This window comes from Sorangium sp. So ce185 (assembly GCF_051526825.1).
In the GTDB taxonomy this organism is placed as follows: Bacteria; Myxococcota_A; Polyangia; order Polyangiales; family Polyangiaceae; genus Sorangium; species Sorangium cellulosum_D.
In genome coordinates this window covers 5,937,176-5,994,846 of record NZ_CP150316.1, presented here as the reverse complement: position 1 = coordinate 5,994,846, position 57,671 = coordinate 5,937,176, and the positions used below count along the sequence as shown (strand labels likewise).

The window sequence follows — 57,671 nt, the reverse complement described above, 5'->3', positions numbered from 1 at the left end:
CGCCCTGCACGCCGCCGACCAGCACGATCTCGCCAGGCGCGGTCACGACGGCGCCCGCGCCCTCCACGGCGTCCGGCGGGAACGGCCGCGGATCGAACGCGGTCGCGCCGTCGGCGAGCACCTCCAGCCCCGCAGCGTCCGCGCCCGCGGCGCTGCCGCCCGCGACCACGAGCCCCACGCCGTCGACCCACACCGCCGCGGCGCCGGCCCGCGCGTGGCGGAGCCTCGCCACCGAGAGCGCCCTGTTCGCGCCGACGACGAGCACCGCGTCCGAGGGCTCGCCCGGCGCGTCCGCCGGCGCCGCAGCGCGCGCGGCGCCCACCACGAACGAGCGCCCGTCCGCCGCCTCCACGGTCCGGCCGCCCGCCACCTCCGCGAACGAGCCGAGCCCCGCGGGCAGCGGCGCCTCGGCGCTCTGCGCCGACAGCACGTCGGTCCAGGTCGCGCCCTCGCCATCCAGGGTGAGCAGCAGGCTCCCCCGGACGACGAGCGACCGCGCCGCCCTCGGGAGCGCGCCGCTGGAGGCGCTCCCGCTCCACTCCGCGAGGTCGTACGCGTCGAGCCGCGCCGGGTCGACGTCCGCCGCCGCGGCGCCGTCCGCCGCGTCGCCGCCGGTGAGCATCACGTAGCGCTCCGCGAGGGCCGCGCCGGGCGCGCCGACGCGCGACGCCTCGAGCTCGCCCGGGGGCCGCGCCCACCCGCCGGTCCGCTGGGCGAAGAGCGGCAGCACCTCACCGCTGAGGCCGGCGAGGTAGATCCCCGACGCCGAGCGCCCGCGCACCACGGTCGCCCCGCCCGCGTCGAAGCCGCGCACCTCGAACGTGTACGCCCGCTCCGCGGGGATCTCGCCGAAATCGAGCTCCCCGCCCGGCGCCGCCGCCGCGGACACGGCGACGTCCCCCTCGGCCGACGTCGCGGTCACCTCGATCCGGGCGACGGGCGGGTCCTCCTGGAAGGCGGCCGCCTCGTGCCCGGGGACGACCTCGATCGTGAGCGGGCGCGGCTCGGAAGCGCAGCCCGGGAGCAGCAGGCCGAGCGCAGGCAGGACGCGGCCCATCGGCGGGATCTTCATGGGGGCGGATCCTTAGCGCCGCCGCCGCGCGAAAGCATCGCGGAGGCGCGGCGCGGCGGCGGGCGGCGCGGGCCGACGGCGCTCGGGCATGCCCGCCCCCGCGCGAGCGCGCGGCGAGGCCGCTAGAGGTCGATCTGCACGCCGAGCTCCACCACCCGCTCCGGCGGGAGCCTGAAGTAGCCGGGCACCGCGCCGGCGTTGCGCGCCATCACCGAGAAGATCGTCTCCGCGATCTTGCCCATGCGCCCCTCGTCGGTGGCGAGGAGCGTCTCGCGGCCGAGGTAATACGTCACGTCCGCGAAATCGACGGGCAGCCCGTGCTGCGCCGCCGCCCGCCGCAGGAGGGCCGGCACGTCGGTCGACTGCATGAAGCCGGAGTGGACGATGAGCTGGTGAACCCCCTTGCCGAGGCTCGTCAGCTCGAGCCTCTGCCCGTCGGCGATCCGCGGCACGTGCTCCGTGACCACGGTCAGCAGCACCACGGTCTCGTGGAGCACCTTGTTGTGCTTGAGGTGGTGCGCGAGCACGTACGGCGTCTTGCCGGCGCGCGAGCTCAGGAACACGGCCGTGCCCGGGACGCGCGCGCCGCAGGACGCGTCGAGCCCGCGCACGAACGCCTCGATCGACGGGACCGCCCGCGTGAAGCGCTCGGCGAGGATCGCGCGCCCTCGCTTCCAGATCACCATCATCGCGAACAGGACCGCCGCGATGAGGACCGGCACGTACCCGCCCTCGAAGAACTTGAGCAGGTTCGCCCCGAGGAACGGCAGATCGAACGCCAGGAAGAGCAAGAGGAGCGGCACCGCCTTGGCGAGCGGAGCGCCCCACGTTTGCCGCATCACCACGAAGTAGACGATGGAGGTGATCCCCATCGTGCCGGTCACCGCGAGGCCGTAGGCGGCGGCGAGCCGGCTCGAGTGCCGGAAGATCAGCACGAGCGCGAGGCACCCGGCGGCGAGGGCCCAGTTCGTCGCGGGGATGTAGATCTGCCCCTCGGCCGTGCTCGAGGTGTGGAGCACCTGGGTCCGCGGCAGGTACCCGAGCTGGATCGCCTGGTGGGTGAGCGAGTAGGCGCCGGAGATCAGCGCCTGCGACGCGATCACGGTGGCCATGGCCGAGAGCGCGACCAGCGCGTAGGTGAGGGGGCCCTTGGGCACCATCGCGAAGAACGGGCTCCCGGCGGCCTCGGGCGATCGCAGGAGGAGCGCGCCCTGGCCGAAGTAGTTGAGCGCGAGCGCCGGCAGCGCGAGCCCGTACCAGCCGAGCTGGATCGGGCGGCGCCCGAAGTGCCCCATGTCCGCGTAGAGCGCCTCGCCGCCCGTGATGACGAGGACGACCGATCCGAGGATCGCGACCCCGTGGAGGCCGTGGTCGGCGAAGAAGCGCGCCGCGTGCGCGGGGCTCAGCGCGGCGAGCACCGCCGGGTTTTTAGCGATGAACGCGAGCCCGAGCGCGGCGAGCGCGAGGAACCAGACGGCCATGATCGGGCCGAAGATCTTGCCGACGCGCGCAGTCCCCCAGCGCTGCACGCTGAAGAGCCCCACGAGGATCGCGCAGGTGAGCGGCACGACGAGTGGCTCGAGCGCGGCGGTCGCCACCGCGAGCCCCTCCATGGCGCTCAGCACCGAGATGGCGGGCGTGATGACGCCGTCGCCGTAGAGGAGCGCGGCGCCGAGCACCACGAGCCCGGCGACCCACCCGACGCCCTGCGCTCCGCGGGCGCGCAGCCGCTCCGGCACCAGCGCGAGCAGGGCCAGGATGCCGCCCTCGCCCTCGTTGTCGGCGCGCGTGATGAAGGTGACGTACTTGACCGCGACCACCATCACGAGCGACCAGAAGATGAGCGAGAGCAGCCCGAGGACGTTCTCCTTCGTGGGCGGGACGCCGTGCGCGCCGCTCACGCACTCCTTGAGCGCGTAGAGCGGGCTCGTGCCGATGTCGCCGAAGACGACCCCGAGCGCGCCGAGCGCGAGCGCGGCGGCGCCGCCGCGGCGACCGTGCGCCTGCGCCGCTCCGCCGTCCTGCGGAGGCGCGCCGCCTTGCGCCGGCCTGTGGGGGTCGTGCGTCGCTTCCGGCATCGGTCACCCCGCCATCGCAGGCCACCTCGCGCCTGGCAACACGAAGATGCGCGCGGGCGCCGGCCCGTCGCGCGCGCCCCGGCGCTGGCCGAGAACTTTCCCCGTGGCCGCCGCGCGTGCGAGGCTGCCCGGCCCGAGCCGAGGCGCGGGCTCGCCGTCGAGCGCTCCGTCCAGCGCGCGTCGATGACCGCACAGCCAGCGAACGGGCCTGGTCGGTGTATGTAGGATAAAGTAATACACGAAAGTTGTCGCGCCCCGGCCGGGCAGGGTAGACGGGTCGAGGAGGAAGCATGAGGCGCAGTAAAGGCGAGAGCATGGACACCGGGGCGGTGCGGAACCTCGAGGAGATCCAGGAAGAGGATCCCGGGGCTCGCCCGTCGCGTGCGGGCGCGCTGGTGCTGGCCTCGCTCGGCGGGGCGTGCATCGTCTTCGCGGCGGTGGCGCTCCTGCGGGCGCCGGCGCGAGAGAAGCCGGTCAGCGCCGATCCGCTCGGCGATCTGGTCGCGCGCGCGCACCCGGCCGGCGTGAAGCCGGCGCCGCGCCCCGCCACCATCGGGGAGCACGTGACCTTCCCTGCGATCCTCTCCGACGCGGAGCACCCGACCACCGCCCTCGAGGCGGTGCGCGACCCGCGGGCGGCCAAGGCGGCCGCGTCGGCGCAGCCGCCGGCCGAAGGCGCGGGTCCGCCGCTCGCCGCGGACCGGCTCCCCGTGGTCCCGCTGCCGGCGCAGCACGTCCTCGGTCCAGCGGGGGGCGAGGTCGCTCCGAACGACACGCTCACCGCGATGGCCCGCCACGTCTCCCGCGAGGAGGGGCCCGAGACCGAGCGCGGCGGGCCGGGCGGCTACCAGCTGCAGGTGAGCTCGTTCAAGGAGCCCGCCGACGCGGAGGGCTTCGCGGCGGCCCTGCGCCGGCGCGGCCACAAGGCGTATGTCGAGCCGGCGTACGTGAAGGGCCGCGGCCTGTGGCACCGCGTGCGGATCGGCCCCTTCAAGTACAAGCGCTCGGCCGTGATCTACCGGCAGGAGTTCGAGGCGAAGGAGCGCCTCGTGACGTTCATCGTCGATCCGCCGAAGACCACGGTGAAGGTGGCCGAGACGCCCGGCGACGACGCGTAGCCTGGAGATCGGGCGAGGCGTTCGTGCACGCGCGGTGCGGCGCCGGTTCGCCCGGCGTCAGCTCAGCCCCGTGGCCGGCGCGGCGCCTCGGGCGGCGCCTCCGCGAGCGCCGCGGCCGGCGTGAGCGCGCACGACAGGACCCCCTTGGCCCCGGCGAGCTGCCCTGCGAGCCCGGACAGCTCGGCGGCGCGGCCCTTCAGCACCATGACCTGGAGCACCCGGCCCTCGTCGAGGCGGACCAGCAGGCTGGAGACCACCGACCCCGCGTGCTGCTCCTCCAGCTCGGAGATGCGCAGCACGAGCTCCCGCACCTCGGGCGCGTAGACGACGGTCAGCGTCGCCGCCACCTCGGCGCCCTCGTCCCACGCGGCGCGCGTCAGGTCGGCGCGGACCAGGTCGCGCAGCGCCTCCGAGCGGTTCTCGTATCCCTGCGCGGTGATGCGCCGATCGAACTCGGCCAGCAGCGCTCGATCCATCGCCACGCCGAAGCGGACCAGGTCGCTCATCGTGGGCGCAGGCTAGCGGGGCATGGGTCCGGGCGGGAAGGGGGCTCGCCGCCCGGAGCGCGCTTCGCCGGAGCGCGCCTCGCCGGGGCGGGGCGAGCGCCCGCCGGTAGCCACGCGAGCGCTCGCCCGCTCAGCTCTTGCGCCGCTCAGCTCTTGCGCCGCTCAGCTCTTGCGCCGCTCAGCTCCCGCGACGCTCTGCTCGCGCGCCGCTCCGCGCTTGCGCCGCTCAGCTCTTGCGCCGCTCGAGGTGCCGCCGCGCGGCGTCCTTCACCGGCGAGGTCACGTTCTTGCTCTTCGCGATGCCCCGGAGGTCCGACTCGCGCAGGTGCTGGACCAGCCGCGTCGCGACGAGCACCGGCGTCCTCGGGTTCTCCACGAGGTTCCGCTTCACCGTGTAGCTCTTCATCCACTCCGGCGTGGTCGCGATGATCCGCAGCACCTCGTCCGAGATGTTCCGGTTGCGGCTGATGAGGACGACCTCCTCCTCCTGCATCTGCGGGCTGCGCACGGCGGCGCTCGCCACGAGGCGGTTCGAGTCGCGCACGAGCAGCATGCGCTCCTCGCGCGAGCCGAGCATCGCCCGCCGGATCCGCTGCGACATGGTCATGTCGGCGAGCCGCTTGTAGAGCGGGACGTACTGCGCCTTGATCTCCTCTTTCCCCTCCTCGTCCTCGACGTGGGTGTCCACCGGCTCGTCGGCCGCGAGCGCCTCGGAGAGCGCCTGCGTCTCGACGAACATCACGTCGTCCGGCGTGGGCTCCGGCGACGGCTCGGCGATGAGCTCGTCCTTGATCGCGATGCTGACCTCGCGCCAGGCGGGGATGCCCGTGAGTTCGACGCCGTTGCGGGCGGCGAGGTCGACGAGGCGGTCGGCCGTCGACATCCGCGTGTTCTTGTTGAGGTAGAGCCGCTCGATGACGCGCGGGCTCTTGAGCAGTCGCTCCTCGTTCACGGCGATGAGCTCGGTCACCGCCTCGCTCCCGGTGCGCGCGAGCTCCTCGAGCGTGTCCGCGGCGATGCCCGGCATCGCGCAGAGCCGCTCGACGACCGGGAGGCGGTCCGCGTAGAGGCGGGCCAGCCGGTCGATGACGGCCGGCTGCAGCTCCCCGCCGAGCGCGCCCTGGAGGAGCGGATCGGGGAGCGCCGACAGCGTCTTCTCCGCCGTCTCGCGGGCGGGCTCCTCCTCGCGCGACGCGAGCAGCACGAGCAGCGTCACCACCTCGCCCGGCTTGAGCCCGGGGGCGATGCCGCGCGCGGCCATCTCGCGGAGCTTCTGCGGCGCCCCCGGCTGCGCCATCTTCTGCGCGGGCGGCGAGAAGGCGGAGGCGTCGATCGGCGGGATCATCGCGCGCTCCTCCCCGCCGCCGCCGCCGCCGCCGCGCGCCCGCGGCGGCGGGGCGAGCGCGTCGCCTGCCGGGCGGCGGAGCTCGGGATCTCGGGCGACGCCGGCGCGCGCGGCGCGGGTGTCGTCGGTTGCGCCGGTGACGCGAGCGAAGCGACGGGCATGCGGTCCTCCCCGGCGGGCATTGCTGCCCTGCGATCTGCGGATTATCCTGAGGCCGCTGTGTGCCTGAAAGGCGCGGCGATCGTCAACGGAGAACGAACAGCGCAGGTCGAGCGCGCCGCCTGTCGAAACGAGCCCGAGGTCCAGGGGGGCAGGGTACCCGGCACGCCCGTCACATCCAGCACACCGAAGAGGAGCGCGACATGGGGATTTTCGATTTCGTGAAGAGCGGCGTCCGCGAGATGATGATCGCGCGCCCGGACGCGGCGAAGCATCTCATCGTCTACAAGCACCCGGACCAGAACGTCCCCTTCTGGTCGCAGCTGACCGTCGACAGCGATGAGTGTGCCCTCTTCTTCAAGGACGGGCGGTACGTCGGTTACCTGCCGACGGGGCGCCACACCCTCCAGACCCAGAACATCCCGTTCCTGAACAACCTCGTCAACAAGTTCACGGGCGGGGACGTCTTCATCGCCGAGATCTTCTTCGTCAAGACGCAGCCGGTCCGCGGCGTGCCCTTCGGCGGGCCGCTGGAGTCGATGGAGGACCCGATCCTCTACGAGTTCGTGACGCCGCGCATCTTCGGAGAGTTCTCGCTGGTCGTGGTCGATCCGGTGCGGTTCGTCGTCGGCTACCACGGCCAGTGCGGCGGCAGCGGCGACAACGACGTCGTCCTGAGCTGGATCAAGGGCAAGTTCTTCATGAGCGTGAAGACCGTGATCGGCCAGGTCTGCGCGCAGCAGCAGAAGAGCCTGCTCAACCTCGGCGGCATGAGCATGGAGCTCGGCGCCCGCATCGTGCAGTCGGCGCCGAACCTCGAGGAGATCGGCTGCAAGATCCTCGAGATCGGCAACTTCAACATCAACTTCTCGGCCGAGGACCAGAAGCTCCTCCGCGAGGCGAACAAGGCCCGCGGCGAGGCGCGCCGTGGCATCGGCGTCGCGCAGGACACCGCCCGCGCGAAGCAGTTCGAGCTCGATCAGCGGTTCCAGCAGGACGCGCGGTACGTGCAGCAGCTGGCGGGCAACTGGCAGAATTACGCCGCCGGCCAGGCCATGATCGGGGCCGGCCAGGGCATGGCGCAGGGCGGCGACGGCGGCGGCGTCGCGGGGCTGGGCGCCCAGGTGGCGATCGGCGCCGGCCTGGCGCAGGCGATGAACCCCGCGCACGCGGCGCAGGGGCAGCCCCAGTTCGTGCCGCCGCACATGCAGCAGCAGGGCTACCCGGGCGCGCCGCAGCAGGGCTACCCGGGCGCGCCGCAGCAGGGCTACCCGGGCGCGCCGCAGCAGGGCTACCCGGGCGCGCCGCAGGCCGCCCCGGCTGCAGGGCCGTCGATCGAGCAGCGCCTGGAGCGCCTCGCGGATCTCAAGAACAAGGGACTCATCACGGACGAGGAGTTCCAGGCCCGCAAGGCCAAGATTCTCGAAGAGATCTGAGTCCTTCCGGGCGCTCTGGCCGCCGCGCCATCGAGCGCGTAGGGGGCGCTCACCACGTTCGCCACCTGATGCCATCTGATCCGAAACACCGGTCGCGCTTTCGGCTAGACTCGCCGGGGTGCCCGTCACGCTCCGCATGGCCGGGGATGATCCGCCCGAGATGACCGACGGCGAGTCCGAAGCTGCCGAGCTGTTCCATCGGGAGGATATCCCGCAGCCGCACGGAGGCTCCCTGGCCTCGCAGCCGCCGGCGCGCGGCGACGCGCCTTCCGCCCTCGGCTCGGTGCCTCCGGTCTACGGGTCGGTGCCTCCGGTCCACGGCTCGGTGCCCCCGGCCTACGGCTCGGTGCCTCCGGTCCACGGCTCGGTGCCCCCGGCCTACGGCTCGGTGCCTCCGGTCCACGGCTCGGTGCCTCCGGTGTACGGGTCGGTGCCTCCGGTCCACGGCACGGTGCCCCCGGCCTATGGGTCGGTGCCCCCGGCCTACGGCTCGGCGCCGCCGCTCTCGCCGCGCGGCTCGGCGCCCCCGGCGCGTGGCTCGGCGCCCCCGGCGCGTGGCTCGGCGCCTCCGCTCTCGCCGCGCGGCGAGGCGCACCTGGCGTTGCCGCCGCTGCCGCCGCTGCCCGCGCGCGGCGACGGGTTCCCGGCGCGCCGGGGGAAGGTGAAGCAGGTCCCGCGCGCGCGGCGCTGCCCGACCTGCAAGCTGACCTTCTCCGGCGACTCCCGCTTCTGCCCGTTCGACGGCGACCCGCTCGCCGACGCGCCCGACTGGAACCCGTCGGCCGATCCGCTGCTCGGGCGCACGATCGACGGCCGCTACGAGGTGCAGGCGGTCGTCGGCGAGGGGGGCATGGGGACGGTGTACGAGGTGCGCCACAAGTCGCTCGGCCGCCTCTTCGCCCTCAAGGTGCTCCGGCGCGACATCGCGCAGGACGCCGAGCTCGTCGCCCGCTTCATCCAGGAGGCCAAGGCGGCGGCGGCGATCGGCCACCCCAACATCGTCGCGGTGAGCGACTTCGGCGCCATCGAGGTCGAGCCGGGGCAGCCGGAGCTGCCCTTCTTCGTCATGGAGTTCCTCACCGGGACCTCCCTCGCGGCGCTCCTGCGCACCGAGCGGACGCTGCCGGCGCCGCGGGTCGGGGAGATCATGCTCCAGTGCGCCGCGGCGCTCGGGGCCGCGCACGCGGCGGGCGTCATCCACCGCGATCTCAAGCCCGACAACGTGTACCTCGTCCGCAACGGCGACCAGGAGTTCGTCAAGCTGCTCGATTTCGGCGTCGCGAAGGTCGCCGGCGGCAAGCGGCTCACCCGCATCGGCATGGTGTTCGGGACGCCGCACTACATGAGCCCGGAGCAGGCGGAGGGGAAGCGCATCGACGCGCGCGCCGACATCTACGCGCTCGGCGTCCTCATGTACGAGTGCTTCGCGGGGCGCGTCCCCTTCGAGGCGGACACGTACATGGGCGTGCTGACCAAGCACATGTACATGTCGCCCGAGCCGCTCGAGCAGGTGATGCCCGACGCCTCCGCGCTCGGCGCGTTCGGCCCGATCGTCATGCGCTGCCTCGCGAAGAACCCCGAGGAGCGCTTCTCCTCGATGGCCGATCTCGCCGCAGCCATCGAGCTCGCCATCGAGGCGCCGAGCCGCGCCACCGCGGCCCTGCTCCAGGACGAGACCCCGCGCCGCGAGGCGCTGAAGCTGCGCGAGCACGACGAGATGCTCGGCGCGGTCCAGGTGCCCAGCGAGCCGTCCGAGCCGCTCTCGATGGGCGCGCGCGTCGCGATCGCGCTCGCGGCGATCCTCGTGCCCATCGCGATCGCCCTCGGGTTCCGCGCGCTCCGCGCCTCGGCGCGCGAGGCCCCGCCCGAGGCCGCCGCCCCCGGCGCCCTCCACGCGGCGACGCCGGCCGTCCTCGCGCCCGACGAGCCGCCGCCGCCCCCGGCCCCGGCCCCGAGCGCGTCGGCCGCGCCGCTCGCGCAGGATCCGGAGCCGCCCCGCCCGCACGGCACGGCCTCCGCCGTTCCGGCGAAGCCGGCCGCGCCCACGGCCCGCCCCGCCGCGACGCCCGTGGCCCCCTCGAGGCCGACGGCGACCGGCGATATCATCGATCCCTGGGAGCGCTGATCGCGCGCGCGGCCCACGACGAAACCTGGCCTTCGCCGGCGTACTGTGCTCACGATGGGCGCCGGCGATCACCGGACCCACGGCGGCGGGACGAACGATCGACCGCAGCGGCGACGCTCGGGGCAGAGCGCTTGACAGCGTCCGCTCGGGCTCGCCATCCTTCGCGAGGCGGAAACCTCTAGTGGCCAAGCAACAGCTCCTCCTGGTCGACGCGGATCCACGCAGCGTTCGGGTCCTCGAGGTCAGCCTGAAGAAGGCCGGTTACAGCGTGACCACCGCGACGGACGGAGGGGACGCCCTCGCGAAGCTCGAGGTCTCCACGCCGGACCTCGTCCTCAGCGACACCCGCCTGCCCCACGTGGACGGCTACGCGCTCGTCCGCAAGATGAAGGAGCACGCCGACTGGGCGTCGATCCCGGTCGTCTTCCTCACGAGCCAGCGGTCGATCGAGGACAAGATCCGCGGGCTCGAGCTCGGGGTCGAGGACTACCTGACCAAGCCGATCTTCGTGCGGGAGCTCATCGCGCGGGTGACGCTGCTGCTCGCGCGGCGGACGCGCGAGGGGATCACGACGCGGCATTTCGCGACCACCGGGCGGACGAGGTTCTCCGGGTCGATCCTCGACATGAACGTCGTCGATCTCCTGCAGACGTTCGAGGTGAGCCGGAAGAGCGGGATCGTCCACCTGTCGCACGCGGACAACGAGGCGCAGGTCTATTTCCGCGAGGGCAAGGTCGTCGACGCGACGCTCGGCCGGCTCTGCGGCGAGGAGGCCGTCTACCGCGCGCTCCTGTGGAACGAGGGGACGTTCGAGGTCGAGTTCTGCAAGGTCGACAACCCCGACGTGATCGAGACATCGACCCAGGGGCTCCTCATGGAGGGCATGCGCCGGGTCGACGAGTGGGGCCGGCTCCTCGAGGCGCTGCCGTCGCTGTCGACCGTCTTCGAGGTCGACAGCGAGGAGCTCCTGGAGCGGCTGAACGAGATCCCCGACGAGCTGAACGGCATCCTGCGCCTGTTCGACGGCAAGCGGACGCTGATGCAGGTGGTCGACGCCTCGCCGTTCGAGGATCTCTCGACGCTCTCCACCATCTCGAAGCTCTACTTCGAGGGGCTCTTGGTCCCCGCCGCGGCGCTCCCGCCCGACGACGTGGTGCCGAGCGAGCCCGAGGCGGCGTTCCACGACGAGTTCTCGCCGCTCTCGTCGCCGTCGGGGCTGCGGCGCTCCAATTACCCGGACGGCGGCGGCAACGCCGGCGCCGACGATCTCGAGGACGCCGCGGTGGTCCCCGCGCCGCTCTCGAACCGCCACTCGCCGGCGATGCTCCCGCGCTCGCGGCCCGGGCACGAGCTGCCCGCGCCGGCCGCGGACCCCGACGCGGAGTCCGCCGGGCGTCCGGTGACGGCCCGCAGCGCGGTCCACGGGGCCGTGGCGGTCGGCTGGACGGCCGGCGCGAACGCCGCCGCGGGCGCGGCGGGGCGGGCGCCGTCGGAGCCGCCGAAGAGCGCCGCGGTGCGCGCGGGCGCGGCGGGGCGGGCGCCGTCGGAGCCGCCGAAGAGCGCCGCGGCGACGGGCGCGGTGCGCGCGGGCGCGGCGGGGCGGGCGCCGTCGGAGCTACCGCGGACGGGGCGGGTGCCGTCGGAGCCGCCGCGGCCGGCGGGGCGGGTGCCGTCGGAGCCGCCGCGGACGGGGCGGGTGCCGTCGGAGCCGCCGCGGGCGGGGCGGGTGCCGTCGGAGCCGCCGCGGCCGGCGGGGCGGGTGCCGTCGGAGCCGCCGCGGAGCGCTGCAGCGGCCGTCGAGGCGCGGGCTGCGCGCGCGCACGCAGAGATCGACATCGACAAGGACACCACGCTCGCCAGCAGCGACGAGGCCCCGCTCACGCGACCGCTGGTGACGCCGCGCAGCTTCGCGCAGAAGCACCGCGCGGTGAGGAGCGACCGTCCCGCGGCCGCGAGCGCCCCCGCCGAGCAGCGCGCCCGCTCCGACGCGCCCGAGCCCGCGCCACCGCTGGAGCTCGCGCCGCCGCTTGAGCCTGCGCCGACGGCGGCGCCGGCTGCCGCGCCGCCGCCCGTCGGCGACGAGCGCGCCGCCGCGGTGCCCGCGTCGACGGTCCCCACGCTGCGGCCCCGCCCGCCGAGCGACGCGCCGCCGGCCGCCGCCGTCCCGCGCGAGGCGCAGCAGGCGCAGGCGCCGCTGCGCGGCGAGGCAGGGGGCGGGGAGGCGCGCCCGCTCGAGGCGGCCGCGGCGCCGCCGGCCGGCGGCGCCGCGGCCCCCGGGGCGAGCCTCTCGGCGGCGCCGGACGACGCGCCCTCGAGCGACCCCGAGCCCATCACCGAGAGCGAGCGCTTCTTCCTTCGCGGCGGGGTGGACGCGCCGGCGCGGCTCGAGGCGCAGGGGCACCCCTCCGCCGACGACACCGATACGACCGCCGGCGCCGTCGAGGCCACGCTCTTTCGCCCCCGCCAGGAGGAGCGCCGGGCGCGCGCCGCGCGGATCGCGATCGGTCTGATCACGGCGCTCGCGATCGGCGGCGCCGGCGTCTGGCTGATCGGCCAGGCGCGGCCCCCCGTGCCCCCGGCGCCGATCGACGCGCCCCAGCAGGCGGAGGAGCAGAGCTCCGGCGCCGCGATCGAAGCAGCTCCGGCCTCGCCGGAAGGAGAGCCGACCGCCGCCGCCGGGCTCTCCACGGCGCCCCCGTCCGACACCCCGGTCGACCCGCCGTCCGATCGCGCGGCGGCCGCCACCACGGCCTCGACGAGCCCCGCCGCGGCGGCCGGGCCAGCCGCGGCGAGCCCGGCCACCACCACCGCCCAGCACGGCTCGCCCGCGCCTTCGACCCCGGCATCGCCGCCCGGCGCTCCGACGCACGCGGGCCAGGCCGCCGCGCCGGCGCGGGCGCCCGCGCCGCCGCCGAGCGCCCCCGCGACCGCGCCCGCTGCGCCGGCGCCCGCTGCGCCGGACGAGGAGGGCGGGTCCCTGTCGGCCCGCGTGATGCGCGCCCTGGAGTCGGGGCAGACCGGCAAGGCCGTGCAGCTCGCCCAGCAGCTCACCGCCGCCTCGCCGGGGAGCGCCGCGGCGTGGCACCTGCGCGGCGCCGCCGAGCAGGCCGCGGGGCGCGGCGGTCGGGCCTCGTTCCGCAAGTGCGCCGAGCTCGCCTCGCCCGACTCCTCGCTCGGCGCGGAATGCCGAGCGCTCGCCGGCGTGCCCTGATCTGACCGCGCGCGGCGCTCAGCGCGATCGCGACCTGAGCCGCGGATCGAGCGCCAGCGCCGCGAGGTCGAGCGCCACGGTGGCGAGCACGATCGCGGCCGCGGCGAAGAGCACCGTCCCGACGAGGAGCGGGCCGTCGCGGTTCTGCAGCGCCTCGACGGCCATGCTCCCGACGCCCGGCCAGCGGAAGAGCCGCTCCGTGACGATCGCGCCGCCCGCCAGCGCGCCGAGATCGAGCGCCGCCAGCGTGGCGAGCGGCAGGAGCGCGTTGCGCAGCGCGTGGACGACGAACGCGCGCAACCGGGAGGCGCCCTTCGCCCGCGCGGTCCGGATGAAGTCCTGGCGGAGCAGCGCCCGGAGCTCCTCGCGCACGACGCGCGCGTAGAGCGCGCTGCCGAAGAGGCCGAGGGTCAGCGCCGGCAGGACGAGCGAGCGCAGGTGATCGGCCGCGGTGACGCCGTACCCGTCGTAGGGCAGCAGGCGGAGCTTGTAGGCGAGCACGTACTGCAGCGCGGGGCCGATCACGATGGTCGGCGCGCTGGCGACGAGCAGGGTGACGCCGAGCGCCGCGTGGTCCCAGGCCGTCCCGCGGCGGGCCGCCGCGACGAGCCCGAGCGCGAACCCGAGCAGGAGCTGCACCGAGAGGGCGGCCAGCGCGAGCTCCAGCGAGCGCGGCACCTTCGCCTCCAGCAGATCCACGACCGGCTTTCGGTAGTGGAAGCTGTAGCCGAGATCGAGGTGCAGGCCGAAGGGCCCGGCCGCGCAGCTCCGGTGCTCCGGGTCGCCGCGCGCGCCCGCGTGCGGGCGCGGCGCCCCGGGATCCGGGCCGAGGTGGACGAGCCGGCGCACGAACCGCGCGAACTGCACCGGGACCGGCCGATCCAGCGCGTACACCGTCCGGACGCGATCGACGTCGGCGGCGGACGCCTGCGGCCCGACGAGCATCCGCGCCGGATCCCCCGGCAGGAGGTGCGCGATCGCGAACGAGACGGCGGTGACCCCGGCGATCACGATCGCCGCCCACCCGAGGCGCCGGAGCAGGTGCGCGATCGCGGCGCCCGCCGCGGCGGCGCGGCCCGCGCGAGCGGCGCTCGTCGCGGCGGTGCGGCGTGAGGGCGCGGCGCTCATCGCGGGGGCACGGCGCGCGCGGGCAGCGCGCGGAGCGGCGAGGCGCGCGGCGGCGCGCCCGCGCGCGGGCCGCCGCCGGCCGCGGCCCGCGCGGCCGGGTCGAGCCAGACGCCGTCGAAGCGCGACGGGACCACGGCGGAGCCCTCGTAGCCGCGCAGGTAGGGCTGCCAGAGCTCGAGCATGCCCACCGTGTACGTGGGCACCCAGGGCGCGCGATCGCGGACGATGCGCTCGGCGCGCGCGTAGAGCTCGAGGCGCCGCGCGCGGTCCTGCTCCGCGTGGGCGGCGTCGAGCGTGCGATCGAGCTCCTCGTCGCTGAAGAAGGCGAAGTTCTGCGAGCCCTCGTCGCGGATGGCGCGCGTCGAGAGCGTCGGCTCGAAGAAGCTCGCGGGATCGGGGAAGTCGGCCTGCCATCCGGCCCAGCCCATCTGGACGGCGCGGCGCCGCGACGCCTCGGCGAGGTAGGTCGCCCAGCTGACGAGCCGCAGGCGGACGCGGAGGCCCACCTTCGCGAGTTGCTGCTGGAGGATCTCGCCGACCGCCTGCTCGAAGGTGTCCGGGATCGCGATGTACTCGACGACCCCCGGGTAGCCGCCTCTCCCGGTCGCTGGGTCGAACGCGTACCCGGCCGCGGCCATCTGCGCGAGCGCGCGCTGAAGATCGTGCCGGCGCATCGGCTCGTCGCGCGGGGGGCCGGGGATCGACGGCGGCAGCACCCGGTCGAGGACGAAGATATCGGGGCGCACCTTCTCGAGCACGGAGGGGTCGACGGCGAACGAGACCGCGCGCCGCACGGCGAGCTGGTCGAACGGCGCGAGCTCGGTGTTGAGGAAGACGGCGTTGGTCCTGCTCCGGGTCACCCAGCGCGTATACCCCTTCCACGCGGGGTCAGCGCGGTAGGTCGCCGCGTCGACCCCCGTCAGATCGCGCAGGTAATCGAGCTCGCCCTCCTCGAACTTGTAGCGCTGGGTCGTCGCGCGCACCCCGGTCTGCCACTCGATCGCGTCGAGGTACGGCCGGCCTGGCCGGAAGTACCCCTCGTGTCGCTCGAGCCGGACGCCGGCGTCCTGGTCCCACCGGGCGACGCGGAACGGGCCGGCGCCGCACGGCGGGGGTGGGCTCGCCGCGTCGACCACGGCGCCGGACGAGGGGCACACCGGCGCCATGAAGCCGAGCGTCATCCGCGAGAGGAAGGTCGCGTCCGGCGCGCTCAGATCGATCGCGACGGCGTGGTCGCCGAGCACCCGCACCCCGGCGAGGTGCGGCGCCGCGCCCGCGTGGTACGCGGCGAACCCCTCGATCATCTCGTACTGGCTGGCCCCCGGGCTCGGCGTCCGCGGGTGCAGCGTCCGCTCGATCGAGCGCTTCACGTCCGCGGCGCGGAGCTCCGCGCCGTCGTGGAAGCGCACGCCCTCGCGGAGCGTGAACACGTACGTCCGCCCGCCCCGCTCGACCGCGACCTCGCGCGCGAGCTCGGGCGTGACGCGGCCGCCCTGGTCCCACGTGACGAGGCGGGCGAAGACGAGCTCCGCGACCATGCCCGAGACCTCGTCGTAGGCGATCGCGGGATCGAGCGTGCGGATGTGGCCCGTCGTCGCGAGGCGCAGGGTCCCGCCGCGCACGGGCGCGCCGGGCGGCGCCTCGCCGCCGCCGAGCGGCGGCCGCACGCGGCTCGGCGAGGCGCCCGACAGGAGGAGGAGCGCCGCGCAGGCGAGGAGCAGATCGACCGGCAGGCGCCGCCCGCGCGGGAGCCCGTCGCCGGCGGGATCGAGCGCGTCGCGGAGCCCCTCGCTCGCGCGGTGGAAGCCGAGCACGGTGAGCACGATGAGGAAGCCGGGCGCCGCGACGAGCATCGGCTTCACGCCGAGGTAGGGCTCCGCCTCGTGCAGCATCCGGCCCCAGGTCGCGGTCGGCGGCTGCACGCCGACGCCCAGGTAGCTGAGCGTGCCCTCGGCGAGGATCATCTGGCCGGCGAGGATCGTCGCGAGCGCGAGCAGCGTCCCGCCGACGTTCGGCAGGACGTGCCGCCGGACGACGTGCAGCGTCCCGGCGCCGAGCGCGCGCGCCGAGGCCACGAACTCGCGCTGGGCGAGCTCCAGCGTCTTGGCCCGGACGACGCGCGCGACCCAGGTCCACCCGGTGAGGCCGAGCACGAGCAGGATCGTCCCCACGTCCGCGCGCCCCACGGCGACGCCGATCGCGGTCACGAGCAGGAGGTACGGCAGCGCGAGGATCACGTCGATGAGCCGCATGAGCGCGCCGTCGAGCGCGCCGGCTCGCGTGCCGCTGGCCATGCCGGCCGCGACGCCGACGACCGCGCCGAGCGCGGTGGCGAGCGCCGTGGCCGCGAGCGCGATGCCGAGCGAGAGCCGCCCGCCGTGCGCGAGGCGCGCGAGGAGGTCGCGGAAGAGCGGGTCCGTCCCGAGCCAGTGGGCGGCCGACCGCCCCGGCGGCGCGCCGAAGGCGTCGCGGGACAGGCTGAAGTCGCTCGCGTTCGGGTCGTGGCCGACGACGACCGGCCCCACGGCGGCGAACAGCGCGAGCAGCGCCACGATCGCGAGGCCGAGCAGCGCCGACCGGTCCGCCAGCAGGCGCGCCGCCGCGTCGTCGCCGAGGAGGGCCCGCGCCGCGCGCCGGCCTGCCCGCGCCGCCCAGCGCGCGGGCGCGAGCCGGGCAGGGCGATCCATCACCGCTTCCCTTCGAGGAACTGCGTCACGAGCGCGACGAACTCCTCCGGCCGCTCCTCGTGGGGCGAGTGCCCGGCGTCCATGATCTCGAGCATCGCGCCGGAGATCTCGCGGGCGAGCCGCTGCGCGCCCGCGGCCGGGAAGATGCGGTCGTCGCGCCCCCACACGACGAGCGTCGGCGCCGTGATCCGCGTGAGGCGCGCGACGACGGGGCGCGCGTCGAGCACCGCGCGCAGGACCGCGTGGGCGCTCTCGCGCGCCGAGGGGGCGTTGAAGAGGTCGTAGTGCCGGTCGATGCGCGACAGCGGCACCGCCGCGTCCGCCCGGAACACGTCGTCGCGGAAGAACGACCGGAACATCCTGCGGCCGTGGAGCTGCTTGAAGACGATGCCGCCCACGACCGGCAGGAGCGGGAGCTTCATCCGGAAGCTCATCGGGAACGGGTAACAGAGCGCGTCCTCCAGGACGAGGCGCTGCACGAGCTCCGGGTGCTCGGCCGCGAGCGTGATCGCGACGGCGGCGCCCATGGCGTGGCCGACGAGGTGCGCCCGGCCCACGCCGAAGGCGGCGATGAGGTCGGCCACCGCCTCGGCGAACGTCTCGATCCCGTAGGCGTACCGCGCCGGGCTCGGCTTCTCGCTCTCCCCGAACCCCGGCAGGTCCGGGGCGATGACGTGGAAGCGCTGGGCCAGCGCGTCGATCACGTCGTCGAACTCCAGGTGGCTGACGAGGAAGTTGTGGATCAGGAGGAGCGCCGGGCCGTTGCCGGCCCCGGCGACCAGGACCCGCATCCTGACACCCCGGGCGGTGACGTCCCTGATGACGCGCTCGACGGGTCGGGGGGCGGCGGGCGAGGCCGCGCTCCGACCCTCGCTGGCAAGGGCCTTGGCCATGATGGCGACCAGACTATCAGCCCTTTTGTCTGAAAGGACCGATGTGTGTCAGGGTAAGGACCATGTCGCTCCCCGAGCCCCGCTGCCCGACGGGCGCCCCCCCGCTCCCACCCATTGCGCCCCGCGTCCCGTTTTTCCCTCCTCCACCCAGGGGGCCCGCCGTGCGGAGCGGATCGAGCCCCGGCGCCGACGGACGAAAAATGTCCGAGGCGTGTCAAGAACCCCGGGAAAGCGCCGCGTCTCGCGACAGCCACACAATAATCGTAGTCGCGTCAATTGACTGTATTCCATTCAGTGGAATAGAGTCGCCCGCGTCGGTTGGGTAGGGCCTCCGGCAATCGATGGGAGGACCGGTGCAGAGGATCCCCGAGGACGTGCTTGAGCGCATCGAGCGGGAGCACGCCCAGGGGATTACCTCGAGCGATATTCTCGAGTTGTTCGCAGCGCATGGCATCAAGTTCAGCGAGGCGACGCTCCGGAAGTACGTGCAGCTCGGCCTGCTCCCGCGAAGCGTGCGGGTGGGGCGCAAGGGCAAGCATCAGGGCTCGCAGGGGATGTATCCGGCCACGGTAGTCCGCCAGGTTCAGCGCATCAAAGAGATGATGGCCCAGGACTACACCATCGAAGAGATCCAGCGTGAATTCCTGTTCGTGAGAGGTGATATCGAGGAGCTCGAGCGCACGATGACCAAGGTCTTCAATGCGCTCAGGGAAGCCGCCAAGGAGAGGCGGAGCGAGACGAGCGGCAGGGCGATAGCCCAGGACCTCGCGAGCGCGGAGACGCTCGCGCGGGAGCTCGTCGCGAAGCTGTCGTTGATAGAAGAGCGCCTGATGGCGCAGGCGCGGCTCACGAAGCAGGCGGCATCCTCTTGAGGTGCCGAGTCGCAGGGTCTTCGATTCCGTGAAGTGAAGGGGCCGCATCGCGGCCCCGCCTGGGTTTGACGCGATCGACGGGACGGGCACCGGCTCGTTTCGTCGCGACTTTTTAGGGACGGCATCCGGCGTTACGTCGGGCAAGGAGCGGGATCTCTTTGCGTTCGAGCTGGGACTCGGGCGTGTGGGGAAACGCGCGCGCTTGAGAGCGGAGACGCTACCAAACGGAGGCAGCGCATGGCGACGGTGTCTGAGAGCGAGCTCGAGATCTTCGGCCTAGACGGGGCGGATGCGGCGGGGAGTGACTGCGAATCGGCGGGCTCCAGCGAGCCGGTCGTGGAGGGCGCGCTCGCGCTCCAAGCAGACCCCGCGGCGTCGGGGAACGCCATCACGCGCGAGCAGCGCAGGTCCCGGAGGAAGCGCGAGATCCGGGCGCGGACGATCAGCGTCAAGCGCATGACCAAGCGCGAGCTCGAGATCGGCCGGATGCTCTATCCGGAGACCGATTATTACAAGCCGCGGACCCGCGCCGAGTGCGTCGACGGCCCGAGGCCGTGCCCGTACGTCTCGTGCCAGCACCACCTCTATCTCGACGTGTCGGCCAGGACGGGCGCCATCAAGCTCAATTTCCCCGACCTCGAGGTCTGGGACATGAACGAGACGTGCGCGCTCGACGTCGCCGATCGCGGCGGCACCACGCTCGAGGACGTGGGGGCGATCATGAACCTGACGCGCGAGCGGATCCGCCAGGTCGAGGTCAAGGCGCTCGCGAAGCTCGAGGCGCTGAAGGACATGATGGCGCTGCGCGACTACGTCGACGAGGGCCCGGTCGGCAAGCGCCGGCTCCCGGTGCTGACCCAGCCCGAGGACGACGAGGACGAGGACGAGGTCGCGCTCGACGAGGACGAGGGCGACGCGGACGCGGACGCGGAAGCGGAGGACGAGGGTCTCGAGGCGACGCCCGCCGGGCGGACCTCGGAGATCGAGGACGCGGGCGACTTCGACAGCGGGGAGTGATCAGTCGGGCCGGGCCTCGACGGTCACGATCGCGTCCGCGCCGAGCGCGCTCGCCAGGAAGGCGCGCCACGCCCCCAGCGTGGCCTTCGCCGGCGGCGTGCGGGGGGCGCGGCCGCTCCACAGGTGGATGAGCCGGCGCCGGGGCTCCGCGAGCGCGTCACGCTCGCGCCGGGCGACGAGCGCCTCGGCGCGGTCGAGGTCGGCGTCGGTCGCCCGCTGCGCGAGGCCGGCGAGGAGCTCCTTCACGCGGGCCGTGGCCTCGTCGAGCTCCGCGCTCGGCGCCCGGATCTCGACCGCGAGCGCCGCCGCGCGCGCCCCGCCGAGGACGCGGGCGCTCGCGCGGGCCGCGAGCTGCCGCCGCGCGGGCGCGGCGTCCGCCGCGGGAGGAGCCGCCGCGCCGAGGGCGGCCGCGAGCAGGCCGCCCTCGCCGTTGAGGGCGGCGACCGTGAGCTCCGCGAGCTCGCGCGTCGCGCTCGCGGCCTCGCGCGCGGCCGGGAGCCGCGCGCCGACGACGGCCTGCGAGAGCGGCGTCCCGGCCGGGAGGCGCGCGTCGTGGTGACCGAGCCGGGGCACCACCGCGCCGTCCGGTGAGGCGCACCCGCGCGGCGCGAGCCGCGGCGCGAGCCAGCGCTCGGCGGCCTCCGCCGCGGCGGCCGCCTGCGAGGCGTCGGCGTTCGCGAGGACGGCGAGCCGGAGCGGGCCGGTCGCGAGCGCCTGCCATCGGAGCTGCACGGTCTCCAGCGCGCCGCTCGCCACCCGGTCCCAGACGCCGAACGGCTCGATCCAGGACGGGTGGTCGGGCGCGACCGCCGAGGCGAAGGCCTCGAGCGCCGCGGCCCGCCCGCCGGAGAGGCGCTCGAGGTGCTCGAGCGCCGCGGCGCGCGCCAGCGTGAGCGCCTCGGGGCCCAGCGTCGTCGCCGCGACCGTGCGCGCGGCGGCGCTCGCGACGCGGTGCCCGAGCTCGGCCGGCGTCTCGCGATCGTCGCGGAACGGCGCGTGCGCGATGACCCCGACGGCGTCCGCCGTGATCCACGGCTCGATCGTCACGTCGAGCTCGCGCCGCCGGGTCTGCACGGCGGCGAGCGCGGCGAGCGCCGTCGCGCCCGCGTCGTACACCCCCTCCTCCGCGACGCCGCACGGGCTCGCGAGCAGGACCCACACCTCGCCCTGCCCGCGCTCGATCAGCGTGCGCCGCTCCAGCGCGGGCTGGGCCCCCGCCGCGAGCGCGCGGCCGAGCTCCGCCTCGAAGAGCCGGCTGCCGGCCTCTCCCGGCGCGGCGGGCCGCGGCGGATCGGCGCTCGGGGGGAGGCCGAGGGCCGTCGCCCAGCGCTCGGGCGGCGCGCTCGGGGCGCTCCCCGAGAGCGCCCACCAGGCGGCGCGCGCGCCGGCGTCGCGCGGGTCCTGCGCGGTGAGGATCTGCCGCGTGGCGGTGGCGGGGCTCGCGGGGGCCGCGAGGCCGCGGCGGATCTCCTGCCGCGCCACCGCGGCGGCGAGCGCCGCCGAGGCCTCGACGGGCGGGGCCGCGGGCAGGTCGGACGCCTCGATGGTCACGCTGACGCAGCCGCCGCGCGGGCGGGCGACCCCGAGCACCTCGACGGTGCGGAACGGCGACGGGAGCGCCGAGAGCCGCGCGCGGAGCGGCGACCCCGGTGCGCCGAGCCGCTCGGCCGCGGCGACCGCCGCCTGCGGGCTCGCGACGCGCGCGGCCACGGTGACGCGGGCGGCGCGCCGCTCGAGCTGGTTCGTCGCGTACACGCCGACCGTGTCCGCCGCCGGCCACGGGTCCGCGGGCGGGCCGCCCGCGGGCCAGCCGCCTTGGCCCTCCGCGGCGCGGGCCGCCTCCGCGCAGAACGCGGCGGGGCCGACCGCGGCGATCGAGGTGCGCCCGGCGTGCAGCGCCGCGGTGCGCCACCCCTCGAGCTCCCGCACGCCCGCTGGCGTCGCCAGGTCGACCACCGGCTCGGCGCCCGCGAGGCCCAGCCGGCCCGTGCACGCCGCGATCGGCGAGAGCTCGGGCGCGTCGAGCGGGCTCGCCTTGAGCGCCTGCAACCGCTCGATGGCCCGCGCCACCTCGGGGCTGCCGGCCGCGATGGGCTGCGCGAACGCCGCCGAGAGCGCGCGCAGGAACGGCGCGATGCGCGCCGCGTCCCGCACGAGCAGGCGCACGCGGAAGGCGCCGCGGTCGATGCGCGCGTCCACGTCGAAGCCGGCGGCGACGAGCCGCGCCTCGACCACGCTGGCGAGCGCCGTCGTGGCGACCGAGCCGAGATCGGTGGCGACCGAGGCGACGAGCGCGGGCGCGGGGTCGCCGTCGCGGGAGACGAGCGTGAGCCGCGGGCGGGCCTCGAGGTTGCGCACCTCGATGCGCCCGACGCTGCCCTCGGGCGTCGAGACGAGCGCGTGCCCCGGCGCCGTCGGGCCGCCGGGGGCGGCGCCGCTGCAGGCCGCGATCAGGACGAGCGGCAGCGGGAGCGCGGGCGTCAGCGAGCGCATGCGTCGTCGGCCGGCAGGGGGGCGCCTTCCGGCTGGAAGTCGGCCGGGCATCGCGGGGCGATCTTGAAGCCGTAGAAATAGGTGAGCACGCCGGTGACCGACTCGAACGCCGCGCCGTCCGCGAGGGGCGGCCCCTCGGCCGCGAGATCGTAGAGCTCGTTCGAGAGGCTCGGGATGTCGTCCGCGGGCACGCCGGCGCCGACGTTGATCCGCGCCGTGTACCGGCCGCCGCTCCTCGCGGGGTCGCCGACCGTCGTCACCCCCTCGACCCGCACGAGCATGCCGAGGTAGCTGCGCGCGGTCGCGTAGCTCGTCAGCTCGCGGAGCGGCACGCGGATCGGCTTCGCGGGGCGGTCCTCGAAGCGGAAGCTCATGGTCCCGCCGATCTCGGGCAGGGTGCGGCAGCCGCGGAACCGGCCGGACGAGGGGCCGCGGAACTCGGTGAGCACGCCGAGCAGATCGACCACGTCGCCGGGGAAGAGCCGCAGGTCCGGGGGGCTGAACGCCGGCTGGAAGACCGTCACGCCGGAGTACGGGACCGGCTCGTCGGCGCTGTCTTGCACGTAGTAGTTGCCGTGCGCCCCCTCGCCGGTCTCGTCGAACCGGTCGATCGCGACGAGCGTCGCGCCGGTGACGTGGACGCGGCGATCGGCCGGCACGCCCTCGCAGTCCTCGCTGTCCTGGGCCTTTGGATCGGCGTTGAACCACGCGGCCTCGCCGACGAGATCCGCGATGCGGGCGCCGCTGCCGCGCTCGTCGGCGAGGGGGATCGAGGGGGCGTCTCCGTTGCCGCCGCCGCACGCGGCGAGCAGCGGGGCGGCGGCGACGGCGAGGAGGGTGGTCGTGATGCGGAGCGGGGCGGCCATCCTCTCCGGCTCATACCACAGGGCCGACGGACGCCGAGCCCCCTTCGGGGGGCGGGGGCGGCTCAGGCCGCGAGGCTCGCGCCGGACAGCATCGCCTCGAGGCGGCTCTGGATCTTGTGCCGCTTCGAGTAGACCGTCTTCACGCTGATGCGCATCCGCTCCGCGATCTGCTCCGGGGGCAGGCCCTCGCCGAAGTAGAGCGCGACGAACTCGCGGTCCTTGTCGGAGAAATCGTGGAGCACCTGCCCCACGATCGCGGCGCGCTCGCGGCGCTCGGCGTGGTCCTGCGGGGAGGGGCGCTCGCAGGGGAGCTCGACGGCCGCGTCGTCGAGCGGGGCGCAGCGCGGCGCGCGGCGGGCGCCGCGCAGGTGGTCGTAGGCGCAGTGGACGGCCAGCGTGCCGATCCAGGAGCCGAGCCGCGTGCCGCGCTCGGCGTCGAAGCTCCTCAGCTTGCGCATGTCGTTCGAGATCAGCTGCATCAGCAGCGTCGCGTGGATGTCGCGGATGTCGTCCTGCGCCACCACGGCGGAGAAGCGGGCGATCACGCCGCTGATACAGCGGTGGACCAGCCGATCGTACCGGGCGTGGAAGGCGCGCCAGGCGCGCTCGTTCCCCGCGATCATCTCCTGCACCAGCACCCCTTCGGCGACGTCGCCGAGGTCTTCCGAGCATCCCTTACCGCAGAGAGGCAAGCCGTTGGACATGCCGGGGGCCAGTGCACCCGACATGCCAGCGTCTCCAGGGCCGGATCGACGGGCGGCGCGGCGGCGATGTGCCTCGGTGGGCCTGCGGCCGTACCTCGGGAGCTGTTAACGAGGGTTCACTGCGTACGACCGCCATCGAGGTGGAAAGATCCATCCTCGCGCCCCGGCCCGAGCCGCGCCGGCGGCGCCGGGCGCATCGGGTCTGCGCGCGGCCCTGTTTCGGGTTATGGACCGAGGGTGCTTTCCGGCCGTGCTCTAGCCCTTGCGGTCCTCGCGTGGTCGCTCCTCAAGGTCGTGGTGCGCCGTCTGTTCGACGGGCCGAGCGGGCTTGCCCTCTTCCGCGAGAACTACGACGCCGACGGCCTGCCGCCGCTCTCGCCCGCCGAGCGCGCGGCGCTGCCCGGCTTCTCCCGCTGCATCGCGTGCGGGCGCTGCGATCTCGGCGAGGCCGAGCGCATCGCCGCCTCGAGGGGGGCTTACCCCGGGCTCATGACCGTGGTGCTCGCGTCCTCGCGGAGCATGCCGGACTTCGACGCCGCGGCGCTCGCGCTCTCGCACGTGCCCGAGGCGGTGCTCGCCGAGAAGGAGCAGACCTGCCCGACCGGCGTGCCGTTCCGCGAGCTGGCCAGGTTCGTGCGGTCCAAGGCCAGCGCCGCGCGCGCGCTGGCCCTGGACGGGGAGGGGAGCGCGCCCGCCGACCTGGCCCTCGCCGCCGCGGCGGCGTCGCCCGCGGCCGCCCTCGACCCCTCGTCGGCCGACCGCGCCGCGCCCGAGGCGACGTGATGACGCCGGCGGCGCGGCGCGGCGCGGCGCGGGCGCTCGCGTTCCTCTTCCTCCTCGGCACCCCGGCCTGCGCCGCGCACCAGCCGCCCCCAGCCCGGACGAGCGGCGCGCTGCCCCTGTCCGCCGAGGTCTCCCGCCCGCCGGGCCCCCGAGCGGCGCTCGCGCCGGGCCGGGCCGGAGAGGACGACGACGCGGGCGAGGACGACGGCCGCATCTCCACGCCCATCGCGCCCGCGAGCGCCCGGGGCGCGGCGAAGGGCGTGCCGATCCAGCGCGGGCGCGCCACCTACTACGCCGACAAGTTCAAGGGCCGCGCCACCGCGAGCGGCGAGCCCTACAACCCCCGCGCGCTCACGGCGGCGCACCGGACGCTCCCCTTCGGCGCGCTCGTCGATGTCGTCCGCCGGGACGGCCGGCGCGTGCGCGTGCGGATCAACGACCGCGGCCCGTTCAAGCGCGGCCGGATCATCGACCTGTCGCGCCGGGCCGCCGAGCGGATCGGGCTCATCCACGACGGCGTGACCGACGTGACGCTCGAGCTCATCTGGAAGCCGGCCCGGAAGCCCGCCCGGCGGGGGCGCTGAGCGCGCCGCGGCGCCGGGCGGCCGGGGGCCGCCGCTCTGCGGCGGCTACTGGACGAGGCTGAGCCGCGGGGCCGCGGCGAAGGCGGCCAGGTGGCCGCTCTCCTCGGCGACGTAGACGTCGCACCGCTCGTCGACCCGGAGGAGATCCGGGATGAGGTCGGTCGGCACCTTGCCGAGCAGCGCGCCGTCGCGCGGCCGCACCACGTGCACCTCGTTCTGCGGCACGAACAGCGCCCCCGAGCGGAGCACCGGCTCGAGGCGCCGCGGCCGGTCCCCCTCGACGCCGCCCGCGAGCACGTGCCGGTACCGGACCGCGCCGTCGTGCGCGCCGACCCCGACGATCTCGCCCGCCTCGCTGTTCACCACGACCACGTCGTCGACCATGAGGCACGAGGCCGTCGCCGCGCACGCGGTGAGGTCGAAGCGCGTCGCCCCGGTGCGGCGATCGAGCCCGACGAGCCCGGTGCCGCGCCGCCCGTGGGTCACGACGCACACGGTCTCGGGCCCGAGCAGCGGCGCGCCGACCGGCGCCACGTGCTTCGGCAGGTCGACGGTCCACCGCGCCTCGCCCGACCACGGGTCGAGGTGGTGCAGCCGCGCCCCGCCGCGGCCGACGAACGCCCCGTCGCCGGCCAGGGCGAAGAGCGCGTCGTGATCGACCGCCACCGGCGACGCGAACGGCAGCCGGTCGCAGAAGCGCCAGACGACCTCGCCGCTCAGCACGTCGAGCGCCGCGAGCGCCGGCTCGCCGCTGCCGACCACGACGAGCTTGCCCGCGCGGCGCAGCCGGAAGTTCTCGCCGCGCCGCGCGGCGTAGCGCCAGCGCACCTCGCCCGAGTAGAGGTCCACCGCCGCCAGGTGGCGCGTCCCCTCGCTCACGATGAGCATCCGGGGCAGCCCGGGGGCGCTCACCACCGCGCCCGAGGCGTTCGCGCCGACGCGCGGCGAGAGCCGCGTCGACCAGGCCACCTCGCCGGTCGACAGCTCGTGCAGCTGCAGCGTGCCGTCGGGCAGGAGCCGCCCGAGGCCGACCGGCGTCATCACCGAGACCGCGCGCGGCGCCTGCTTGCGCCACAGGCACTCGCCGGTGCGCCGATCGATGCAGGTGAGCTCGCGCGTCGAGCCCACGACGAGCACGTCGCCGCAGAGGAAGGTGGCGCGGAGGTCGACCGAGGGGATCGCCGCGACCCACCGGGCGGTGAAGCGCAGCCGCGTCCGCCCGAACGTGTCCTCGGCCGCGGCCTGCGGGCGCGCCGCCGCGGCGAAGGCGCGGTACGTCTCCGGGGCCACGTTGATCTTCGCGTCGTTGCGGGTGAGCTCGCGGAGCCGCTCGGCGAGCTCGCGCACGCGCGCCCGGAACTCGAACAGGCGCAGGTTCGAGGTCTGCGCGCGATCGCGGCGCACGAGGCTGCGCGCCAGCGCGCGTCCGAACGCGACGACGCCCTGGGCGAGCGCGGCCACGTCGACGGCCGGGAAGGTCCAGGTCTGCGCCCGCTCCTCGGCGGCCGCGAACGGCGAGCCGCGGCCCGGGCCGAGCGCGCGCGGATCGGCGGGCGGGACGCGGCCCACGCGGGGCACGCCGAGCGTGAGCGAGAGCGCCCCCTCGCTGTGCAGCCGCACGCCGAGGATCGCGCCGCCGACGGTCAGCCGCCGGTGGTAGGGCTGCCGCCGCGCCCACGCGTCGAGCGACTCGAGCGACAGCGACGCGAGCTGCTCCGCGAACGGGAAGATGAAGACGTCGGGCAGCTCCCGCGCCTCCTCGCCCACGAGCACGCGGATCTTGCCCCGGAAGAGGAGCGAGAAGAGGTCGGCCCGGAGCACGGCCGGCTGGGTGAGCGCGGCGCCCTGGGACGTGCGCAGGAGCGCCTCGGCCGCGATGGCGATCGGGATCTCGCCGGTCGGCTCGACGCCCACGATGGCGGGCTCGCCGCCCGGATCGTCGGGCGAGAACGGCAGGGCGGCGGCGAGGCACCGCCGCGCGGCCGGGAGCCGGTGCTCGCCGAGGCCGCCGCCCGTGTCGTTGTCGGAGAAGGCGGCGTCGCGGCGGGCGCTGGGGCTCCGGTGCGCGGCGAACCGGTCGATGGCCGAGAGCACGCGCGCGCAGAGCGCTTCGCCCTCGAAGCGCCGCTCGTGCAGGGCGACCTCGGGCACATCGCCGCCGTGGAAGACGGTGACGAGCAGATCGCGGCCCACGCGCTCGAGGCCGAGCTCCCAGGGATCGGGCTCGAGGCACAGCCGCACGACGGCGCGCGCGCGGCGTCCGGAGGCGAGCTCCGCCGCGGCCTCGGCGAGATCGCAGAGCAGCGGCAGCGCCTCGGCCTCGGCGCGCAGCGGCAGCGCCGCCTCATCGAGCGGAGGAGGTGCGTTGCGCGCCCCCTCCAGGACGAAGTCGAGCACATCGCGCAGCGACGTGCGCTCGGGCTCCGGTGAGCATCGGGTGTTGTCGGCGACAAGAGACAGTCCGGGCATCCGCCGACGGATGCTAGGCAGCGTGGGGCCGGGTCCTAAGTTTTGTGCGCGGATAGCCGCGGAGTGGACAAGCCCGTGCCACCTGACTAGACAGCGCCGGGCGCCCGCCGCGGCAGCCCCCGCGGGGCGTGCCCTCTGGCGCGAGGACGGCGCGAGGTCGGCGGCGCGCGCGATGCGCGCAACGTAGAATGGTTGGCAATCCAACCGGACGTGCAACACTCCGCACCCCGAGCGCCATGCCTTCCGAAAGACCGCCCCACTTCTCGATGCTCCGGTCGTTCGCGCTGGCCGATTTCGTCACGCTGGCGAACGCGGCGAGCGGCACCCTGAGCATCTTGCTCTGCCTGAACTACGTGGCCGAGCGCGAGCGCGTCTACATCTGGGTGGTCTTCGGGCTCTTGCCGTTCGCGCTCGCGTGCGACGTCCTCGACGGCACGATCGCGCGGTGGCGTCGCCGGCACTCGCCGCTCGGGGCCGATCTCGATTCGCTGGCCGACGTGGTCTCGTTCGGCGTCGCGCCCGCGGTGCTCGGCTACGCGCTCGGCCTGCGCGGCCCGTGGGACGCCGCCGCGCTCGTCTACTTCGTCGCCTGCGGGATCAGCCGCCTCGCGCGGTACAACGTGACCGCGGCCGAGCTGTCGGACGACCGCGGGAAGGTGCGGTATTACGAGGGCACGCCGATTCCCACGAGCCTGCTCATCGTGCTGCTCTTCGGGGTGCTCTTCGCGCAGGAGCGCGTGCACGAGCAGATCTGGCTCGGGTCGATCGCGCTCGGCCCCTGGGCGTTCCACCCGCTCAGCCTGGTCTACGTGGTGAGCGGCAGCGCGATGGTGAGCGGCACGCTGCGGATCCCGAAGCCGTAGAGGCGGGGGGCGGGGGTGCGAAGCGACGCTGTCCACCGGAGCTTCAAGCGACGCGGTCCACCGGAGCTTCAGAGGATTGCGGCCGGATAGGGCAAGCGGCCCGAGGGTGGCATCCGTGATGGATGCGCCCTTTGTTCCCGCCCTTGCCGGCGCTTGCCGCTGGCGCTCGCTCCGCGCCGCATTGCCGCCCCTCGGCGTACCGGGCAGGCTTCGTCCATGGGCCAGCCCGCCGAGAAGCCCCGCCGCGCGACGTACGCCGACCTCGAAGCCGTCCCGCCGAACAAGGTGGCGGAGCTCGTCCGCGGTACCTTGCACGTGTTTCCTCGGCCGGCACCACGACATGCGCGGGCGTCGTCCAGGCTCGGGGGGAAGCTGTCCGGCCCCTTCGATCTGGGCGAGGGCGGACCCGGCGGCTGGCACATCCTGGACGAGCTCGAGCTCCACTTCTCCGATCCGAATGCGCCCGGCGAGATCGATGCGCTCGTGCCCGACCTCGCGGGCTGGCGCGTCGAGCGCATGCCCGAGCTGCCCCAAACGGCCTACTTCGAGCTCGCCCCGGACTGGAGCTGCGAGGTCCTGAGCCCGTCGACCGAGGGGGTTGACCGCGACGAGAAGATGCCGATCTACGCGCGCGAGGGCGTCCGGCACGCGTGGCTGATCGACCCGATCGCGCGCACGCTCGAGGTCTACGTGCTGGGCGAGGATCGTCGCTGGGGGCCTGCGATGGTCCACCGCGACGCCGCGCGGGTCCGCGTCGAGCCGTTCGACGCCATCGAGCTCGACCTCTCGGTGCTCTGGGCGTAGCGGGCCGCCGCGCTGGCGTGCCTTGCCATCGAGCTCGATCTCTCCCTCCTGTGGGCAAAATAGGAGCATCGGGTCAGGGCCCCGGCCGAGGACGCTGCCCGGCCGCGCGCTCGCCGCCGCGCCGCGCGCCGTCGCTCTCGATCGCGGGCGCCCCGCGGCGATAGACTGGCGCGATGCGGCCCTGCAGGAGCTGTGGTGCCTCGCTGGAGGCAAGCCGTCATGGGATCACGTGTCCGCGCTGCGGCGCCGAGAACCCCGGCGTGGCGGGCGCGTCGGCCGCCCTGCCGGGCACCCCCGTGCCCGCGCCGGCCTCACTGCCGGGCAGCCCCGCGCCCGCGCCGGCCCCGGGGCCGCCCCGGGCGGTGAAGGCGCTCCTCGCCGTGGCGATGGCGGCGGTGGGGGCCGGCTTCGCGGTGATGTTCTTCGCGCGCGTCGAGCCGCCGAAGGAGGCCGCCCCGCGCGCGCGCCAGCTCACGACGCAGCTCGACGCGCTCTGCTTCGTGGACGCGAACGGCGACGACGCGCCCGACCCGGTGCTGTGGCAGGACGGCAAGACGCGCGGGCGGGTGGTCGCCGTCGATGGGCGCAGCGGGCAGGGGATCTGGTCGTCGTCGGACCTCGACCGGCCGGACGCGCTCGCCTGCCCCGACCAGAGCACGGTGCTCGCCGGCGGGGAGAGCGCCACGCTGCACGCGCTCGACGCCCGCACGGGCAAGCCGCGCTGGGCAGCGAGCCTGCCCGGGCCCCCCGACGAGGTCGCGGCCGGCGAGGGCTGCGCGACCGTCGTGATGAAGGACGGCACGTCGACCGGGATCAAGCTCGGCGGCGGCGAGGTGGCCGACTGCCCGACCGCGCCGCCGCCGTCGGCGATCACGGGGCAATTCTGGGAGCGCAAGAAGAACCCCCAGGTGGTCCACGTCGGCGACGTGGAGGTCGCGCTCACGGCGCCGACCGAGGGGCCGCCGCGGCTCTCGGCCGAGGGGCGGCGCGGCGGCGCGTCGCTCTGGAAGAAAGAGCTCCCGGTGCGCGCGCCGCTCTCCGGCGGGCGGCCGGACCTCTTCCTCGTCGCGAGCGGCGGCGCCGCCATCGTCGTCGGCGTCGATGTCGTCGGGGGCACGGAGCTGCGGATCATCGCCCTCGATCCCGCGACCGGGGCCAGCCGGTACGAGCGCGCGGCGGGCTACCTCGGCGATCGGATCGTGGCGGTGAAGGCCGCGGGCCCCTACGTGTACGTCGTGAGCGGCGCCGCGGTGAGCGGCGCCGCGCTGCGCGCGATCGATCCGGCGACCGGCGGCACCGTGTGGCGCGCGACCGCCCCGCTGTCCCCGTGACCGGGCCGCGCGACCGCGCCGCCGTCCCTGCGACCAGGCAAGGCGGCCGCGCTCAGCAGAGGCAGCCGACGAAGGTGCCGGAGAACAGCGGCCGCTCCATGACCGCGGCGCCGCACGTCGGGCACGTGTCGCCGAGCTTGAGCTCGCGGGGCGGGGGCGCCGGCTTCGCCGGCTGCGCGCCCGCGGCGACGCCGGCCGCGGCGAGCGGCTGGAACTCCACGATCGACACGCGCGAGAAGCCCTGCCTCGGCGTGGCGCTGCGCTGCGGGGAGGCCAGGAGATCCTGCTTGCTGCGGACCGGCAGGATGGGCCTCGACATGTTGATGTAGGCGAGCTCGGTCGTGTAGAGCGCCGGGTCGAGCATGCGCGGGTCCTCCGGCTGGACGATGCCGTGCTGGAACGCCTCGATCAGCATGTCGACGTCGGTCCGCGCGTTGCGGTTGCGCGCGGCGTCGACGAGGAAGAGCCCGTTGCCGTAGTAGGCGGCGTTGAGCCAGAAGCCGGTGCCCGCGGTGTGATAACCGCCGGTCGCCCACTTGTACCCGCGCAGGGAGCGGACGTGGGCCGTCAGCGCGTTCGCCAGCGCGTACGACGTCATGCCGAGCGGCAGGAGGCTCACGAGCGCCGCCGGGTGGAAGTTCAGGCAATCGCTGCAGCAGACAGGCACCGTCGGCACGAGCGCCTGCGCCGGATCGATGCAGACCTGGACTTCCGATTCGCTGCGATAGCAGCCGGTGAAACAGGAATGCCGCTCGACGGCGGCCAGGAGCGCGGCGGGAAGTGCCATGCGAGAAACTATACCGTCCACGAGGGCGCATGGCTGCCACGAGGCGCAGCGTCACCGCCGCTGTCCGCCGCGCGAGATGCGCGGCGCGCCCGGGCGTTCTCGACGTTCGCGCGTGCACGCGGCCGTACGTCCGCGCTCTCGCGTGCCCGCTCGCCCGCGCGTTTGCGCGGCTGCGGACAGGCGAGCGCGATTGCGTCCTTCGTGCGCCTGTCCCAGGATCGCCGGCCGTGACGAAGGCCGCGCAACCCGAGCATCGGCGCCTCCGGCGATGCGTCCTCGATGGAGCGCGCGCAGCAGAGCTCGAACGCCGGTCCAGGGCGGGCGTGCGGTCCTCCTGCCCCCTCCAGTGCGGCGCGGACGCACGGGCCGCGTGACCGGGCGGAGGCGCTCGCTGCTCGTCGCGCTCGCCGGCGCCCTCGCGGCGCTGCTCCCGGCGCTCGCGCTCTCGGGGTTCACGGTCGACGACGCGCTGATCACGGCGCGCTACGCGCACCACCTCGCGCGCGGGCTGGGCTACCGCTTCAACGCGGCCGGGCCGGTGACCGACGGCGTGACCCCGCTCGGGTGGGCGTTCGCGCTCGCGCCGTTCGCGGCCGGAGGCCCGCTCGCCGCGCTCGCGGCCGCGAAGGCGATCGGCGTCGCCGCGTGGACGCTCGCCGCCGGAGCCCTGGCGCTCGCGGTCGACCGGGCCTCCGGCAGGCCGGCGCGCTTCGCGGCGCTCGCGCTCGTGCCGGCGTCGGCGCCGCTCGCGGCCTGGTCCGCGGCGGGCATGGAGACCGGCGTCGTCGCGGCGTTCGGCGCCCTCGCGGTCGCGCTGCCGGCGCTCGGCTGGGCGCTCGCCGGCGCGGCCTGCGCCGGGGCGGCGGCGGCGCTCCGGCCGGAGCTCCTGCCGTTCGCGCTCGTCGTCGCGCTCGCGGCCCTGGCGGCCCCGCGCGCCGGCGGCGCAGGCGCCGCGCCGCCTGTGCCCGCGGAGCGGCCCGCGGGGGCCCGCGCGCTCGCCGCGCTCGCCCTCGCGGGCCTGCCCTTCGTCGCGGTGGCCGCGGCGCGGCTCGCGATCTTCGGGCGCGCGGCGCCGCTCGCCGCGCTCGCCAAGGCGCCGGACGCGGCGCTCGGGGCCCGGTACGCGCTCGCGTGCTTCCTCCTGACCGGGCCGGTGGCGCTGATCGCGCCGGTCGCGTGGCGCGCGCTCCCGGCGTGGCCGCGCGGGCTGCTCGCGGCGGTCGCCGTGCACTTCCTCGCGGTCGCGGCGGCGGGCGGCGACTGGATGCCGCTGTCGCGGCTCGTCGTGCCGGCGCTGCCCGCGGTCGTGCTCGCGGCGGCCCACGTCGCCTCGGCCGCGGGCGCGCGCGCCACGGCGCTCCGGATCGCGCTCGCGCTCGCCGGGCAGCTCTTCGTGACGATCCGCGTCGGGCCGACCGCCGCGCGCGTCGGCGGCGATCGGCTGCGCGCGATCGAGGAGCTCCGCGGCGCGCTCGCCGGGGCCGAGGTCGTCGCGGCGCTCGACGTCGGCTGGCTCGGCGCCGCGACGGGCGCGACGCTCGTGGATCTCGCGGGCGTCACGGATCCGGCGATCGCGGCGCTGCCCGGCGGGCACACCACGAAGCGGATCCCCGGCGCGCTGCTCGACGCGCGCGGGGTGGACGCGCTCGTGCTGCTGCTCGCCGAGGGGCAGGCGCTCGCCTCGCCGTGGACCGCCTCGCGCTTCGCGCGCGGGGTGGAGCAGCACCTCGCGCGCCTGCCCGGCGCCGGCGAGGAGTTCGCGCCCGCGGCGGTGAGCGGCGTGCCGCACCTCCGGTACGTGGTGCTGCGGCGCCGCGCCGGGGGCGAGGCCGCGGGCGTCGCGCCGCGCTGACCCGGTCGCCGGCGGCGCGCGTGCGGCGCCCTCGCGCTCGCGCCGCGGAGGTGCGCCAGCGTGCACGCGGCACCGACGCGGACGCCGCCCTTGCGCGACGACGTAGGCCGCGATGGTGTGCCGGCACGCGCGCCGCGCCACGTCGCGCGGCGTCGCGGCAGGTGGCAGTGGACGTCGGACGCGCGCAGCTGGCACGCTGTAGAGAAGCGCGCCGTGCGCCCGAGAGGAGCGCGTCAGCTCGATGCGGTCAGGTGAGGTCGTCGACGACCGGTTCGAGGTCGAGGAGCACGCCGCCTCGGGCGCGACGGCGCGCGTGTACCGCGCGCGCGACCTCCGGTCCGGCGCGAAGGTCGCGCTCAAGCTCCTGCAGACGGCCGCGACCCCGGCGCTCGGCGCCCTCGCGCGCGAGGCGCTCGCCCTCGCGACGCTCCCGATCCCCGGCGTCGCCCGCTACGTCGCGCACGGCGCGACCGCGGGAGGCCGGCTCTACCTCGCCATGGAGTGGCTCGAGGGCGAGACCCTCTCGGAGCGGCTCGATCGCGCGCCGCTCACGATCGCCGAGGGCCTGACGCTCGCCGCCCGCGTGGCCGAGACGCTCGCCGCCGTCCACCGCCTCGGCTTCGTGCACTGCGACGTGAAGCCGGGCAACCTCCTCCTCGAGGGCGGCGATCTCGAGCGCGCCCGGCTCATCGACTTCGGCGCCGCGCGCTTCTCCGGGGACGAGGAGGAGTTCCCGACGCTCGGCGAGATCCGCGGCACGCCGCAGTACATGGCCCCGGAGCAGGCCCGCGGCGAGCCCCAGATCGACGCGCGCGCCGACGTCTTCGCGCTCGGCAGCGTGCTCTTCGAGTGCCTGACCGGGCGCGCCGCCTTCGCCGGCGGCGACCCGCTCTCGGTGCTCATGAAGGTCCTCCTCGAGGAGCCGCCGCGGCTCAGGGAGCTCCGCGGCGACGTCCCGGCCGGCCTCGATCGGCTCGTCGCGCGGATGCTGTCGAAGGCCCGCGAGGCCCGCCCGCGCGACGGCGGCGCGGTCGCGGCGGCGCTCGCCTCGGAGGCGCTCGACGGGCGCCCGGGCGGCGACCTGCCGCCGTGGTCGCAGCCCTCGTCGTCCCACCCGCCGCCCCGCGCGCGCGAGATCACGGCCAGCGAGCGGCGGGTCATGTGCCTCATCCTCGCGCGTGAGGACGAGGACGAGGCCGACGCCGAGGCGACCCTCTCGGAGACCGCGGACGAGGGCCGATCGCGCGCCATCCAGGAGATCGTCGAGCGCCACCGCGGCCGGATCGAGCTCCTGGAGGCGCGATGGCTGCTCGTCACGCTCTCGGGGCCCTCCGCGCCCGCCGATCTCGCGGCCCAGGCGGCGTGCTGCGCGCTCTCGCTCCGGGAGCTGCTCGGCGGCGCGCGGCTCTCGCTCGTCACCGGCCGGGCCGAGGTCGCGGCGCGGCTGCCGGTCGGCGCGGTGATCGACCGCCTTGTGCAGCTCGTCCAGGGCTCGCGCGATCCGCACCGCCCGGCGGCCATCCGCATCGACGACATGACCGCGGGCCTGCTCGGCGCGCGGTTCGGCGCGACCCGGGACGCGTCGGGGTGCTGGCTGTACGGCGCCCGCGAGGAGGCGCTCGACGCGCCGCCCGCGCTCCTCGGGCGGCCGACGCCGTACGTCGGCCGCGAGCGCGAGCTCGGCCTGGTCGAGGCCGAGATCGACGCCTGCCTCCGCGGCAGGGCGCCGGGCGCGGTGCTCGTGACGGGCGCGGCCGGGGCGGGCAAGTCGCGGCTCGGCTACGAGCTCGTCCGCGCGCTCCGGGCGCGCGGCGAGCCCCTCGAGGTGTGGATCGGCCAGGCCGACCCGATGAGCGCGGGCTCCGCCTTCGGCCTGCTCCAGCGCGCGCTCCGCAGCGGGCTCGGCCTTCGCGACGGCGAGCCGATCGCCGCGCGGCGGCGCAAGCTCCGCGCGCGCGCCGCGCGCCGCGGCGGCGCCGCCGCGGGCGCGCGCATCTCGCCCTTGCTCGGCGAGCTCGCGGGCGCCCCGCCGCCGGACGGCGGCGACGCGCGGCTCGATCCGGCGCGGCGCCCGCCGATCTCGAGCGACGAGCTCCGCCTCGCCTGGGAGGCCTTCCTCGACGCCGAGTGCGCCGCGCGGCCGGTGCTCCTCGTGCTCGACGACCTGCACTGGGGCGATCCGCCGACCGTGGCGCTGGTCGACGCGGCGCTGCGCCGCCTGCGGGGCCGGCCGTTCGCGGTGCTCGCGCTGGCGCGGCCCGGCGTGCGCGAGATCTTCCCGGGGCTCTGGGGGCCGCACCTGCGCAGGGAGGTCTGCCTCCCGCCGCTCGCGCCGGCGGGCGGCGAGCGGCTCGTGCGGGAGGCGCTCGGCGCCCGGGCGAGCGCGGACCTCGTGCGGGCGATCGTCGAGCGCGCCGACGGCAACGCGTTTTGCCTGGAGGAGCAGATCCGCGCCGCTGCCCGCGGGAGGATCTCGGCGCCGCCGGAGACGGTGCTCGCGATGGTGCAGTCGGATCTCGACGCGCTCGATCCGGAGGCGCGCCGGGCGCTCCGTGCCGCGAGTGTCTTCGGCGAGGCGTTCTCCGAGGCGGGGGTCGCCGCGCTCGTGGGCGGCGCGGACGTCGCGCGCGCGCTCGACGAGCTCGCGCGGCGCGGGGCGGTCGTGCGGCTCGGCGCGGGAGGCGCGGGCGGCGCGAGCGGCGCGGGCGGCGCGGGCAGCGGCGCCGTGTACCGCTTCCGCCACGCGCTCCTCCGGGAGGCCGCCTATGCCATGCTGACCGAGGGCGACCGGCGGCTCGGCCACGCCCTCGCGGGCGGCTTCCTCGCGGAGCGCGGCGAGGCCGATCCCATGGCGCTGGCCGAGCACTTCGAGCGCGGCGGCGAGCCTGCGCGCGCGGCCGCGGCGTACCTCGAGGCGGCGCGGCAGGCGCTCTCGGTCGGCGACCCTGGCGGGGCGCTCGCGCGGGCGGCGCGCGGCATCGCCTGCGACCCGGCGCCGGCCCTCGCGGACGAGCTCCGCCGCGTCGAGGGCGAGGCGCGCTTCCGCGAGCGCGCGGCCGGCGCCCGCGCGGAGGACGACGCCCACGATCTCGTGCCGGAGCGGCTGAGCGAGGCGGCCGAGTAGGAGAGCTCACGCGCCTCTCTCGGCGACGCACCGCGCGCTGCTGACGAGGTGCGCCGCGCGCTTCGCGGAGCGCCGCTGTCGCGCCGAGCGGGGCCGCTCGACATCGGCTGTCGGGCGGCAAACGGACTCCTGTCGATGCAATGCCCTCGGCCTTGCGTCGCTCGAGGTAGGGTCAGGTGCCTGCGCGGAGCCCGATCTCGAGATGCGACAGCTCTCCCTCTTCGAAGGCCGCGCGCTCCCGGCGGAGCCTGGCCTGCTCGACGGCGCCGCCGGCCCGCCGCCGGGCGACGGCGCGCCCGCGGGGCAGCTCGACCTGTTCGCGCAGCGCACGCTGCGGCTCTCGCGCGCGGCCGGGGCGATCGCCGCGGGGGAGCTCGGCGAGGCGCGGCCGATGCTCGCGGAGCTCGCGGCGCTCCACCCGGCCGACGCCGACATCCGCCGCCAGTCCGAGCGGATCGCCGCGCTCGAGCGGAAGCTCGCGCGGGCCCTGGGCTCCGCCGCGCCGGCGGCCGGGCTGCTCGAGATCGCGCGCGGCCTCGAGCGCGAGAGCGGCGCCTTTGCGTCGCTGCGCCGCGTGCTCCTCGGCCGCGTGGCGGCGGCGCTCCGCGCGGCGGAGGGCGACGACGGCCGGCTCGAGGGGCAGCCTCCCGGGTACTACTGGCTCGCGGCGGGCGACGTGCCCGGGGCGCACGCCTCGCTGCTGCGCGCGGTGGAGGCGCGGCGGAGCGCGCGCGCGCTGTTCCTGCTCGGCGACGCCGCCACGTCGCTCGGCGAGCCCGCGGCGCGGCGGTTCTATCTGGAGGCGCTCCTCGGCGATCCGTTCGACGCGGCGCTCGCGTCGGCGCGCGACGAGGCGGTGCGCGGCCTGCCCGACGTCGCGCGGTACGAGCTCGAGATCGAGGACGAGCCGGCGGCGTGGTCGGCGCCCGTCGGGATCGTGACCGGCGTCCTGCCGCCGCCCGTGGGGATCGCGATCGCGCTCGACGAGGCGGGCTCTGGCGGCGCCGCCGCATCCGGAGGAGCGCCGGAGCGGCCGTGGTCGCCCGCGCAGGCCGAGGCGCTCTCGATGGCGCGGCGCTTCGTCGCGGCGCTCGCCGCGGCGTCGTCGCGGGAGGCGCGGCGGTCCGGCGAGGCGGTGATCGAGGCGCGGCGTGCGATGAAGCGGCTCGCGCCGGCGCTGTTCGCGGCGTACATGGCGCGGGGCGGGGGGGCGCTGCAGGGCGGGTAGGGCCCGCCGCGTCGCCGCATGTCGGGCGGAGAGGGGCGCCCGGCCGGGTCGCGGTCGTTTACGCTCGAAGGCGGCCATGAGGAGTCGCCCTGTCATCACGCTCCGCGTGCCCAGGGTCGTGCACGCGGGCGACACGTTCGACGTCGGGATCTCGCTCGACTGCGCCGCGGAGACGCCGATCAATTTCGTGCGCGTGACGCTGGAGTTCACGCTGGCCGTGCATAGCAACACCGACGAGGACGGGAATCTCTCCGGGTCTCGCGATCTGCTCGCCCTCAGCGTGGACGTGGCCGGGAAGGGGCGGCTCGGCGCGGGGAATCATCGCTACCGGGTCTCGTTCACGCTGCCGGGCGACGTACCGCCGTCTCACGCCGGCGTCATCGCATCCCTCTGTTGCAAGGTCGGCGCGCTCGTCTCCATCCCGTGGTGGCTCGACGCCGCGGAGCGCAAGGAGATCCTCGTCCGGCCCTCGATCGCGGAGGCGCCGAGGGACGAGCCGTTCACCGGCGCGAGCGGGCCGGAGAGCGGCGCATTCCTCGAGGTGTCGCTGCCGGGCCGGACGTTCGCCCCTGGCGAGATCCTGGCCGGGGCCGTCGCCTTCCGCGGTCTCGCCGGGAGTCGTCCGATCGCGCTCGACGTCGCGCTGGTCAGCGTCGAGCGCCATCGGACGAGGGACCGATCGAGCCAGCGCCGCCGGCTCTCGTTCTTTCAGGATCTCACGAAGATCGCCGAGGGGCAGGAGGTGCCCTTCCACATCGCGCTGCCGCGCGGTCTCGCGCCGTCCTTCAGCTTCGGCGACGTCTCCCTGGAGTACGTGCTGGAGATGGCGCTCAAGCACATGGAGGGCCGGCTGCTGCACCGCGTGCCGGTGTTCGTCGACGTGTTCGAGCCGCGCGCCGGGCTCGAGGGGAAGCGGCCGCGCATCGGCGCGGATCGCTGGCGCGCGCTCTGGTCGCGGGTGGGGCAGCGGATCGATCTGTCGCTCGCGGAGCGGGAGCTGGCGCTCCGCGGGGTGCGCGCGGGGTGCGCCGTGGAGGTGATCCCGGCCGAGAGGGAGTCGTGGGGCGGCCTGGGCGCGACGGTGAGGTTCGCGGAGCCGTGGGGGCTGCGTCTCGACGTGCGGCTGCGTGCCCTGCTGGAGCTCGGCGGGGTCGCGACCGGGGACAGCGGCTTCGATCGGCGTTTCCGGGTGCGGGGGCGAGAGGAGGCGCAGGTGCTGGCGGCGCTCACGCCCGCGCTGCGGCGCGCGCTGAGCGCGTTCGGCCGGGCCGAGGTCGACGACGCGGAGGCGCGGGTGTGGAGCGCCGCCGCCGCGCTGGACGAGCCGGAGCTCGCGGCGTTCCTGGCGCCGCTCGACGCGCTCGCGCGGGCGATCGCGGAGGCCGGCGCGGCGCTTCCGCCGCCCGCGGCGATGGCCGCGTGGCTGCCCGCGTGGCGCCGCTTCGCGGAGGAGAGCGATGGGGCGCTCCGGGTCGGATCGATGCGGCTTTCGGGGATGTTCGAGGGGGCGGGGTTCGAGGTGGAGACGCTGTTCAAGGGGGCTGCGCCGACGGGGACGCGGATCGCGCTGCGGCTGGATCCGCCGATCGCGGGCGCGGGCAGGCCCAGGAGGGCGGCGGAGCAGGGGATCGCGGGGGCGATCCTGGAACAGGCGGCGCGCCTCGGGGGCGTCGCGGGCGCGGAGGAGGGGGTCGCGGTGGCGCCGGGGGAGATCGCGGTGGCGATTGCGGGGCCGCTCGCGGATCCGGCGGCGGCGCGGGAGGTGCTGCGGCCGATGCTGGCGCTCGCGCGCGAGATGCGGGGGGAGCGGCGGGGAGGGCCGTATCGGTGAGGGGCGGGGCTGGCGGGGGGATGGGACTTGGGTGAGCGCTGGCGCGGGGCGGGCGAGCATGTCGCGATATGACTATCTACCTGGAGACGCTCGTCTGCGAGCCGTTCGGCGCGTCGCTCGCGTCGGCGCGCGACGAGGCGGTGCGCGGCATGCCCTACGTCGCGAGTCGCCGCGCCTGTCTCCGCTTTGTGCCGTTAACAGCAGATATTGGTTTCAGTGCGATAGCAGAATGGGTCTTGGCCGCCGAAGCATTCGTATCGTACGCCGCGCCCATAGCCTCCGCAGCTCGTTCCCTCGCACGCCCAGTACGTCGTGCTCGCTGGCTGCAGATCTGGCGTCTCCAAGATCTCGACTTTACTCGTCTCTCCGCTCTCGTCGTCCCCTTCATCCGGACTCGCAGCCACACAGCCAGCGGTCGACGATCCAACGATCATTCCGGCGAACAAGATGGCTAACAGTCTCTTCATAAGCACCTCCGACGCGTTGTAGGCTCACACACAGCGCCATCGAACGCAAGCGGGACGACGGACGCCGAGCCGAAGACCTGGCCCGGGAGCTACCCGGAGCTCCTCCGGGACGACTCGACCGCGCGCCGGATGCCCTTCGCCACGTCGGTCCAAGCTGCGTCGCGGTCCGGCCAGAGCGTGATTGGTCTGGCATCCTTCGGCAGCGCCTGGAGCCTGGCGAACGGCGCGCTTTGCCAGTCGGTCTCCCGTAGAAGGATCGGGATGACGCGGGCCTGGCCGGCGTCGTGGCGCGCGAGGGCGCGCTTCATCTCCTTGTCGAAGCAGTAGTCGGAGGCGAGGAAGTCGGCGCTGACGAGGAGGAGGATCACCTCGGCCTCGTCGAGGTTCCTGTCGATCTGGCCTGCCCATTCATCGCCGGCGGCGATGCGGCGGTCATGCCAGCTCTGGAGGAGGCCCTCGCGCTTGAGGAGGGCGAGATGGGTCTCCAGCTCGTCGCGGAGGCTCTCATCCCTGTGGGAGTAGCTGAAGAAGAGCCGGATGGGCGTCCTCGCGGGAAGGCCCGTTTCATGACGTTCCGAGCCCGTGAAACAGAGATGCCAGAGGTTGCCGTTTGCGTCGCCTGCGTAGAGATGCTGTTGCGATACGGCCGCGCTCAAGAAGAGGCCGACTCCGCGCACGGTGCCGAGGCATTCCCCTGTCGCAGTATCCCAGACCTTGAGCGTCCTGTCGTCGGAGGCGGAGATGATGCGCCGGCCATCGGGGCTGAGCGCGCAGGCGCTGACCCCATCGGAGTGACCGTTCAGCGTGCGCTCCTCTCCGGTCCACATCCGTACCGGATGTCGCAACCGGATCTTCGGCAGGCCGCGCGGGAAGCGCAGCGTACGCGCGATCCGCTCCGCCTCCCATCCGGCCGAGCGCAGCCGGTTGTCGATCAGCTCCGACAGCGCCTCCGGCGCCTCGCGGAGCCAGTGCGACTCGGCCCGCACCGCCCGGTGCAGCAGGTCGATCTCGCCGTCCCCGAGTTCCTTCGCGCCGAGGTGCAGCGCGTCCTCGAGCGCAGCCGGCCCATCCTCGCCGCAGAGCGCCTCCAGCAGCCCGAGGTCCCGGCAGAGCCCCCGCACCTTCTCCCGCTCGCCCGCCGCAAGCGCATGCGCGATCGCATGGCGTGCGGCATAACGCCTCCGGAATTCGCTCTCCCCCTCGGCCACCGGCCACCGCGCCGTCGTCTCCAGCAGCCGCCGGTGCACCTCGGCCATGCGCTTCGGCCCGAGCTTCTCCGCGACGAACGCGCGAAACGCCTCGTGGTACGGCCGGTAGGCCCGCGCGCCACGGCACGACGCCGGCTCTTCCAGGAGCAGCGTCCGCGCTGCGCGAAGGAAGTCCTCCCCGGCCTCCACATCGTTCCACCCCCACGCCGCCTCGATCTCCTCGAGCGGCAGCGCCTCCCGCGCCGCGCAGATCAGGCCTAGCCCGTTCGCGACGAGCCCGAATTGCTCCCGCGGCAAGCCCCGGAGCTGCTGCCAGATCTGCTCCAGGAACCCGCTCAGTCCTCGCGGCAGGCGCTCCACGCGCCGCTGCTCGACCGGCTGCTCGTCGAGCCATTCCCGCAGCTTCACCGCGTAGAGCAGGTTCCCCTCCGCCCGCGCGACCGCCTCCTCGACGAGCCTCGGGTCGAGCCGCGGCACGAAGCGGGGCGCCTCTGGTCGGCCCAGAAGACGCGGCAGGCCTGCTCGTTCGAGCTCGCCCACGCGGGCGCGTCGAGATCGATGCGCCGCACGTTCCCGCGGCTCTCCAGCAACGCGAGGTGCGGGTACTGCGGGCGCGAGGCGCAGAGCGCGTGCACGCGCGGCGGCAGCGCATAGGGCAGAAAGCCCGGCAGCGGGTTCTGCCCGGCGCCCTCGCTCCGCGCCTCGTCGAGGCCGTCGACGATGAGCACCAGGCGCTCTCCACGGGGGGCGAGCTCGTGCTTCGAGACCTTCGCCAGGACCTCGATCAGCCGGCTCTCCGGCCGCGCCTCGGGGTCCTTCTGCGCCGGGTAGAGCGCCTCGATCTGCGCCGACAGGGAGCGCGCGACCGCCTCGGGGCGATCCCAGTCCATGACGTCGCGCCGGAGGAAGTGGTGCGGCGCGCTGCTCTTGCAGGTCGAGCCATCGCGAGAGGATCGCGCTCTTGCCCATGCCGGGCCCGCCCGTGACGAGCACCCAGCGGCCCGACGCCCCCGTGCCGTCGAGGTGGCGATCGATGGCCGCGAGCACGTCCTCTCGACCGAAGAAGTGCTCGTGGCGGCTGCGCTCGATGCCGAAGTCGATGAGGTCTGCCGCCACGGCACCAGTCTAACAGACGACGTTCTCAGGCCGCCGCAGGGCCTGCTGAAGACGGGGAGGCGGCGCAGCGCGCGGCGCCCCCTCCCCATCGCTTACCCGGTCATCCGTCCGTCATCTCGGCCGGCGCGCCTCCCGGCGCCTCCGCCGGCGCGCTCTCCGGCGCATCCTCGGCCGCCCCGTTGCTGCCGAGCGCGACCGCCGCGCGCAGCGCGGGCAAGAGCTCGTCGGCCCTGCGCTTGCCGAGCGCCACGGCCGCGAGCACCTGGAGGTGGTCGTAGCGCTCGGCGACGAGCGCCGCGAGCTGGTCGCGCAGGATCGACTCTCCGGTGCGCTTCGGCACCGCGGCGACGGCGTTGCCTGGGCGCACCTGCTGCACCAGCGCGCCGCCCAGCGTGGCGAGCAGGTCGAGCTTGTCGGCCGGGAACGGGTGCTTTCCGGCGAGCGCGCCGGAGAACTCCGCGAACAGCCCCGGGAGGGCGACGAAGTCGCGCGCCTTGTCGAGCTTGCCCGAGCCCGCGCGCACGGCCGCGACGCGCTCGCGCGGCAGGAGGCCGAGCAGCGGGTGCGACGCCACCTCGAGGTAGGTCAGCATCAGCTCGCGCCACGGCGCGCCTTCGGCCAGCATCCTGTCGATGTCGCCCGCGCTGAGCGTCGCGACCGGCACGCGCGCCGCGCTGAAGTCGAGCGCCATGACCAGGGCCGGCAGCTCGAAGACCTCCTTGAGCCTGGGCTCGCGCAGCGCGCTCACGGCGGCGGGCAGGTGCGGATCGAGCGCGTCGAGCGCGGCCCTGACGTTCGCGCGCATGAGCAGCGGCTGGCCGGTGAAGACGGGCAGATCCGCCGCCGGGACGCGCTCGGCGAGCGGCCGGAAGTGCGCGAAGGCGCGCTCAGGGGCCTCGTCGGTGAACGCGTCCGCGCGGGCCTCTGCGATGAGCGCCGCCGGATCCACGCCCGCGCGATCCCGCTTGCGCGCGCTCCGAGCCTCCTTCTTGCCGGCCTTCGCGTCCTTCTTGCTGGCTTTCACGGCCTTCGCGCCATCCCGCTTGCCGGCCTTCGCGTCCTTCGCGCCAGACTTCCTGTCCTTGTTTCCGCCCATGGGTCTCCCTCCGTATGAGCGCGGTTTGTCCAGCCGGCGACCGTGCCACAGCGCCGGCGACCTGTTCAATCCGACCGCACTATCCGCGCACCGCGAGCACCGGCGAAATCGTGCCCGCGCCGCGGCCCCGTCGCAGGAGGCGCGACCTGCGTCCTCCGGCCGCAGCGGCCCGCGCAGCGCTGCTGCGCTCTCAATGCTGTGTCCCGTTTGGCGGTGGATGCGCAATCTGGCTTACAAATTTGTCTCCTGGCCGACGGGCAACCCGTGGTTGGGCTTGGAGGGCCGCGTCCCATCCGGCGGGCAGGCCGTTCCGGCAGCGCGGCGACCCGCTCCTACGTTCGCTTCGGCCCACGGCTGCCGATCGCCACGGCGAGCGTCGCGGCGAGGAACACGATCTGGATCAGCGTCCGCGGCACGAGCGGCGTCACCGGGCTGCCGCCGAGGGTGAGCCCCGCGCGCGCGGCGTGCACGTTGGCAGGGAACATCGCCACGAGCAGGATCGTCAGCCCCGCGGCCGCCCACGGCGCGAGCCTCGGCACGAGGAGCGCCGCCGCGCCGGCGATCTCGAGGACCCCCGTGACGGTCACGAGGAGCTCGGGGTAGGGCAGGGCCGGCGGCACCATGGCCACGAGCTCGGCGCGCCGGCTCCCCCAGTGGGCCGACGCGGTGAGCAGGAACATCGCCGCGAGCGCGTACCGCAAGCACGTCACCCAGCTCGCGAGGTGTCGGACGCCGAGTCGACCGAGGATGAGCAGCAACGCGAACGAGATCGAGAGGACGAGCAGAGGTGCCATGCCCTCACGATGGGCATCCGCCCTTCACCGGTCTTGAACCAACTGGCTACGTCGTCTCAGGTCCGAGGGGCTCACCCCGAACATGCGGCGGAAGGTCCGGGTCATGTGCGCCGCGTCCGCGAAGCCGGCGGCGCTCGCGGCCTCCGCGAGCGTCGCGCCGCCGGCCATCGCCGCTCCGGCGCGCTCGACCTTGAGCCACAGGAGATAGGGACGGAGCGGCACGCCGACGCTCTCCGTGAAGGCGTGCATGAACCGCCCGGGCGAGAGGCGCGCGACGCGGGCGAGCGCTTCGAGCGAGGTGTCCGCGCCCCCGGCGTCCGCCCGCAGGTGGCGCAGCACCCGCCGGACCCCGGGGTGCCTCGGCCTCGGCGATGCCGGCGGGGCCGCGATCCCCAGCGCCTCGAGCACGCCAGGCAGCGCCGCCGCGACGTCGGCCTGGCCGGACGCGGCGACGCGCGACCGCAGCCGATCCGTCGCCTCGCGGCCCACGACCTCGATCGTCGACGCCCCGAGCGCCTGGGCGAGCGCGTCGCCGACGTCGCTCTCCGGCTCGATGAACACGAGGAGCACGCGCGCGCCCGACGCGTCGATCTCGTGCGCCACGTCCGGGGCCGTGACGACGGCGCCTCCCGGCTGGAACGGGCCCTTGTCGGCCGTCCTGACCTGGAGCTCCCCGTCGAGCGCCAGCACGAGGTGACAGCAGTGGTGGGCGTGGAGCGTGCTCCGCTCGCCCGGGCCCCACGTCGCCAGCACGGAGGGCCAGGGCCGCGCGACGCCGGTGGGGGCGGCGAGGCCGGTCGCTTTCGGCGGGAGCAGCATCGGCCTCGAGAGTAACCCGGGCGGGCGGCGCGCCACGCGCGACCACGGCGCGCTGGACAGCGAGCGCTGTCTGCGGTTGCTTCTCCTGGATGACAGCGCGTCGGTTCAAGCGCGGCAGCCCCGAGCGCGCCGTGGCCTACGTCCGCGTCTCCACGGACGCCGCGTGCGCCTCGGCCGCGGAGCAGCGCGCGGCGATCGAGGCGTGGGCCAGGCGGGAGGGCGTCGAGATCGCGGCCTGGCACGAGGACCGCGGGGAGGAGACCGGCGAGCGGCCCGGCTTCGCGGCGGCGATCGAGGGGCTCGTCCGCGCAGGCGCCGGCCTGTTCGCGGTCGCGAGCGAGGACCGCGCCAGCATCGTCGGGGTGAGCGGCCTGTACCGGTACGCCGCGGGACAGCGCGGCGCGAGGCTCGTGACCGCCGACGGGAGCGGGATGCCGGACGGGACGCACCGCTGCCCGACCTGCGGCGATCCGGTGGAGCCGCGGCCGCGCTACCCGCGCGCGGTGTGCGGGATCTGCCTGCACGAGGCCACCGACGAGGGCGGGCGGCCGCTCGAGTTCTTCAACCTCGATACCTGCGGCGGCTTCGGGGCGCGCTACGCCGACACCGGCGAGCCGCGGGACAGCCACGCCTGCGTCGTCCGTGGCGTGATGTGCCGCGCGGACGAGGCGCGGTTCGGGGGGATCGTGATCGAGGTGGCCGACGGGAAGACCTAGGCGCTCAGTCGTTTTCGAGCTCCAGATCTTCCCACCAGACGGAGGGACCGATCTCCACCTCTTCGAAGGGCTCGGCGCGCACCCGCTCCGTCGGGCCGTGGACGCCGAGCTCGAGCCACCTGCCGTCGACGAGGCGGCTGACCGCGAGCGATCTCGCCTCGGGATCCACGTACCAGAGGTGGTTCACGCCGATCTCGGCATAGAAGCGTCGCTTGATGATGAGATCGTAAGCGCGCGTCAGGGGAGACAGGATCTCGCAGACCCAGTCCGGCACGACAAGGATGGGCTCCTTCACGGGCAGGCGAGGCAGCCGCTCGCGCCGCCACCCCGCGACGTCCGGCGAGATCTCCGGAGCGCGAGGGAGCTCGACGCCGGGCTCGATGAGGATCCACCAGCCTCCGGGACCGTTGCGCCGCTTCTGGAAGGGGCCGTGGAGGTCGGCGGCGATGCTGGTCTCGAGGCTTCCATGCGGCGCGCGCGGGCGAGGAAAGGCGTAGAGGTCGCCGTCGATGATCTCACCGCGCATCGTGTCGGGCAGCGTTTCGAGGTCCGCTCGCGTCGCGGGGCGCTCCAGCTTCCGGGCGAGGCTCATCTGGAGGGTCCCAGGTGGCACGGAGCTTACCTCACCCGGGGCGCGCCGCGCGAACACGACCGCGGCTGCGGCCGGCCAGCAGGCGATGCCTCTCGTCGCCGAGCAAGCCGGGCGGCGTACGTGGCTCGATCGGGATTGGCCGCGAGCGCCGGGAGCGGCCGATCTCTCGACCACCCCGCGCTCAATCCGCGCGAAGCGAAGGACGCTCGGGGAGCAGCGGCTCGTCGTCCGGGATGCGCAGGCCGGGGATGATCGCGTCGAGCTCGCCCGGCTCGAAGCGGCAGAGGTTCGCGGCGTGCCAGAAGCCACCCGCGACGTCGCCGCCCAGCTTGTAGCGGCCGTCGGGTCGGAAGGCGACCCAGCCATCAGGAAGACTGAGGAGCACGGCGAGACAAGCGCCGGTGCGCACGTCCCAGAGGCGGAGGGTGCCGTCGGTGGAGCTCGTGACGAGCGTCGCGCCACCGGACCAGAACGCCACGCTCATCACCAGACCGGAGTGCCCCCGCAGCACGCGCACGACCTCGCAGGTCGCCACATCCCAGAGGCGAACGCTGGTGTCGTAGGAGCTCGATGCGAGCAAAGCGCCATCGGGGCTGAACGCCACGCTCGTGACCAGGCCGGAATGACCTGGCAAGCGGTCGGTCAGAACGCCTACCTGCGCGTTCCACAGGAGGACGCGGCCGTCGGATTCGCCAGACGCCAACCTTACGCCGTCGGGGCTGAAGGCCACGCTCTCGACCCGGTCGCCGCGCCCCTTGAGCAGCCGCGCCCCGTGCTTGCCAGCTATCGGCCAGAGCCGAATGGTTCGATCGACGGAGCCAGAAGCCAGCATCGTGCCATCAGGGCTGAAGGCCACGCTGCGAATACAGCCCGTGTGAGCTCGAAGCACGCTCAGCTGGGCGCCGGTCGTCGTCGACCAGAGGCGCACGGTGTTGTCGTACGAGCCGGTGGCGAGCGTCGCGCCGTCTGGACTGAACGCTACGCTGGTCACGTGGTTTGCGTGGCCGTGGAGCTCCTGCACGACCTCGCCGGTGCCCACCTGCCAGAGCCGGACGATCGCGTCGTTCTGCCCAGCGGCCAGCGTCGCACCATCCGGGCTGAAGGCGAGGTCCATCAGGCTGGAACGTTGTCCTTGCAGCGTGCGCAGCGCGTTTCCTGACGGCAGGTGCCAGAGCTGGAGGAGGCCGCCCGAGGTGCTCGAGGCGATCAGGGCGCCGTCGGGGCTCATCGCCATCCCCCGGAGGCGCTGCGATCGACCCCTCAACACGCGCTGCGCATTCCCTGAAGCAGGCTGCCAGAGCCGTACCGTCTTGTCATGGGAGCCGGATATCAGTGTGCCGCCGTCGGGGCTGAACGCTACGCTCGTCACCCCGTCGGAGTGACCCTCGAGCACGCACGGCACGTCCCCCGTCGCCACATTCCAGAGCCGTACCTTGCCGTCGAGCGCGCCGATGGCCAGCGTGCCGCCGTCGGGGCTGAATACCACGCTCGTCACCGCAGCGGATTCGACATCCAGCAGACGCGCCGTGTCCCCCGACGACACCTGCCATAGTCGGACCGTGCGATCGCGCGCGCCGGAGGCCAGCAGCGCCCCGTCGGGACTGAACGCCAGGCTCGTCACCGACTGTGCGTGGCCCTCCAGCACGCTCAGCACATGGCCCGAAGGCACCTGCCAGAGTCGCACGGTCTCATCATGAGATCCCGAGGCCAGCTTGTCGCCTCCGGGAGCGAAGGCGACGGCGGTCACCCCATGCGCATGGCCTTGAATCACGCCGATCTCATGGCACGTGGCGACCTGCCAGAGCCGGACGGTGCCGTCGAGGGAGCCGGAGGCCAGGGTCATCCCATCCGGACTGAACACCACGCTCGTCACGCAGCGCGAGTGCCCCCTCAACGCACAGAGCAGGTTGCCCGTCGCCACGTCCCAGAGCCGGACCGTGCAGTCCGCCGACGCGGAGGCGAGAGAGCTCCCATCAGGGCTGAAGGCGATGCTCTTCACCAGGTCGGAATGGCCGCTCAAGACGCGCAGCGCGCTGCCCGTCGCCATATCCCACAGCGAAAGCTCGTTGCCATGGCCGGAAGCGAGCAACGCCCCGTCGGGGCTGATCGCCAGGGCATCACGTCCGTCAGCGCCGATCCAGCTCGGCACGAGCTGCGTCGTCAGGGGCAGCGCAGCGCCGAACGTGTCGCACTCTTCAAAGACGGCGCCCCGCGCCCTCACCAGCTTCGCCCCCCGCAGCCTCACCGACGCGAGCCTCGCCCCCGTCAGATCCGCGCCCACCATCCGCGCCCGCACCGCCGTCGCCCCGGTCAGATCCGCCCCCGAGAGCGCCGCCCCCGAGAGGTCCGCCCCGTCGAGCTGCGCCCCCGCCAGCAGCGCCCCGCTCAGGTTGGCCCCCACGAGCTTCGCCTCCCGTAGATCCGCGCCCCGCAGGTCGCACCCGCTGAGGTCCTTCCCCGAGAGGTCCTGCCCCCGCAGATCCGCGCCCGCGAGGCTCATCCGCTCGCTCACCCCGAGCCCCATCCGCCCGTCGATCCGCAGCGCGTTCGCTGCGGCCACGGCCCCGAACGCGCCGCCGAGCGCCCGCCGCGCCCACCGCGCCGCCGCCTCGCGGCCCGCGAGCGCCCCGAAGAAATCGGCCATCAGGTCGCTCACCTCCCGCTGCGCGAGCGCCGCCGCCTCGCCGGCGCGCTGCACCTCCTCGGCCGCCTCCCGCGCCACGAGCCACTCGAGCACCGACTGGTGGATGAACCGGAAGTTCTCCTGGTCGTCCCACACGAGCAGCGTCCCCGAACCGATCTGGTGACGCGTCACGTCCACATCGAGCTCGTGCCGCCCGAGCGCCTGCAGGGCCGCGATGAGCTCCGCCGGCAGCTCGCGGATGCTCACGCTCTGCTCCGTCCGCTGCCACAGCCGCGTCGCGAGCTCGGTCACCGCCCGCCACCGCTGCGCCACCGACAGCCCGGGCTGCGCGCCCCTCGGGTGCGCCCGCTCGTACTCCCAGACGAGCCACCGATCCAGGAGCAGCTGGTACAGCCCCGCCGACGTGATCTCCCCGTCGCCCGCCATCGCCTGGCGGAGCTGCGCCTCCTCGATCTCGGCGATGAACCCCAGCATCCGCGGGTTCGCCGACAGGCCGAGCAGATCCTTCACGTCCGCGAGCTGCCGCATGCGCTCGTCGGCCGCCTCGTCGCCGCCGAGCCGGTTGACGAGGAACCTGCGGATCTGCGCGCCGGTGAACGGCAGGAGGCGCGCGAGCCGGTACCCGGGCAAGAGCGCGGCCCGCTCCGCGAGCGCCGACCGCACCTGCTGCTCCGAGATGAAGTGCTGGCTCCGGCTCGTGACCACCACCTTCGCCGCCTTGCCCTGCGCCGCCTGGATCAGCGTGTCGAAATGCTCGACCGCGCGGTCGTACGTCACGCGGAACGCGAGCTCGTCGAAGCCGTCGAACAGCAGCGCGATCCGCCCCTCGGCGAGCATGTGCCGGAACGCGGGCAGGTCGATCTTGCCGAGCCCCGCGAGCGCGAGGTGCTGCGCGATGAGCGCGTTCAGGTCGCGCGCCTTCTCGAGCGCCCGCATCTCGATGAGCACCGGCGTCAGCGGGCCGCCCGCCTTGCCCATGCGCCGCGCGAGCTCGTGCAGGAGGAACGTCTTGCCCGTGCCGAAATCGCCGAGCACCAGGACGAACCGGCTGTGCTCCGCGTCGAGCAGCTCGGCGAACGCGTCGAGCGCGCGCTCGCGCAGCACCTCCTCCTGGCCCACCGTGAGCGCGATGCGCTGGTCGACGTAGAGCGCCGGCGGATACGTGGGATCCCGCTCGAGCTTCGCGTTCTGCCACGCGAGGTAGCCGCGGAAGTCGATGAGCCCCTGGTACTCGAGGAACCGCACGAGGCGCACGCGCCGCGCGCTCGCGTACCGGACGAGCTCCTCCGGCGCGGGCTCGCCGCCGTAGACGAGCGTGGACACGAGGCCGGGATCCTCGCGCCGGTACGAGGCGTCGATGCTCTCCAGGAACGCGGAGACCGCCTCGGTCGAGATGCCGCTCTCGAGCGCCGCGAGCGGCGCGATGCGGACGATGCCGCCCTCGTTGACCGAGACGCGCAGGTAGACGCCGAAGGGGAGGGGCGCGTCGAACCACTCGATCTTCACGCCCTCGGGCTCGCGGAGCCTGCACACGCGCTCGACCCGCGAGAGGAAGTCGTCGCTGCGCCCTTCGCCCGGCAAGAGGATGTCGTCGTGGTGCTCGGCGTGGCCGCCCCCCGCGCGCGGCGAGAAGCGGCGCAGCCGGCGGCCTCGCCCGGCGTCCTCGGCGCGCTCGGCGCGCGCGGGCTCCAGGGTGCGCCGCAGGAACGCGAAGAGGAACTCCGCCGACGCGCGGCACGCGAACGCGCGGAAGCCGTCGTCCTTGTCGTGGTCGCCGTGATCCGAGACCGCCTTCGCGATGATCGACCGCCGCCCGAGGCGCTCCGCGACATAGCCGATCGCCGCGGCCTCCATCTCGACGCCGAGCACCTTCCGGCCGATCGACCTCAGGCGCTCGAACAGCCCGGCGTCCTCCTGCACCGCCTTGCCCGTGGCGATCGGGCCGATGTGCACGCGGAACGGCCGGGCCTCGGGCGGGCCGTCCGGGTAGACGAGGCGCTCCCGGCGGACCTGCGCCATGCCCGCCTCGGTGAGCTCGAGGCCGCCGTCGCCGATGCGGAGCACGCCCGCAGCCTCCAGCTCGCCGACGCGCTCGGTCCAGCCCGGGCACCGCTCGGCGCGCTCCGGCCGCGCGACGGGCGGCGGCCCCCCCTCGACCCGGCTCGCGTAGAGCGCGTGCCGGAGCCACCACGCCTGCGACGCCCTCGACGGCGGGCGCGCGGCCGCGAGCGGCGTCTGGCGCTCGAACTCGCGCGCGAAGAGCGCGGCGTCCATGTTCCACGTCCGCTCGAGGTTGTACGTCTCGATGTCGTGGAAGAACGCGCCGTCGCCGCCCCCGCCGGGCGCGGCGACGCGCTTGCCCTCGTCGTAGCTGTAGACCCGATCCGCGACGATGACGTCGCCGAGCGACACCTCGCCGCGCCGGCCGGCGCAGATGCCGCACATCGCGAGGCACCCCGGATCGAGCTCGTCGATGAGCCCCTGCGCCCTCGCCGCCGCGGCGCTCTCGCCCATCCGCCCGGACCACGCGGCGGCGACGCGGAGCGACGCTCCACGGTCGTTCGGGAGCTCGCGGACGTAGTACGGAAAGCCCGCCGGATCCCGCGCCTCCCGCCAGCCGTCCCGGCCGGCCTCGCCGAGCGAGAGCACCGCCTCGAGCTCGTCCTGCAGCGCGGTCACGACCAGCGCGTCGACGCGCCCTGTGGGGATGTCCGTCACTTAGTCAGTCTAACAAACAAGCGCGCACCATCGCGCGAGCTGTCGGCGTCCGAGGCGCCAGCCGGGGTCCTCGCGGGCGGCGCGGCATGGAGCGCGCGCAGGCGCGCCGTGTGCTCTGCGGTTCCTTCAACGACGCCGGCCCGCGCTCAGATGCCGCCGTGGCTTGCGCGCACGAGCGTGGCGACCGCCTTCACGATCTCGAGGATCGCCTTCACGCGCTGTCGGATGCAGTCGCGCACGGCGCGGTCCGATTGCCACGCGATCCTGTTGAAGATCGCGTCCCGGGCGTTGACGTCCTTCTGGAGCGCCTGCGTCACGAGCGATCGCGCGAGGTCCTTGTCGCAATGCTCGGCGGCTTCGATGACCGTCTCCGTGTTCTCCTTCAGCAGGAACACGTGAAGCCTCTCCGGAGCGTCGCACTTGTCCTTGATCGCGCGTACCACGGCGGCGTCATCCGCGCTCTCCGTGACGCCCTCGTGCTTGAGCTGGTGACGTATGGCGTCATTGTCGACGAGCGCAAAGACCTGCTGGCCCTTCGAGCTCAACCGGCGGATGTCTCTACGGCAGCTCCGGAGCAGGTTCTGCACGCCCTTCATCGGCCGGCCGTCGAGCTGTCTTCGAAGCGCGAATCGGTCTTCTCCGGCATCGTCGGCGACACACGCGACGAGGAGGTTGTGGAGACCGAACTCCTTCTCCGGACCTCGCTGATCTTCGTACAGGATCACGGCGAGCGGGGTCACTCGCCCTCCCGCCGCGTCAGGATGGAGGCGGCGTGGCCGGCCCCACGTACGTCGCCGAGCCCACGGTACTCCGTGAGCCAGTCTCGCAGGGCGTCCGAGTCGGGACGGACGAGCGTCGTCGCGCGGCGCTCGTCGAGCTCACAAAGGACGACCGAGCGGGCAGGGTCGGACAGGCCGTCGAGCAGCCGATCGGAGTGCGTCGCGAGCAGCACGGGCCGCTCCTTCGCCATGGCCTCGAAGAACCCGAGCACGCGCTGGAGCAGCTCGGGGTGCAGGTGCGTCTCGGGCTCGTCGAAGGCCATGAGGCTCTTCTTGGTGTTGAGCCGGTAGAGGGCCACGAACGCGAGGTACGCGAGCGTGCCGTCCGAGATCGCGAACGAGGGGATCTGCTCGTCGAGGCCGGCGTACTTGAGCCGCAGGGCGATCGAACCGCCGCCCGGATCGGCGCGCACGTTGACGGACTCGACATCGGGCCCGAGGCCCAGACGGACGTAATCCATCGTCTCCCGCCAGTGTGCGTCGGAGAAATCGTTCTTGAGAGCGCTCCAGGCGTTGGGGAGGTTGGTCCCGAAGCGCGAGAGCGCCTCCGCCGGCTCTACGGTAGCGGCGCCGCGCAGGGGTGACGGCTGACCGCGCGAGCGCTGCACCCAGCGCGCGGTGGTGTCGAACGGCAGGTGGACGTCGATGCCGCGGAGCGCGGCCAGCGCCTCACGCATGAGCCAATGAGGTGGGAACTCCCCGAACGAAGAGAGCGCTAGCCGCTTCGGATCGATGGTCCTTTCTACGGGAGGAACGTCTTTCTCATCTATCAAAAACCTGAACGAGCTACTCCTGTAGAGCCCCCCCTCGCGCGAGATGATGCCGACACGTTGTTCTATGACCGCATCGCCGTCATCGAGCTCACCGCGGACCCACTCGAGGAGCTCGCGCAGGATGACTCCGCTCCTGTCGAGCGCGAAGGAGTACTCGAACCTTTCATGGAAGCCACCTTCCAGCGCGATAACCAGGCCGAGCTCCAGGTGCTCGGCGCCGGCGCGGAGCAAGCTCCCGACGCCGCCGTGAATCCTGATCACGTCCTCGGCGAAGCTCTCGCTGGCCGCGCGCTGCAGCAGCTCGCACGCCTCGATCAGGCTGCTCTTGCCGCTGCCGTTATCGCCGATGAGGACCGTGAGCCCGTCAAGCCGGAGCCGCACATCGGCGAGGGCGCGCAGCCCCTTCACGTGAATCTCAGTGATCCGGTTACCTGGCATGACGGTCGCTACCGAGCTCCGCGGTACGATCCGCGGCACCTTCGTAGTACCCCAAGCGTGTGGGGTCGGCGTACCTTTTGTCGCGGCTCGCCCGCCCGTCGTCGCCGTGCATCGGACGCGGATCACCCGGCCGGGGCCAACGCGCAGCGCCGCCGTCACCCGAGCAGCTCCGCTGCGGGGTTGTCCAGAGCGCACCTCGCTCCCTCCGGCTCACCGGGCACCCCTCCTCCGGCTCGATCCCCCGCCGAGCGACGGCCGCCCCCGCCTTCGTTTTTTCTTGGACGACCGCCCTCTCCCGGGGCTTTCATCCCGCCCATGGCGAGGCTCGTCGAGGCGCTGAATCGATTCTTCGGGCGGGTCGAGATCCTCGCGCTCGGCCTCGAGAACGAGCGCAGCGCCGCCGAGGCCGCGCTCGCGAAGGGGATGCCGCTCGAGGCCCGCGAGCACGCCCGCACCATCCTCTCCGTCCTGCCCGACTCGGCCGTCGGGCTCGCGCTCTGGGCCGACGCCGCCGAGGACGCGTGGCTCGATCAGGAGGTCGTCACCGCGCTCGCCGACCTCGCGAAGCGCGTGCCCTGGCGCGCCGACGTGTGGCTCCGCCTCGGGCGCGCGGGGCAGCGCGTCGGCTGGGACGGCGCGCGCGACGCGCTCGAGCGCGCCACCGCGGCGCCCGAGGAGCGCGACGCGGCGCGGCTCGCGCTGCTCGACCTCTGCGATCTCGACCTCGCCGCCGGCGACCCGGCCCGGGCGCAGCGCTGGCTCGACCGCATCCCGGCGCCGCTCTCGACCGCGCCCGACCGCGACGTCGCCCTGCGCCGCGCCGAGTGCGCGCTCGCCCACGGCGACCTCGACGGCGCGCGCGCCGCCGCGGCGATCCTGGGCGAGCCCACCGCCATCGAGGGGCGCGCCGCCCTCGTGCTCGCCCGGCTCGCGCTCGCCGAGGCGGGCGCCGCGACGGGCGCCTCCGCCGCGGCGCTGCCGCCCGCCGACGTGGCGCGGGCGCTCGACCTCGGGCTGCGGGCGCTCGTGCTCGACGTCCCCGGCGCGGCGGAGCTCTGCGCGTCGCTCGTCGCCGCCTCCCGCGACGTGCTCGTCGTCGATCGCGTGCGCCGCGTGGTCCGCGCCGCGGGCGCGCTCGACGAGCCGACCTGGGCCGCCGCGTTCGCCTTCGCCGAGGGGCGGCGGGACGACGCGCGGCAGGCGCTCGCGCGCGGGCTCTCCGCCGGCGATCGCGCGGCCGCGGCGGCGCTGCTCCGCATGGCCGTCGAGACCCGCGACCTCGGGGCGCTCGACGCGCTCGCGGCGCGGGCGGCGGGCGTGGACCTGCGCGGCGGCGCGGCGCCGCCGCTCCCGCCCGACCTGGTCCGGCTGCGCGACGCCGCCAGGAGGGCGTCCGAGGGGCAGGGGAGCGAGGCGCTCGACGCGCTCGACGCGGTGGCCGGCGAGGGCGCGGCCTGGGCCGACGACATGCGCCGCGCGATCGCGCGCGCCTGGATCCCCGCCGCGCCGCGGATGGCCGCGTGGGGGGACGTGCTGCGCGAGCTCGCGCGGACGGCCAAGCTGCTCGACCGGCTCGACCTGCTCGCGGCGACCGAGGCCCTCGCGGTGGAGCGGGAGCGCCCGCTGCGCGCCGCCGTGGTCGGCGAGTTCAACGCCGGCAAGAGCACGTTCCTGAACGCGCTGCTCGGCGAGGACGTGGCGCCGACCGGCGTCCTGCCGACGACCGCGACGCTCCACTGGGTCGCCTGGGCGCCCGATCCGTTCGCGCGCATCGTCGTGCGCGGCGGCCAGGACCGCGTCGTGCCGCACGCGGCGCTCAAGGAGACGCTGCGCGCGCTCGCCGCGGACGGGGCGAAGGTCGCGCGGGTCTTCATCTACGCGCCGATCGAGCGGCTCAAGCGCGTCGAGATCCTCGACACGCCCGGCTTCAACGCGCCGGACCCGGACCACATCGCGGAGGCGCGGCGCGCGTTCGACGAGGCCCACGTCGCCATCTGGCTGCTCGACGCGCCCCAGGCGATGAAGGAGTCGGAGCGGCGGGTGCTCTCCGAGATCAGCGCGCTCGGCGTGCCCGTGCAGATCCTCGCGAACAAGGCCGACCGGCTCAAGCCCGACGCGCTGGAGACGGTGCTCGCGCACGTGCGCGACAGCCTCGCGGCGAGCGCCATCACCTCGCTCACGCCGCCGATCGCGTTCTCGGCGCGGCTCTCGCTGAAGGGGCGGCTCGGCGACGAGGCGGCGCTCGCGGCCTCGGGGTGGGCCGAGGTCGAGGCGCTCTTCGCCGAGCAGATCGTCGACGCGAGCGACGCGCTGCGCGAGCGCGCGCTCCGGCGCAAGGCGGGCCGCATCGCGGCCGAGCTCGCGCAGGCGGCCGCGGCGCGCGCCGCGGAGGACCGCGAGGCCGGGCGGCGGGCGCGCGCCGAGGCCGATCGGCTCCGCGCGAGCGCGGCGTACCTGCGCCGCGACCGGCGCACGATCGCCGCGGCGATCGACAAGGCGCTCGAGCCCGCGCGGCGGGAGCTCGCGGCCGACCTGCGGCCGATCGCGGCGCTGCCCGAGGAGCGCAAGCGCGCGGACGCCGGCGTCCGCGCCTACGTGCAGGAGCGGCTCGTCACGCGGCTGAGCTGGCCGCTCTCGGCGGAGATCGCGCGGGCGGCCCGCGCGGGCGTGGAGCCGGGGGCGCGCGCCGCGGGCGGCGTCGAGGAGGCGAGCGCCGCCGCGCCGTCGCCGCGGGCGGCGGCCCACGTGCGCGCGGTCCTGATGGGCATGGTGGCGGTGCACGACGCCCCCGACGAGCTCGCGGCGCGCTCGATCGAGGGCGTGGTCGAGGCTGCGATCGACGCCTTCGCCATGGCGCTGTCGGCCGAGGCGGAGGCGCCCGTGCCGCCGGCGGCCTCGGCGGCGATCGAGCTGCGCGCGGAGGCGCTCCGGGCGGCGTTCGAGGCGCCCGAGGCGCCGCCGGCCGGCGCCTGAGCGCGGCCGGGCTCGCGGCCCGACCGGCGCTGAGCGCGACCGGGCTCGCGGTCGCGCTGCGTCAGCGGCGCGGAGGCGCTGCGTCAGCGGGTCAGGAAGAACGCGAGGACCCCGAGCGCCAGCCCGATCACGAGCGCCAGCGGCACCACCAGCCGGACCAGCCACAGATCGGTCTGGCGCTGGGGCGGCCGGCGATCCCGACGGACCGGAGACGGCGTGATCTCGATGATCTGCTCGGCCGCGGGACGCGACGGAGGCCGCGGCGGCAGCGCGGCGCCGGTCGGCCCGGCGCCGCGCGGCGCCTCTTGCCCGGGGGACGGCGCGCGGGCGCCCGCGCCGGAGAAGAGCGGCGCGAAGTCCTTGCGATCGTGGATCACGAGGTCGCTCGACGGCGGATCGCTCGACGGGCTGCTGAGCCGCGCCTGCGGGAGCGTGCGCGAGAGATCCTCGGACGTCGGCCCGGCGAGCGGGTCGTGCCGCAGGGCGCCGGCGGCCGGCAGCGCCGCGGCGCGCGACGAGATCGCGCTCGACGCCGGCCCCTCCGTGAGCGCGCCCTCGCGGAACATGGCCTTCGCCAGCATCTCGCCCCGCTGCGCCGGCGGCGGCGGGTCGGCGTCGCGCAGCGGCGGCGCGGCCGTCATCGTGCTCCGGATCGACACCGGCACCGCCGACTCCATGGTCGGCGCGTCCTCGAGCGCGCTCGCCATGGCGGCCGGGAGCAGCGCGTCGGATAGGTGGGGCAGGAGCCGCTCGAGCTCCTCGCGCAGCTCGCGCGCGCTCTGCTGGCGCTGGCCGGGCATCTTCGCGAGCGCCGTGAGGATGATCGCCTCCAGCGCGGGGTGGATCTGCGGCAGGAACAGGCTCGGCGGGGGCGGCCGCTTGCGGATGTGATCCATGGCCACCTCCCACACGACCGACGTGGGCGGGAAGGGGAGGCGGCCCGTGACGAGCAGGAACAGCAGGATCCCGCACGCGTACACGTCGCTGCGCCCGTCGATGGCGTCGCCCCGGCACTGCTCCGGGGACATGTACGCCGGCGTGCCGACGACCACGCCGACGGTGGTGACCGAGCCCCAGACGCTGATCGGCGCGCTGTTCGGCCCGTCGTCGCCGGCCCTCGTGCCGCCCTCGACCATCTTCGCGATGCCGAAGTCGAGCACCTTCACGCGCTC

The 57,671-nt window shown here is 75.0% G+C and carries 40 protein-coding genes (2 of these 40 running past the window's edge); 18 read left to right on the top strand and 22 right to left on the bottom strand.

Annotated features, from left to right (window positions below):
* Together WMF26_RS21850 and WMF26_RS21845 are read right to left on the bottom strand one after the other, a co-directional pair.
* On the bottom strand, positions 1-1,072 hold the 5' portion of the coding sequence (locus tag WMF26_RS21850) for a hypothetical protein (RefSeq protein WP_438001913.1). Its footprint begins 341 nt before the window's first position; only the first 1,072 of its 1,413 coding nucleotides appear in the window; it begins with the start codon at positions 1,070-1,072; the stop codon falls past the left edge of the window.
* Positions 1,073-1,194: 122 nt separating this feature from the next.
* Complete coding sequence (locus WMF26_RS21845; protein ID WP_438001912.1) at positions 1,195-3,150, bottom strand: potassium transporter Kup; 1,956 nt, start codon at positions 3,148-3,150, stop codon at positions 1,195-1,197.
* A 290-nt stretch (positions 3,151-3,440) separates the two neighbouring features.
* Here WMF26_RS21845 and WMF26_RS21840 point away from each other — a divergent pair, with 290 nt between their 5' ends.
* Positions 3,441-4,268, top strand: coding sequence for an SPOR domain-containing protein (locus tag WMF26_RS21840; RefSeq protein WP_437338970.1), 828 nt, complete (start codon positions 3,441-3,443; stop codon positions 4,266-4,268).
* Positions 4,269-4,330: 62 nt separating this feature from the next.
* Here the strand turns inward: WMF26_RS21840 and nikR are convergent, their stop codons facing one another.
* Together nikR and WMF26_RS21830 are read right to left on the bottom strand one after the other, a co-directional pair.
* Positions 4,331-4,774 (bottom strand): nickel-responsive transcriptional regulator NikR, encoded by a 444-nt coding sequence (gene nikR / locus WMF26_RS21835; RefSeq protein ID WP_438001911.1) that lies wholly within the window; start codon positions 4,772-4,774, stop codon positions 4,331-4,333.
* 226 nt (positions 4,775-5,000) lie between these two features.
* A complete protein-coding gene (locus WMF26_RS21830) occupies positions 5,001-6,119 on the bottom strand; it encodes a hypothetical protein (protein ID WP_437948100.1) in 1,119 nt (372 codons plus the stop codon).
* A 362-nt stretch (positions 6,120-6,481) separates the two neighbouring features.
* On the opposite strand from WMF26_RS21830, the gene WMF26_RS21825 reads away from it, so the two are divergent.
* The 3 genes from WMF26_RS21825 (at position 6,482) to WMF26_RS21815 (ending at position 13,050) form a co-directional block, all read left to right on the top strand.
* Positions 6,482-7,714: an SPFH domain-containing protein gene (locus WMF26_RS21825; protein WP_438001910.1), complete on the top strand. Its 1,233-nt coding sequence runs from the start codon at positions 6,482-6,484 to the stop codon at positions 7,712-7,714.
* A gap of 118 nt (positions 7,715-7,832) precedes the next feature.
* Positions 7,833-9,839: a protein kinase domain-containing protein gene (locus WMF26_RS21820; RefSeq protein ID WP_438001909.1), complete on the top strand. Its 2,007-nt coding sequence runs from the start codon at positions 7,833-7,835 to the stop codon at positions 9,837-9,839.
* 181 nt (positions 9,840-10,020) lie between these two features.
* Entirely contained in the window at positions 10,021-13,050 is a 3,030-nt protein-coding gene (locus tag WMF26_RS21815; protein ID WP_438001908.1) for a response regulator, read from the top strand.
* An 18-nt stretch (positions 13,051-13,068) separates the two neighbouring features.
* Here WMF26_RS21815 and WMF26_RS21810 read toward each other — a convergent pair whose 3' ends face one another.
* The 3 genes from WMF26_RS21810 to WMF26_RS21800 are packed head-to-tail and all read right to left on the bottom strand — an operon-like array spanning position 13,069 to position 17,758.
* Complete coding sequence (locus WMF26_RS21810) at positions 13,069-14,178, bottom strand: ABC transporter permease (protein WP_438001907.1); 1,110 nt, start codon at positions 14,176-14,178, stop codon at positions 13,069-13,071.
* Complete coding sequence (locus WMF26_RS21805; RefSeq protein ID WP_438001906.1) at positions 14,175-16,865, bottom strand: ABC transporter substrate-binding protein; 2,691 nt, start codon at positions 16,863-16,865, stop codon at positions 14,175-14,177. Before WMF26_RS21805 ends, WMF26_RS21810 begins: the two co-directional genes overlap by 4 nt.
* Positions 16,865-17,758 (bottom strand): alpha/beta fold hydrolase, encoded by an 894-nt coding sequence (locus tag WMF26_RS21800; protein WP_438001905.1) that lies wholly within the window; start codon positions 17,756-17,758, stop codon positions 16,865-16,867. The genes WMF26_RS21805 and WMF26_RS21800 overlap by 1 nt, the downstream gene beginning before the upstream one ends.
* A gap of 374 nt (positions 17,759-18,132) precedes the next feature.
* Here WMF26_RS21800 and WMF26_RS21795 point away from each other — a divergent pair, with 374 nt between their 5' ends.
* The gene (locus WMF26_RS21795) at positions 18,133-18,630 is read left to right on the top strand and encodes a MerR family transcriptional regulator (RefSeq protein ID WP_437948093.1); all 498 of its coding nucleotides are present in this window, start codon (positions 18,133-18,135) and stop codon (positions 18,628-18,630) included.
* Between the two features lie 237 nt (positions 18,631-18,867).
* Positions 18,868-19,647: a sigma factor-like helix-turn-helix DNA-binding protein gene (locus tag WMF26_RS21790; protein WP_438001904.1), complete on the top strand. Its 780-nt coding sequence runs from the start codon at positions 18,868-18,870 to the stop codon at positions 19,645-19,647.
* Here the strand turns inward: WMF26_RS21790 and WMF26_RS21785 are convergent, their stop codons facing one another.
* The 3 genes from WMF26_RS21785 to WMF26_RS21775 all read right to left on the bottom strand — a co-directional run bounded on the left by WMF26_RS21785 (position 19,648) and on the right by WMF26_RS21775 (position 23,734).
* Positions 19,648-22,140 (bottom strand): hypothetical protein, encoded by a 2,493-nt coding sequence (locus tag WMF26_RS21785; RefSeq protein WP_438001903.1) that lies wholly within the window; start codon positions 22,138-22,140, stop codon positions 19,648-19,650.
* Positions 22,128-23,006 (bottom strand): hypothetical protein, encoded by an 879-nt coding sequence (locus tag WMF26_RS21780; RefSeq protein WP_438001902.1) that lies wholly within the window; start codon positions 23,004-23,006, stop codon positions 22,128-22,130. The genes WMF26_RS21785 and WMF26_RS21780 overlap by 13 nt, the downstream gene beginning before the upstream one ends.
* Positions 23,007-23,068: 62 nt before the next feature.
* Positions 23,069-23,734, bottom strand: a complete 666-nt coding sequence (locus tag WMF26_RS21775; protein ID WP_437338959.1) for an RNA polymerase sigma factor — start codon at positions 23,732-23,734, stop codon at positions 23,069-23,071.
* Between the two features lie 213 nt (positions 23,735-23,947).
* On the opposite strand from WMF26_RS21775, the gene WMF26_RS21770 reads away from it, so the two are divergent.
* Together WMF26_RS21770 and WMF26_RS21765 are read left to right on the top strand one after the other, a co-directional pair.
* A complete protein-coding gene (locus WMF26_RS21770; protein ID WP_437948089.1) occupies positions 23,948-24,493 on the top strand; it encodes a hypothetical protein in 546 nt (181 codons plus the stop codon).
* Positions 24,493-25,077, top strand: a complete 585-nt coding sequence (locus WMF26_RS21765; RefSeq protein WP_438001901.1) for a septal ring lytic transglycosylase RlpA family protein — start codon at positions 24,493-24,495, stop codon at positions 25,075-25,077. Before WMF26_RS21770 ends, WMF26_RS21765 begins: the two co-directional genes overlap by 1 nt.
* Positions 25,078-25,122: 45 nt before the next feature.
* Here WMF26_RS21765 and WMF26_RS21760 read toward each other — a convergent pair whose 3' ends face one another.
* Entirely contained in the window at positions 25,123-27,546 is a 2,424-nt protein-coding gene (locus WMF26_RS21760) for a PQQ-binding-like beta-propeller repeat protein (protein ID WP_438001900.1), read from the bottom strand.
* A gap of 236 nt (positions 27,547-27,782) precedes the next feature.
* On the opposite strand from WMF26_RS21760, the gene WMF26_RS21755 reads away from it, so the two are divergent.
* From WMF26_RS21755 to WMF26_RS21745, 3 genes are all read left to right on the top strand, one after another.
* Positions 27,783-28,409, top strand: a complete 627-nt coding sequence (locus tag WMF26_RS21755; protein ID WP_438001899.1) for a CDP-alcohol phosphatidyltransferase family protein — start codon at positions 27,783-27,785, stop codon at positions 28,407-28,409.
* 216 nt (positions 28,410-28,625) lie between these two features.
* On the top strand, positions 28,626-29,213 hold the full coding sequence (locus WMF26_RS21750) for a Uma2 family endonuclease (RefSeq protein WP_438001898.1): 588 nt from the start codon (positions 28,626-28,628) through the stop codon (positions 29,211-29,213).
* Positions 29,214-29,473: 260 nt separating this feature from the next.
* Positions 29,474-30,544, top strand: coding sequence for an outer membrane protein assembly factor BamB family protein (locus tag WMF26_RS21745; RefSeq protein WP_438001897.1), 1,071 nt, complete (start codon positions 29,474-29,476; stop codon positions 30,542-30,544).
* A gap of 52 nt (positions 30,545-30,596) precedes the next feature.
* On the opposite strand, the gene WMF26_RS21740 is transcribed toward WMF26_RS21745, so the two are convergent.
* The gene (locus WMF26_RS21740; protein ID WP_061621259.1) at positions 30,597-31,331 is read right to left on the bottom strand and encodes a hypothetical protein; all 735 of its coding nucleotides are present in this window, start codon (positions 31,329-31,331) and stop codon (positions 30,597-30,599) included.
* Between the two features lie 370 nt (positions 31,332-31,701).
* Between WMF26_RS21740 and WMF26_RS21735 the strand changes: the two genes are divergently transcribed.
* The 5 genes from WMF26_RS21735 (at position 31,702) to WMF26_RS21715 (ending at position 39,821) form a co-directional block, all read left to right on the top strand.
* The gene (locus WMF26_RS21735; RefSeq protein WP_438001896.1) at positions 31,702-33,183 is read left to right on the top strand and encodes a hypothetical protein; all 1,482 of its coding nucleotides are present in this window, start codon (positions 31,702-31,704) and stop codon (positions 33,181-33,183) included.
* A 241-nt stretch (positions 33,184-33,424) separates the two neighbouring features.
* Complete coding sequence (locus WMF26_RS21730; protein ID WP_438001895.1) at positions 33,425-36,307, top strand: serine/threonine-protein kinase; 2,883 nt, start codon at positions 33,425-33,427, stop codon at positions 36,305-36,307.
* Between the two features lie 202 nt (positions 36,308-36,509).
* Positions 36,510-37,535, top strand: coding sequence for a hypothetical protein (locus WMF26_RS21725; RefSeq protein WP_438001894.1), 1,026 nt, complete (start codon positions 36,510-36,512; stop codon positions 37,533-37,535).
* A gap of 76 nt (positions 37,536-37,611) precedes the next feature.
* The gene (locus tag WMF26_RS21720) at positions 37,612-39,366 is read left to right on the top strand and encodes a hypothetical protein (RefSeq protein WP_438001893.1); all 1,755 of its coding nucleotides are present in this window, start codon (positions 37,612-37,614) and stop codon (positions 39,364-39,366) included.
* 68 nt (positions 39,367-39,434) lie between these two features.
* Positions 39,435-39,821: a hypothetical protein gene (locus tag WMF26_RS21715; protein WP_438001892.1), complete on the top strand. Its 387-nt coding sequence runs from the start codon at positions 39,435-39,437 to the stop codon at positions 39,819-39,821.
* Positions 39,822-39,922: 101 nt separating this feature from the next.
* Here the strand turns inward: WMF26_RS21715 and WMF26_RS21710 are convergent, their stop codons facing one another.
* The 5 genes from WMF26_RS21710 to WMF26_RS21690 all read right to left on the bottom strand — a co-directional run bounded on the left by WMF26_RS21710 (position 39,923) and on the right by WMF26_RS21690 (position 44,866).
* Positions 39,923-41,518: a TIR domain-containing protein gene (locus WMF26_RS21710; RefSeq protein ID WP_438001891.1), complete on the bottom strand. Its 1,596-nt coding sequence runs from the start codon at positions 41,516-41,518 to the stop codon at positions 39,923-39,925.
* On the bottom strand, positions 41,446-41,931 hold the full coding sequence (locus WMF26_RS21705; protein WP_438001890.1) for a hypothetical protein: 486 nt from the start codon (positions 41,929-41,931) through the stop codon (positions 41,446-41,448). Before WMF26_RS21705 ends, WMF26_RS21710 begins: the two co-directional genes overlap by 73 nt.
* A 326-nt stretch (positions 41,932-42,257) precedes the next feature.
* The gene (locus tag WMF26_RS21700; protein WP_438001889.1) at positions 42,258-43,253 is read right to left on the bottom strand and encodes a hypothetical protein; all 996 of its coding nucleotides are present in this window, start codon (positions 43,251-43,253) and stop codon (positions 42,258-42,260) included.
* A 332-nt stretch (positions 43,254-43,585) separates the two neighbouring features.
* The gene (locus tag WMF26_RS21695) at positions 43,586-44,047 is read right to left on the bottom strand and encodes a DoxX family protein (RefSeq protein ID WP_438001888.1); all 462 of its coding nucleotides are present in this window, start codon (positions 44,045-44,047) and stop codon (positions 43,586-43,588) included.
* A gap of 24 nt (positions 44,048-44,071) precedes the next feature.
* A complete protein-coding gene (locus tag WMF26_RS21690) occupies positions 44,072-44,866 on the bottom strand; it encodes a helix-turn-helix domain-containing protein (protein ID WP_438001887.1) in 795 nt (264 codons plus the stop codon).
* 89 nt (positions 44,867-44,955) lie between these two features.
* Between WMF26_RS21690 and WMF26_RS21685 the strand changes: the two genes are divergently transcribed.
* On the top strand, positions 44,956-45,582 hold the full coding sequence (locus WMF26_RS21685) for a recombinase family protein (RefSeq protein ID WP_438001886.1): 627 nt from the start codon (positions 44,956-44,958) through the stop codon (positions 45,580-45,582).
* A 4-nt stretch (positions 45,583-45,586) separates the two neighbouring features.
* On the opposite strand, the gene WMF26_RS21680 is transcribed toward WMF26_RS21685, so the two are convergent.
* The 4 genes from WMF26_RS21680 to WMF26_RS21665 all read right to left on the bottom strand — a co-directional run bounded on the left by WMF26_RS21680 (position 45,587) and on the right by WMF26_RS21665 (position 53,685).
* Positions 45,587-46,174, bottom strand: a complete 588-nt coding sequence (locus WMF26_RS21680) for a Uma2 family endonuclease (protein ID WP_438002434.1) — start codon at positions 46,172-46,174, stop codon at positions 45,587-45,589.
* 181 nt (positions 46,175-46,355) lie between these two features.
* Entirely contained in the window at positions 46,356-51,536 is a 5,181-nt protein-coding gene (locus WMF26_RS21675) for a pentapeptide repeat-containing protein (RefSeq protein WP_438001885.1), read from the bottom strand.
* Between the two features lie 146 nt (positions 51,537-51,682).
* A complete protein-coding gene (locus WMF26_RS21670) occupies positions 51,683-52,276 on the bottom strand; it encodes a hypothetical protein (protein WP_438001884.1) in 594 nt (197 codons plus the stop codon).
* Entirely contained in the window at positions 52,273-53,685 is a 1,413-nt protein-coding gene (locus WMF26_RS21665; protein WP_438001883.1) for an AAA family ATPase, read from the bottom strand. Before WMF26_RS21665 ends, WMF26_RS21670 begins: the two co-directional genes overlap by 4 nt.
* 156 nt (positions 53,686-53,841) lie before the next feature.
* On the opposite strand from WMF26_RS21665, the gene WMF26_RS21660 reads away from it, so the two are divergent.
* Positions 53,842-56,499 (top strand): dynamin family protein, encoded by a 2,658-nt coding sequence (locus tag WMF26_RS21660; protein WP_438001882.1) that lies wholly within the window; start codon positions 53,842-53,844, stop codon positions 56,497-56,499.
* A gap of 83 nt (positions 56,500-56,582) precedes the next feature.
* Here WMF26_RS21660 and WMF26_RS21655 read toward each other — a convergent pair whose 3' ends face one another.
* Positions 56,583-57,671, bottom strand: partial view of a protein kinase domain-containing protein gene (locus WMF26_RS21655; protein ID WP_438001881.1) — the 3' portion only. 468 nt of this gene lie beyond the right edge of the window; 1,089 of the gene's 1,557 nt are visible here — the last part of the coding sequence; its start codon lies beyond the right edge, outside the window; the stop codon is at positions 56,583-56,585.

Coding starts and splice junctions, on each gene's coding strand:
- WMF26_RS21705 (WP_438001890.1), bottom strand. CDS start 41,931: ATGGACTGGGATCGCCCCGAGGCGGTCGCGCGCTCCCTGTCGGCGCAG.
- WMF26_RS21695 (WP_438001888.1), bottom strand. CDS start 44,047: ATGGCACCTCTGCTCGTCCTCTCGATCTCGTTCGCGTTGCTGCTCATC.
- WMF26_RS21730 (WP_438001895.1), top strand. CDS start 33,425: ATGCGGTCAGGTGAGGTCGTCGACGACCGGTTCGAGGTCGAGGAGCAC.
- WMF26_RS21740 (WP_061621259.1), bottom strand. CDS start 31,331: ATGGCACTTCCCGCCGCGCTCCTGGCCGCCGTCGAGCGGCATTCCTGT.
- nikR (WP_438001911.1), bottom strand. CDS start 4,774: ATGAGCGACCTGGTCCGCTTCGGCGTGGCGATGGATCGAGCGCTGCTG.
- WMF26_RS21725 (WP_438001894.1), top strand. CDS start 36,510: ATGCGACAGCTCTCCCTCTTCGAAGGCCGCGCGCTCCCGGCGGAGCCT.
- WMF26_RS21750 (WP_438001898.1), top strand. CDS start 28,626: ATGGGCCAGCCCGCCGAGAAGCCCCGCCGCGCGACGTACGCCGACCTC.
- WMF26_RS21765 (WP_438001901.1), top strand. CDS start 24,493: ATGACGCCGGCGGCGCGGCGCGGCGCGGCGCGGGCGCTCGCGTTCCTC.
- WMF26_RS21810 (WP_438001907.1), bottom strand. CDS start 14,178: ATGAGCGCCGCGCCCTCACGCCGCACCGCCGCGACGAGCGCCGCTCGC.
- WMF26_RS21685 (WP_438001886.1), top strand. CDS start 44,956: ATGACAGCGCGTCGGTTCAAGCGCGGCAGCCCCGAGCGCGCCGTGGCC.
- WMF26_RS21760 (WP_438001900.1), bottom strand. CDS start 27,546: ATGCCCGGACTGTCTCTTGTCGCCGACAACACCCGATGCTCACCGGAG.
- WMF26_RS21790 (WP_438001904.1), top strand. CDS start 18,868: ATGGCGACGGTGTCTGAGAGCGAGCTCGAGATCTTCGGCCTAGACGGG.
- WMF26_RS21800 (WP_438001905.1), bottom strand. CDS start 17,758: ATGGCCAAGGCCCTTGCCAGCGAGGGTCGGAGCGCGGCCTCGCCCGCC.
- WMF26_RS21715 (WP_438001892.1), top strand. CDS start 39,435: ATGACTATCTACCTGGAGACGCTCGTCTGCGAGCCGTTCGGCGCGTCG.
- WMF26_RS21830 (WP_437948100.1), bottom strand. CDS start 6,119: ATGATCCCGCCGATCGACGCCTCCGCCTTCTCGCCGCCCGCGCAGAAG.
- WMF26_RS21825 (WP_438001910.1), top strand. CDS start 6,482: ATGGGGATTTTCGATTTCGTGAAGAGCGGCGTCCGCGAGATGATGATC.
- WMF26_RS21660 (WP_438001882.1), top strand. CDS start 53,842: ATGGCGAGGCTCGTCGAGGCGCTGAATCGATTCTTCGGGCGGGTCGAG.
- WMF26_RS21775 (WP_437338959.1), bottom strand. CDS start 23,734: ATGTCGGGTGCACTGGCCCCCGGCATGTCCAACGGCTTGCCTCTCTGC.
- WMF26_RS21720 (WP_438001893.1), top strand. CDS start 37,612: ATGAGGAGTCGCCCTGTCATCACGCTCCGCGTGCCCAGGGTCGTGCAC.
- WMF26_RS21690 (WP_438001887.1), bottom strand. CDS start 44,866: ATGCTGCTCCCGCCGAAAGCGACCGGCCTCGCCGCCCCCACCGGCGTC.
- WMF26_RS21845 (WP_438001912.1), bottom strand. CDS start 3,150: ATGCCGGAAGCGACGCACGACCCCCACAGGCCGGCGCAAGGCGGCGCG.
- WMF26_RS21840 (WP_437338970.1), top strand. CDS start 3,441: ATGAGGCGCAGTAAAGGCGAGAGCATGGACACCGGGGCGGTGCGGAAC.
- WMF26_RS21680 (WP_438002434.1), bottom strand. CDS start 46,174: ATGAGCCTCGCCCGGAAGCTGGAGCGCCCCGCGACGCGAGCGGACCTC.
- WMF26_RS21700 (WP_438001889.1), bottom strand. CDS start 43,253: ATGGGCGGAAACAAGGACAGGAAGTCTGGCGCGAAGGACGCGAAGGCC.
- WMF26_RS21805 (WP_438001906.1), bottom strand. CDS start 16,865: ATGGATCGCCCTGCCCGGCTCGCGCCCGCGCGCTGGGCGGCGCGGGCA.
- WMF26_RS21785 (WP_438001903.1), bottom strand. CDS start 22,140: ATGCGCTCGCTGACGCCCGCGCTCCCGCTGCCGCTCGTCCTGATCGCG.
- WMF26_RS21755 (WP_438001899.1), top strand. CDS start 27,783: ATGCCTTCCGAAAGACCGCCCCACTTCTCGATGCTCCGGTCGTTCGCG.
- WMF26_RS21780 (WP_438001902.1), bottom strand. CDS start 23,006: ATGGCCGCCCCGCTCCGCATCACGACCACCCTCCTCGCCGTCGCCGCC.